Source organism: Elusimicrobiota bacterium (assembly GCA_016180815.1).
Taxonomy (GTDB): Bacteria; Elusimicrobiota; Elusimicrobia; order JACQPE01; family JACQPE01; genus JACPAN01.
This window is the reverse complement of record JACPAN010000011.1, coordinates 1-57671: the sequence shown is the minus strand read 5'-3', so window position 1 is coordinate 57671 and position 57671 is coordinate 1. Positions and strand designations below refer to the sequence as shown.

Annotated in this window: 58 protein-coding genes (1 of these 58 running past the window's edge); 4 read left to right on the top strand and 54 right to left on the bottom strand. The window is 53.9% G+C overall.

Features of this window, described 5'->3' with window-relative positions:
- From HYT79_06100 to uppS, 16 genes are all read right to left on the bottom strand, one after another.
- Positions 1-1006, bottom strand: the 5' portion of a protein-coding gene (locus tag HYT79_06100; GenBank protein MBI2070157.1) for a cbb3-type cytochrome c oxidase subunit I. The gene continues 722 nt to the left of window position 1, outside the view; 1006 of the gene's 1728 nt are visible here — the first part of the coding sequence; its start codon is at positions 1004-1006; the stop codon falls past the left edge of the window.
- Entirely contained in the window at positions 1007-1768 is a 762-nt protein-coding gene (gene coxB, locus HYT79_06095; protein ID MBI2070156.1) for a cytochrome c oxidase subunit II, read from the bottom strand. It lies immediately after the preceding gene.
- A 24-nt stretch (positions 1769-1792) separates the two neighbouring features.
- Entirely contained in the window at positions 1793-2446 is a 654-nt protein-coding gene (locus HYT79_06090) for an SCO family protein (protein MBI2070155.1), read from the bottom strand.
- 33 nt (positions 2447-2479) lie between these two features.
- Positions 2480-4507 (bottom strand): Zn-dependent oligopeptidase, encoded by a 2028-nt coding sequence (locus HYT79_06085; protein ID MBI2070154.1) that lies wholly within the window; start codon positions 4505-4507, stop codon positions 2480-2482.
- Between the two features lie 27 nt (positions 4508-4534).
- Positions 4535-5863: an aminopeptidase P family protein gene (locus HYT79_06080; GenBank protein MBI2070153.1), complete on the bottom strand. Its 1329-nt coding sequence runs from the start codon at positions 5861-5863 to the stop codon at positions 4535-4537.
- Positions 5864-5892: 29 nt separating this feature from the next.
- Complete coding sequence (nadC, locus tag HYT79_06075) at positions 5893-6765, bottom strand: carboxylating nicotinate-nucleotide diphosphorylase (protein MBI2070152.1); 873 nt, start codon at positions 6763-6765, stop codon at positions 5893-5895.
- Positions 6716-7579: an SDR family NAD(P)-dependent oxidoreductase gene (locus HYT79_06070; protein MBI2070151.1), complete on the bottom strand. Its 864-nt coding sequence runs from the start codon at positions 7577-7579 to the stop codon at positions 6716-6718. The genes nadC and HYT79_06070 overlap by 50 nt, the downstream gene beginning before the upstream one ends.
- 35 nt (positions 7580-7614) lie before the next feature.
- Positions 7615-8046, bottom strand: coding sequence for a hypothetical protein (locus HYT79_06065; GenBank protein MBI2070150.1), 432 nt, complete (start codon positions 8044-8046; stop codon positions 7615-7617).
- A 382-nt stretch (positions 8047-8428) separates the two neighbouring features.
- Positions 8429-15034, bottom strand: coding sequence for a hypothetical protein (locus tag HYT79_06060; protein ID MBI2070149.1), 6606 nt, complete (start codon positions 15032-15034; stop codon positions 8429-8431).
- Between the two features lie 88 nt (positions 15035-15122).
- Complete coding sequence (locus HYT79_06055) at positions 15123-16868, bottom strand: proline--tRNA ligase (protein MBI2070148.1); 1746 nt, start codon at positions 16866-16868, stop codon at positions 15123-15125.
- A gap of 11 nt (positions 16869-16879) precedes the next feature.
- Positions 16880-18004 (bottom strand): site-2 protease family protein, encoded by a 1125-nt coding sequence (locus tag HYT79_06050; GenBank protein ID MBI2070147.1) that lies wholly within the window; start codon positions 18002-18004, stop codon positions 16880-16882.
- Complete coding sequence (locus HYT79_06045) at positions 18001-19224, bottom strand: 1-deoxy-D-xylulose-5-phosphate reductoisomerase (protein MBI2070146.1); 1224 nt, start codon at positions 19222-19224, stop codon at positions 18001-18003. Before HYT79_06045 ends, HYT79_06050 begins: the two co-directional genes overlap by 4 nt.
- Complete coding sequence (locus tag HYT79_06040; protein ID MBI2070145.1) at positions 19225-20061, bottom strand: phosphatidate cytidylyltransferase; 837 nt, start codon at positions 20059-20061, stop codon at positions 19225-19227.
- 11 nt (positions 20062-20072) lie between these two features.
- Positions 20073-21212 carry a tetratricopeptide repeat protein gene (locus HYT79_06035; protein ID MBI2070144.1) on the bottom strand — a complete coding sequence of 380 codons (1140 nt, stop codon included), beginning with the start codon at positions 21210-21212 and terminating at the stop codon, positions 20073-20075.
- Positions 21200-22354 carry a HEAT repeat domain-containing protein gene (locus tag HYT79_06030; protein ID MBI2070143.1) on the bottom strand — a complete coding sequence of 385 codons (1155 nt, stop codon included), beginning with the start codon at positions 22352-22354 and terminating at the stop codon, positions 21200-21202. The genes HYT79_06035 and HYT79_06030 overlap by 13 nt, the downstream gene beginning before the upstream one ends.
- Positions 22355-22413: 59 nt before the next feature.
- Positions 22414-23196, bottom strand: coding sequence for a di-trans,poly-cis-decaprenylcistransferase (uppS, locus tag HYT79_06025; GenBank protein MBI2070142.1), 783 nt, complete (start codon positions 23194-23196; stop codon positions 22414-22416).
- Between the two features lie 74 nt (positions 23197-23270).
- Here uppS and HYT79_06020 point away from each other — a divergent pair, with 74 nt between their 5' ends.
- The gene (locus tag HYT79_06020; GenBank protein ID MBI2070141.1) at positions 23271-23930 is read left to right on the top strand and encodes a thermonuclease family protein; all 660 of its coding nucleotides are present in this window, start codon (positions 23271-23273) and stop codon (positions 23928-23930) included.
- A 95-nt stretch (positions 23931-24025) separates the two neighbouring features.
- Here the strand turns inward: HYT79_06020 and HYT79_06015 are convergent, their stop codons facing one another.
- The 3 genes from HYT79_06015 to HYT79_06005 form a co-directional block, all read right to left on the bottom strand.
- On the bottom strand, positions 24026-24418 hold the full coding sequence (locus tag HYT79_06015) for a PAS domain-containing protein (GenBank protein ID MBI2070140.1): 393 nt from the start codon (positions 24416-24418) through the stop codon (positions 24026-24028).
- Positions 24415-24771 (bottom strand): PAS domain S-box protein, encoded by a 357-nt coding sequence (locus HYT79_06010; GenBank protein ID MBI2070139.1) that lies wholly within the window; start codon positions 24769-24771, stop codon positions 24415-24417. The genes HYT79_06015 and HYT79_06010 overlap by 4 nt, the downstream gene beginning before the upstream one ends.
- Before the next feature lie 81 nt (positions 24772-24852).
- Positions 24853-25479 carry a hypothetical protein gene (locus HYT79_06005; protein ID MBI2070138.1) on the bottom strand — a complete coding sequence of 209 codons (627 nt, stop codon included), beginning with the start codon at positions 25477-25479 and terminating at the stop codon, positions 24853-24855.
- Between the two features lie 256 nt (positions 25480-25735).
- Here HYT79_06005 and HYT79_06000 point away from each other — a divergent pair, with 256 nt between their 5' ends.
- Positions 25736-26860 (top strand): Fic family protein, encoded by a 1125-nt coding sequence (locus HYT79_06000; GenBank protein ID MBI2070137.1) that lies wholly within the window; start codon positions 25736-25738, stop codon positions 26858-26860.
- Here the strand turns inward: HYT79_06000 and HYT79_05995 are convergent.
- Both HYT79_05995 and HYT79_05990 read right to left on the bottom strand, forming a co-directional pair.
- Positions 26857-27204: a helix-turn-helix transcriptional regulator gene (locus tag HYT79_05995; protein ID MBI2070136.1), complete on the bottom strand. Its 348-nt coding sequence runs from the start codon at positions 27202-27204 to the stop codon at positions 26857-26859. The two genes, HYT79_06000 and HYT79_05995, sit on opposite strands and share 4 nt — an antisense overlap.
- Before the next feature lie 64 nt (positions 27205-27268).
- Positions 27269-27634 (bottom strand): type II toxin-antitoxin system RelE/ParE family toxin, encoded by a 366-nt coding sequence (locus HYT79_05990; GenBank protein ID MBI2070135.1) that lies wholly within the window; start codon positions 27632-27634, stop codon positions 27269-27271.
- Positions 27635-27807: 173 nt separating this feature from the next.
- Here HYT79_05990 and HYT79_05985 point away from each other — a divergent pair, with 173 nt between their 5' ends.
- Both HYT79_05985 and HYT79_05980 read left to right on the top strand, forming a co-directional pair.
- Positions 27808-28152 (top strand): BrnT family toxin, encoded by a 345-nt coding sequence (locus HYT79_05985; GenBank protein MBI2070134.1) that lies wholly within the window; start codon positions 27808-27810, stop codon positions 28150-28152.
- Positions 28124-28372: a hypothetical protein gene (locus HYT79_05980; protein MBI2070133.1), complete on the top strand. Its 249-nt coding sequence runs from the start codon at positions 28124-28126 to the stop codon at positions 28370-28372. The genes HYT79_05985 and HYT79_05980 overlap by 29 nt, the downstream gene beginning before the upstream one ends.
- A gap of 31 nt (positions 28373-28403) precedes the next feature.
- Here the strand turns inward: HYT79_05980 and HYT79_05975 are convergent, their stop codons facing one another.
- From HYT79_05975 to HYT79_05815, 33 genes are all read right to left on the bottom strand, one after another.
- Positions 28404-29708: a hypothetical protein gene (locus HYT79_05975; GenBank protein ID MBI2070132.1), complete on the bottom strand. Its 1305-nt coding sequence runs from the start codon at positions 29706-29708 to the stop codon at positions 28404-28406.
- A gap of 71 nt (positions 29709-29779) precedes the next feature.
- Positions 29780-30343: a ribosome recycling factor gene (gene frr, locus HYT79_05970; GenBank protein ID MBI2070131.1), complete on the bottom strand. Its 564-nt coding sequence runs from the start codon at positions 30341-30343 to the stop codon at positions 29780-29782.
- Positions 30344-30348: 5 nt separating this feature from the next.
- Complete coding sequence (locus HYT79_05965; GenBank protein ID MBI2070130.1) at positions 30349-31062, bottom strand: UMP kinase; 714 nt, start codon at positions 31060-31062, stop codon at positions 30349-30351.
- On the bottom strand, positions 31055-31702 hold the full coding sequence (gene tsf, locus HYT79_05960; GenBank protein MBI2070129.1) for a translation elongation factor Ts: 648 nt from the start codon (positions 31700-31702) through the stop codon (positions 31055-31057). The genes HYT79_05965 and tsf overlap by 8 nt, the downstream gene beginning before the upstream one ends.
- On the bottom strand, positions 31702-32499 hold the full coding sequence (gene rpsB / locus HYT79_05955; protein MBI2070128.1) for a 30S ribosomal protein S2: 798 nt from the start codon (positions 32497-32499) through the stop codon (positions 31702-31704). The genes tsf and rpsB overlap by 1 nt, the downstream gene beginning before the upstream one ends.
- Positions 32500-32606: 107 nt before the next feature.
- Positions 32607-32768 (bottom strand): twin-arginine translocase TatA/TatE family subunit, encoded by a 162-nt coding sequence (locus HYT79_05950; GenBank protein MBI2070127.1) that lies wholly within the window; start codon positions 32766-32768, stop codon positions 32607-32609.
- A gap of 71 nt (positions 32769-32839) precedes the next feature.
- The gene (locus HYT79_05945) at positions 32840-34255 is read right to left on the bottom strand and encodes an FAD-binding protein (protein ID MBI2070126.1); all 1416 of its coding nucleotides are present in this window, start codon (positions 34253-34255) and stop codon (positions 32840-32842) included.
- Complete coding sequence (locus HYT79_05940) at positions 34252-35202, bottom strand: sugar kinase (GenBank protein MBI2070125.1); 951 nt, start codon at positions 35200-35202, stop codon at positions 34252-34254. The genes HYT79_05945 and HYT79_05940 overlap by 4 nt, the downstream gene beginning before the upstream one ends.
- Positions 35203-35225: 23 nt before the next feature.
- Positions 35226-36272 (bottom strand): 2-oxoacid:ferredoxin oxidoreductase subunit beta, encoded by a 1047-nt coding sequence (locus tag HYT79_05935; GenBank protein ID MBI2070124.1) that lies wholly within the window; start codon positions 36270-36272, stop codon positions 35226-35228.
- Between the two features lies 1 nt (position 36273).
- The gene (locus tag HYT79_05930) at positions 36274-38109 is read right to left on the bottom strand and encodes a 2-oxoacid:acceptor oxidoreductase subunit alpha (GenBank protein ID MBI2070123.1); all 1836 of its coding nucleotides are present in this window, start codon (positions 38107-38109) and stop codon (positions 36274-36276) included.
- A 35-nt stretch (positions 38110-38144) separates the two neighbouring features.
- Complete coding sequence (locus tag HYT79_05925) at positions 38145-39395, bottom strand: acyl-CoA dehydrogenase family protein (protein ID MBI2070122.1); 1251 nt, start codon at positions 39393-39395, stop codon at positions 38145-38147.
- Between the two features lie 2 nt (positions 39396-39397).
- Positions 39398-40543 carry an NAD-dependent epimerase/dehydratase family protein gene (locus HYT79_05920; GenBank protein MBI2070121.1) on the bottom strand — a complete coding sequence of 382 codons (1146 nt, stop codon included), beginning with the start codon at positions 40541-40543 and terminating at the stop codon, positions 39398-39400.
- 9 nt (positions 40544-40552) lie between these two features.
- Positions 40553-41971 carry an NADH-quinone oxidoreductase subunit N gene (locus HYT79_05915; protein MBI2070120.1) on the bottom strand — a complete coding sequence of 473 codons (1419 nt, stop codon included), beginning with the start codon at positions 41969-41971 and terminating at the stop codon, positions 40553-40555.
- Between the two features lie 5 nt (positions 41972-41976).
- Positions 41977-43452 carry an NADH-quinone oxidoreductase subunit M gene (locus tag HYT79_05910; protein MBI2070119.1) on the bottom strand — a complete coding sequence of 492 codons (1476 nt, stop codon included), beginning with the start codon at positions 43450-43452 and terminating at the stop codon, positions 41977-41979.
- Positions 43453-43464: 12 nt separating this feature from the next.
- Positions 43465-45402 carry an NADH-quinone oxidoreductase subunit L gene (gene nuoL, locus HYT79_05905; protein ID MBI2070118.1) on the bottom strand — a complete coding sequence of 646 codons (1938 nt, stop codon included), beginning with the start codon at positions 45400-45402 and terminating at the stop codon, positions 43465-43467.
- Between the two features lie 2 nt (positions 45403-45404).
- Positions 45405-45710, bottom strand: a complete 306-nt coding sequence (nuoK, locus tag HYT79_05900) for an NADH-quinone oxidoreductase subunit NuoK (protein ID MBI2070117.1) — start codon at positions 45708-45710, stop codon at positions 45405-45407.
- Positions 45710-46315, bottom strand: a complete 606-nt coding sequence (locus HYT79_05895) for an NADH-quinone oxidoreductase subunit J (protein ID MBI2070116.1) — start codon at positions 46313-46315, stop codon at positions 45710-45712. The genes nuoK and HYT79_05895 overlap by 1 nt, the downstream gene beginning before the upstream one ends.
- Entirely contained in the window at positions 46312-46827 is a 516-nt protein-coding gene (locus HYT79_05890) for an NADH-quinone oxidoreductase subunit I (protein ID MBI2070115.1), read from the bottom strand. Before HYT79_05890 ends, HYT79_05895 begins: the two co-directional genes overlap by 4 nt.
- Positions 46827-47837 (bottom strand): NADH-quinone oxidoreductase subunit NuoH, encoded by a 1011-nt coding sequence (nuoH, locus tag HYT79_05885; protein ID MBI2070114.1) that lies wholly within the window; start codon positions 47835-47837, stop codon positions 46827-46829. Before nuoH ends, HYT79_05890 begins: the two co-directional genes overlap by 1 nt.
- 329 nt (positions 47838-48166) lie before the next feature.
- Positions 48167-49300 carry an NADH-quinone oxidoreductase subunit D gene (locus HYT79_05880; protein ID MBI2070113.1) on the bottom strand — a complete coding sequence of 378 codons (1134 nt, stop codon included), beginning with the start codon at positions 49298-49300 and terminating at the stop codon, positions 48167-48169.
- Positions 49293-49853: an NADH-quinone oxidoreductase subunit C gene (locus HYT79_05875; GenBank protein MBI2070112.1), complete on the bottom strand. Its 561-nt coding sequence runs from the start codon at positions 49851-49853 to the stop codon at positions 49293-49295. Before HYT79_05875 ends, HYT79_05880 begins: the two co-directional genes overlap by 8 nt.
- Before the next feature lie 9 nt (positions 49854-49862).
- Positions 49863-50387 (bottom strand): NADH-quinone oxidoreductase subunit B, encoded by a 525-nt coding sequence (locus tag HYT79_05870; protein MBI2070111.1) that lies wholly within the window; start codon positions 50385-50387, stop codon positions 49863-49865.
- A gap of 7 nt (positions 50388-50394) precedes the next feature.
- On the bottom strand, positions 50395-50754 hold the full coding sequence (locus HYT79_05865) for an NADH-quinone oxidoreductase subunit A (GenBank protein MBI2070110.1): 360 nt from the start codon (positions 50752-50754) through the stop codon (positions 50395-50397).
- A 41-nt stretch (positions 50755-50795) separates the two neighbouring features.
- Positions 50796-51785, bottom strand: a complete 990-nt coding sequence (locus HYT79_05860) for an SAM-dependent methyltransferase (protein ID MBI2070109.1) — start codon at positions 51783-51785, stop codon at positions 50796-50798.
- Positions 51786-51965: 180 nt separating this feature from the next.
- Entirely contained in the window at positions 51966-52145 is a 180-nt protein-coding gene (locus HYT79_05855; GenBank protein ID MBI2070108.1) for a hypothetical protein, read from the bottom strand.
- Between the two features lie 47 nt (positions 52146-52192).
- Positions 52193-53065, bottom strand: coding sequence for a DUF3108 domain-containing protein (locus HYT79_05850; GenBank protein ID MBI2070107.1), 873 nt, complete (start codon positions 53063-53065; stop codon positions 52193-52195).
- A gap of 23 nt (positions 53066-53088) precedes the next feature.
- A complete protein-coding gene (locus tag HYT79_05845; protein MBI2070106.1) occupies positions 53089-53727 on the bottom strand; it encodes an isoprenylcysteine carboxylmethyltransferase family protein in 639 nt (212 codons plus the stop codon).
- Complete coding sequence (locus HYT79_05840) at positions 53724-54308, bottom strand: HAD family hydrolase (GenBank protein MBI2070105.1); 585 nt, start codon at positions 54306-54308, stop codon at positions 53724-53726. Before HYT79_05840 ends, HYT79_05845 begins: the two co-directional genes overlap by 4 nt.
- A 17-nt stretch (positions 54309-54325) precedes the next feature.
- Positions 54326-55606 (bottom strand): O-antigen ligase family protein, encoded by a 1281-nt coding sequence (locus tag HYT79_05835; GenBank protein ID MBI2070104.1) that lies wholly within the window; start codon positions 55604-55606, stop codon positions 54326-54328.
- A complete protein-coding gene (locus tag HYT79_05830; protein ID MBI2070103.1) occupies positions 55569-56507 on the bottom strand; it encodes a hypothetical protein in 939 nt (312 codons plus the stop codon). Before HYT79_05830 ends, HYT79_05835 begins: the two co-directional genes overlap by 38 nt.
- A complete protein-coding gene (locus HYT79_05825) occupies positions 56488-56655 on the bottom strand; it encodes a hypothetical protein (protein MBI2070102.1) in 168 nt (55 codons plus the stop codon). Before HYT79_05825 ends, HYT79_05830 begins: the two co-directional genes overlap by 20 nt.
- An 8-nt stretch (positions 56656-56663) precedes the next feature.
- A complete protein-coding gene (gene lpxK, locus HYT79_05820; protein MBI2070101.1) occupies positions 56664-57323 on the bottom strand; it encodes a tetraacyldisaccharide 4'-kinase in 660 nt (219 codons plus the stop codon).
- A partial coding sequence (locus HYT79_05815; protein ID MBI2070100.1) for a glycosyltransferase family 4 protein occupies positions 57304-57671 on the bottom strand: 368 nt, incomplete at its 5' end. The genes HYT79_05815 and lpxK, both read right to left, overlap by 20 nt.

Genomic DNA, 57671 nt, shown 5'->3' with positions numbered 1-57671 from the left:
TGGGACTCATGCCTGAGACGAACATGTGATGCGCCCAAACCACGAAGGACATGCCGCCGAGGAATATCATGGCCCCCACGATTTCTTTGTAGCCGAAAATAGGCTTTCTGGTGTTGGCGGCGATGATCTCGGCCACGATGCCCATGGCAGGAAGGATCAAGACGTATACCTCAGGATGGGCCAAAAACCAAAACAAATGCTGCCATAACAACGGCAGGCCCCCGCCCGCGGCGCGCACCGTTTCGCCGAATACGACGAGATTGGCGGGAAGATAAAAGCTGGTGCCCGCGACCCGGTCCATAAACTGAAGAATGGCCGCAGCCTGAAGGGGCGGGAAAGCCAATAAAAGAAGAACGGCCGTCACTAATTGGGCCCAGACGAACACCGGCATGCGCCAAAGGCTCATGCCCGGCGCGCGCATATTGAGCGCGGTCACGAGGAAATTGATGGAACCCAACAGCGATGAAGTGATGATGAGAAGCATGGCCAACAGCCATACGGTTTGGCCGGGATTAATCACGGACAAAGGCGGGTAAGAGGTCCAGCCCGACTGCGCGGCGCCGCCGGGTAAAAAGAAAGACAAGAGCATCAGCATGCCGCCCGGCAAATACACCCAATAAGACATCATGTTCAGACGCGGAAACGCCATGTCCGGGGCCCCGATTTGAAGCGGCAGAATATAATTGCCGAACGCGCCCACACCCAAGGGGACGACGCCCAAAAAGATCATGATGGTGCCGTGCATGGCGCCCAAGGCATTATAAAAGGTGGGCGAAAGCACCCCGCCCGGAGCCAGATTGTCGGAGAGAAGGCGGCCGATCAAAGGGATGGGCTGGCCTGGGTAAGCCAATTGCCAGCGCAGAATCATGAGCAAGATGAAGCCGAAGAGCAAAAACAGCAAGGACGTGATCAGGTACTGAAGGCCGATCACTTTATGATCAACCGAAAAAACGTATTTCGAAATAAAATCCTGCGATCCGTGAGCGTCATGTTTTTTATGGGCCATTTATGAAGTCTGCGGCAGGGCCGGTTTTTGCTCCGACAGCCAAGCCTCAAATTCCTCCGGACTATGGACGAACACATCGCCGCGCATCAGCGCATGGCCGAAGCCGCACAACTGCGCGCAGCCGATCTCGAATTTTCCGGCCATGGTGGGCTCAAACCAGACGGGAACCCTCATGCCGGGCATCGCATCCTGCTTAATGCGGAACTCGGGAACGAAAAAACTGTGGATCACATCCTTGGACGTGAGGTTGAAAACCGTGGGTTTGCCCACGGGAATATGCAGTTCATTGACGGTCACAATATCGTCCTTGGCGGCCGGATCATGGGGATCCAAACCCAGCACATTGCTGGCATTAACCAGCTTGGGATCCTTACGGCCGAATTTCCCATCCGGGCCCGGGTAATGAATGCTCCAGGCGAATTGCTCGGCCACCACCTCGAGCACAAGGGACTTGCCCGCCGGAGGAACCGACATTTTGATACGGCTCCAAGAGGGGATGGCGTAGAGAAAAATCAACGTCAACTCAAACACCAAGACCACGATGTCCGGCACAAAGGACCAAAGAACGCCCCCGTGCTTATATCGGGCGGGAACGCCTTCTTTGTGGCGATACTTGACCAGCATATAAGTGAAATAAATGCCCCAAAGAATAAAAATGGCGAACATGGCGACATGAATGATGTTGATGCCAAAATCAATATCTTTGGCGAATGTTGAGGCCGCAACCGGCAGGCTCCAGCCGTAATTTGATGCCTGTTCCATACGAATTAGGACGCTAATTAGACCTTATTTATCGCTTTTGTTCAAAAGGCCGGCGGCTTCTTTGGCCAATTTTTTCAATGCCTGGGCATCCTCGCCGTCATAATAGCCTCGGATGGAGCCGGCGCCGTCCACCAAAACCAATTTGGCGCTGTGGCTGATGCGAAGGCCGGAGGGAGCGGACGCATCCTCGCTGATGGATAATTTAAACCCATCCGCCAACAACGGATAAAGATTGTTCCGTTCCATCCTCAAGAAGCGCCAGCGTTTCAAATCCGCGCCGAAACGGCGGGCGTACTCCCTCATAGCGTCCGTCGTGTCTCTTTGCGGGTCCACGGTGAACGTGGCCAGGCGCACGTCGCCGGGCAGCTTTTTCTGGAGTTTGGCCATATTCGCGGTCAGCATCGGGCAAGGCCCCCCGCAATGCGTGAAAATAAATCCCGCGATCCAGGGTCGCCCCAAAAATTCCTGGGACTTAAACGGCTCGCCTCCATCAGGCATCGCGGCCATGGCCTCAAAGGACGGCAAAGCGCCCAAATAAGGCAACGATGATTTGGATTCGCTCCTGTAAGCCAAAATCAAAGCAGCGGCTGCCACGGCCATGGACGCCAGCCAAACAGCCAAACGCGGACCCAAGGGTTTCGCTTTGCGATGTTCAGTTCCAACTCCGGTTTGGTTCATATCACCCGAAAAAGGGGACAATGGCGTCTGTCACTATTTAATTCCGATTGATTTCAAGAAGGCCTCTTCATTGGGTTCGCGTCCCAAAAATTTTGTCAACTGTTCGGCCTCGTCATGGGAGCGGCCCGGCTCCAAAATCAGCTCGCGATAAAGCCGCCCCAAATCCGTATTCATCACGCCCTCTTTCTCGAAGCGGGAGAACATGTCCGCGGAATAGACCTCGGACCAAAGGTAGCCGTAATAAGCCGCGTCATAGCCGCCCATCAAATGCCCGAAACTCGCCTGCGGGTTCGTGGCCGGATTCATGGGGATCAGGCTCACCTTCTCCATCAAATCCGCATATAAGGCCGTGGAATCCGCCTTCGGCCGGGTATGATATTCCAAATCCACGGTCGCGAAAAAAGCTTGGCGCAAATAACGCAATCCTGAATCCATGTTTTTGGCCGCGATCATGCGTCCCAATAATTCATCCGGAAGCTTTTGGTTTTTATCCTTGTAATGCCCGGACAGGCTTTTCAAAACCTCTTTGCCCCAAACCCAATTTTCCAGCATTTGCGACGGCGCTTCCACAAAATCGCGGGCCACGCTGGTGCCGGAGAAACGGCCGTATTTAGCCTTGGTCAACACCTGGTGCATGATATGGCCGAACTCGTGGAACAGAGTCTCCACCTCATCGTGCTTCAAAAGAGACGGACGATCTGCGGTCGGCTTATTGAAATTAGCCACAATGGAGGACACGGGTTTTCGATACGACCCATCCGGCAAACGGCGGCCTTTGACCAAGGTAAAAGCCGCGGCATGCTTGTATTTGCCGTCGCGCGGAAATAAATCCATGTAAAAATGAGCGATCAGATCATCCGTGCCCGCGTCCCGGACTTCATAAAGCACGATATCCTGATGCCAAAGCGCCCCGTCCTCGACCTTGCGGTACTTCAATCCCAACAGCTTCTGATAAACCTCGAGCATCCCTCCGGTAACGACTTCCAACGGGAAATACTCTTTGATCTTTTCTTGATCGATATCGTATTTCGATTTTTTAAGCTGATTATTGTAATAACGCCAATCCCAAACATAAAGCTTCTTGTCCGCTTTTTTGCCTTCCTGCGCGGCCTTGATGCTCAAACGCTCTTTGATCTCAGCCTCGGCCAGGGGCTTGAGCTTCGCCTGCAGGCGATTTAAAAAATCCTTGACGTTTTTTGGGTCCTTAGCCATCCGGTCTTCCAAAACATAATGGGCATGGGTCGGGTAGCCGAGCAAATTGGCGATTTCATGGCGCAGGCCGATGGCTTCTTCAAGCAAAACAATATTCATAGTCGAAGCCCGGTTGTCGTATTTGGTTTCCAGCGCTTTCCTCGCATCCCAACGGCGCGCGTTCTCCATAAAAGGAAAGTAATCGGGATAATCTAGGGTAACAATGAAACGCCCGGCCACGGCTGTTGACAGGCGATTGATGAAATCCTCGGGCATTCCTTCGAGCTCTTCACGCGTCAACTCCAGCTGGTCCTTGACTTCGTTTAAATTCTTGCCGAAGGTCAGCTCCAAATCGATCAATCGCTTTTTAAGCTCTTTGATTTTCGCGCGCTTGTCTGAGGAAAGCCCGAATCCGTTGCGCTTGAACTCAAGCAAAATTTTCTCAAGAAGTTTTTTGTCTTCGCCTTGCAAAGCCGGTTTCGTGCCGCTATAGGCTTTGAGCGCATTGTAAAGCTCTTCGCGGGTGTAGACTTCGACGCCGTACTGCTCGGAATCCACCTCGCATTCATGGGCCGCGTCCCGGACCGTTTTATCCGTGGACACGTACTTCAAAAACGTGGGGCCGTTGATGGCGTCCACGTAATCCTGAAGCGTGGACTCAAAAGCCAACACCGTGTTATCGAAGCTTCTCTTATCCGCTCCCACGCCCGCCAGCGTTTTTAATCCGGCATCGGAACGCTCCTTGGCCTGGGCGCAGGCGGTTTTGATTTGATCGGGCTTTAGCTCAAAATTAAGCAGATCAGATGACGAAACCGCGGCTTGAAGGATGGCCGCAAGGGACAATAACACGGCAACAAATATTTTCCTCATAATCGTTCCTCCTCTAGGAAAGGGACATTATAGATCGCAGGCGGCTTCGATGTCATCGATTTCTTTGGGCACGTCGGTCAAATTCAAGGGCGAGCCCTGCTCGCCGATGACAATATCATCTTCGATGCGCACGCCGCCGATATCGATGAATGATTCGGCGCGGTCAAAATCCACGAAACTCTTGTATTTTTCGCGATTCTTCCTGTCGTTCAATAAAACATCGATGAAATAAAGGCCGGGCTCAACCGTGATCACGAATCCGGGCTCGAGCTTGGCGATAAAGCGCATTTTGATCTTGGAGGGATTGGGCATGGCCCGGCGTTTGCCGCCCATGCCGTCATGCACGTCCAAGCCCAATAAATGCCCGATCCCGTGCGGAAAAAAGAGGCGGACCGCGCCGTTCTCCATCAAATCATCCGTCTTCCCCTTTAAAATTTTCATGGATTTCAAGCCGTCGGCCAAAACCCGCATGGCGCAGAGATGAAGGTCCAGGGAGGTTTTCTCCGGCAGCGCCTGGCCGATGCATTGCTTTTGGGCTTCAAGCACAACGGTATACACGTCTTTTTGCCGGGTATTAAAGCGCGCGCCCACGGGAAACGTTCGCGTAATATCCGCGCCGTATCCGTTTAACTCGCCGCCCGCATCGATGAGCAAAAAATCGCCTTTTTTGATTTCCGCGTTATTGCGGTGATAATGCAGAACAGCCGCGTTTTTCCCCGCAGCCACAATCGAAGGGTAGGCCAGGTGCTTTAGCCCGGCCCTCAAACACTCGGCCTCAAAAATAGCCTGGGCCTCATACTCTTTCATGCCTGGGCGCGCGGCTTTCATGACCGCTCGATGAGCCCGGCCGCTGATGCGGCTCGCCTCCCGGAGCAATTCAAGTTCTCCGGGCGTTTTGACGGCGCGCAATTCCCAAAGCGCGTCTTCAAGATCATCGGTTCCCCCCGGCTCTTTCAACGTTCCGTTGAGGAATTTTGCGGCATCCGGGTCCGTGTAAATTTTTTTGTGCTTTTTAGCGGCCTTTTTGACCTCGTCTTTGAAACGGTCGCTGTAGAGCACGCGATCGATGCCGAAGAGTTCGCTCGCCTCTTTAGGGCTGGGCACATACCCAAGCCAGACCTTGTATCGAGCGTCCGTTCTGGGGATAAATAGCGTGACCAGCCGGTCCTTAGGATCGATCAACAGGTGGCAATTGGGCTCTTCAACGCCGGTCAGGTAAAGAAAATTCGATTTCTGACGGAACACGTAAGTAACGTCATTGTTACGAGTGATTTCCTGGCCTCCGGACAATACAATCAAACCGTCAGAGAGGCGGTTCATTAATTGTTCCCGGTGCCTGCGGTATGTCTGGCTCATCCAATTAATTTTAGAAAGTCTGGGGCAGGCTAGGCGATCAGCTCAAGGCTCATGTTTGCGAACGGCGCGGAGTGGACAATGGCTCCGCTGGAAATGCGGTCGATGTCCAATCGGGACAAACGGCGCACGTCTTTTAATCCCACGCCGCCTGAAACCTCGATTTTGACTTGGGGCGCCTGCTTGCGGATCAATTTGACGGCTTTTTTTAATTCCGGTTGGGGCATGTTGTCGAGCATAATCCAATCCGGACGCACAGCCAGGGCAGCCTGGACATCGGCAAGGCTTTGGGCCTCGATTTCAACGGCCATGCCCCGACGCTTGAGGCGGTCAACCGCATGAACAAGAGCCTCGCCCCAAAGAAAACCCCGGCGCTTCTTGAGCGCGATCAGGTGATTGTCCTTGATCATGGCCATTTGGGCCAAATCGCCGCGATGCGGGAACCCGCCGCCGATTTTAACCGCGTATTTTTCCGCGCCGCGCAACAAAGGGTGGGTTTTCCTGGTGTCGGAAATCATGGGGCGCTTGCGGCCGCCGCGCGCGCGCACGAATTCATGGGTTTTTGTGGCGATCCCGGTCAACAGGCACAAAAAATTAAGCGCGGTGCGCTCGGCGGACAGCAAGGCCGCGGCGCGGCCTTCGACGGAAAGCAGGCAGCCGCCTTTTTTAATCTCGGCGCCTTCCCGGACATGAAAGCGCACGCGCGCCCTAGGATCCATGGATTTAAACGCCTCTTCGGCGAAAGCCAAGCCGCAGGCAATCCCCCGCGATCCTTTAAACAAAACCACGCCTTTCACCCGATCCCGAGGCGCAAAAAGCGCCCGGCTGGTCGCATCCTGCCGGGCGAAATCTTCCTTAAGAGCGGCTTGAACGAATTTTCTGATGAGCTTCTTGTCCAACATCATCTTGAGCACCCCAACCCCAAGGAGCGAATAACCGGGCATACACCCGGTCGATCACAGGCGCGAAAAGCTTGTATCCGTAAACCATCAAGGCATTGCCCAAGCCCACGATGATTTTTCTTTTCTTTGTTTCCATCGCTCCCAACGTCATGCGAGCCACATCGCGCGCGCTATGCCCGCCCATGCCCGCCCGAGGCCACATGGCTCCGCCAAAATACCTGGCTTGGGCCCCGAATTTCGTTTTCGTGATGCCGGGCATAACCGTAAGAACATGAATGCCGAACGAAGCCAGCTCAAAGCGCAGGACATCGGCCAAGCTGTTCATGGCCGCTTTGGCTGCGCCGTAATGGCTCATCCACGGCGGACCCATCAAGCCTGCGATGGAAGTGACCATCACGATCATCGCGTCGCCGCTTTTTTTAAGCAGGGGCAAGGCCGCCAACACCATGCGAAAAGCGCCTAAATAATGAACGTCGAACAGCAACCGCACTTCTTCGATGGGCACCTCGTCCGATGGACCGTAAGTTCCATGAGCGCCGTTATTGATCAAAAGATCAAGCCGCCCCCAGCGCTCCTTGACGCGCTCCACGGCCTTGCGGCACTGCCCCTCGTCCGCCGCGTCTAAGCCCAAAGGGAAGAGGCGGCCCTTCCATTCGGGATGCTGCGCTTCCCATTGCCCGGCCATCCGGCTGATTTTTTCTTCATCGCGGCTGGTGACCGCGCAGGAAGCGCCCCGATCAAGCAAGGCCCAGGCCAAGGCTTGTCCGATGCCGCTTGAAGCGCCGGTGATTAGAGCGACTTTATCTTTGAAAGGCACTGAGGGAATCTTACTGAACTTTCGCCGGTAACGCCCTATTCTTCGTCCGTTTCGATTTCTTCTTCACCTTCAAAAGCCGCTATGGATGCGCGCAATTCAGGAGCCGGATGATCGCTTAATACATCCGTATCGATTCCGGATTCATAAAGCTTTTCAAGAAATGTATAGAGAGCGCCCTTGTATTTCTTGGGCACGCTCCGGTCCGCCTCGAATTCACGCTGATAAGTGCCGCTGTTTAATTCGGCTTTGTTTTCAAATTCAAAATGGCTGACTAATTGTCCCATGTCCGAATTAGCCATGCTTAGAAGCCGGTTGACCTCAGTCTCCCCTTTCCTTTCAAGCCAGGCGTCAAAAATCCTTTGGCGCTCTTCGACAATATCCTGCCCATGCTCATGATCATGATGCCCGTACTCGTGCAATAAAATGGCCTTAAACTCATCCGGCGTCGGGTTAAAAACATCGATCAATCCAGAAGTAAAAAATATGGCCGACCGGCATGACTCCGGCTCATTAGTTGACTCCACCCAAGCATTAATTTGATTCGGGTTATCCTCGATCATGGGTCGCAGGCAAACGTCCGACCTTATTAAGCCTTCATCTTGCAACTGATTGAATGCGCGGCGGGCACCCCTGTCATCCAAATAACCCATGCTATCGGCCGCCCTCAATTCGGGTATTCCCCAAAACAATAAGCTAAGAATTAAAAAACCCCTAAACATGGCCTTTGATAAAAGGGTACCAGTTATTTGGCCGAGAGACGAGGGGGGCGGCGGCGACGGTAAAGGGACAAAAAACGAAAATTAAAACCGGCAATTGGCGAGTTCAGCTTGGATATTAAAAGGATCGGCCTCAAGGCAAAGACGGATAAATCACGATAAATTCTTCGACAGCGTCCGGCAATTGATACCGTTTGAGGAATGTCTCAATCTTTTTATTCTTTAGCGCCTGGCGCAGGCTGTCGACCATTCTTCGATCCATAGTGTGAACCTTGCTTTTTAAAACAATGGCCTCGGCAAGGAGGGCGGCATCGCCGTCGCTTAAGTTGGTGTCTTCAAACAATTGGGTTAATTCCGCGATTTGATCGAAACGATCTGCGTATCTCTTGATGCTGCGTAAAAATTTTCCCTCATTCACTTTATCTCTCCAAAATTCCCAAGAGATGTCGGTCTGCGTTCCCTTAAAAAATTTCTCATCAATCACTTGAGCCCCGACATGCACTTTAATCTTAGGGTTTTCAAAAATATCAACAATTTTGGAATCAAACGAACCCTTGCGTCCCCCGCGAACCCAATACTGGTAACGGATCATCAAGTTGGTATCGACGCTGATGATGTTTTGAGCCGATTTTATGCGTTCATTTTTTGTTGTCCGGCTCGCAATCTCGTCAAGCCAGCCTTCGCCGCCATGTTTTTTGGTTGATTCCAACACGCTTTTGGCGCCGTCGGCCCTGAGCCAATTGGGGGGAGGCTTCTGGCCGGGCTGGAGTTTTGTGAGCCCTCCGGCATCGATAAAAACCACATCTCCTGCATTGCGAGCGACCCCGTTGATGGTCTGGGGCTCGGTCAGCACGAAAAATTGGGCATCCAACCCGCCAATACCGGCGCGCCGTAAGGCAAGAAGCCCTTCGCTGGCTTGGCGGATGGTTTCCGGCGTGATCAAGCGGTTGGCCTGCTCAAGCGACATCCAAACCGGTAAAACTCCTTTAACGATTTCCATCGCATAAGCCGGATTGCCGTCCGCATCGACTTCGCCGAAAATTTTAGGAGCCATCCCTTTAGGCAAAGCAGCCTCCATCGCATAAGCCATGGGCAATTCCTTAAGCAAAGGCGCGTCATCGCCTGTAATGAACATTTTGACGGCGACCTCGGGCGGCGTGCCTCCCACGCCCATTTTGCCCCGCAAGAGAACAGCCGTGGACCCTCCCTCAGCATCGATAATTCCCGATAATTCCACTCGAGGAATAGAATTCTCTTTAAGCCTTTTGCGATAAGCTGGGGAGGAATTGCGCAAATTAGGTTTAGGACGTTGTTGTCCCAGAGTTTCCGGCTCGTGCCGGGCTTCTTCGGACGCCTCAAGAATCTTTTTGTTGGCCTCTTGAATGCCGGCGGGTTCCCTGAAACGATTGGTCGAATCGTTGCTGCGGACCCACTCTTGAACTTCTTTAGGAGCATATTTGAGATTGGCGTGGGGGTCTGCGCGGTTATCAAGAACCGGCTTGCCGTTCTTGTCGAACAGAGTCCGGCCGATGTCATCATAAAGAACATGGGCTTCCCCTATTCTTTTCCCATCCACAATAAGAGGATGCCCGTTCCAGTCAAGGGCGGGACCCCTGCTTACGGCTAACCGGCCCCATCGCATCGTAATGTAATCGGACCTGCCGACCGGGATGTCCGCCGGCGTCAAATTTTTTTCCGTATTGACCAACCCATCGTCCACCAAAAGCCGGTCGATTGATTCCATCAACTGCGCAGCCTCGGCAAAAGAACGGGGGTATACCGTGATAAACTTGCCGCATTGAGTGCCGCAATCATCAAACATTTGCAAAAAGCTTTCCGAAGTCGCCAGTTTATGGGCAACGCCTTTCGATCGCAGATGATCAGTGACCAACCGGCCTATCTCAACGGCGTGCTCCGGGCTCGCGCTCACGTGAAATTTGACGCCCTGTTGGGGCATTTCAAAACCCTCGGGCATATACCCTAAAAAACCCGGCGTATCTCGTTCATGGTAACCCCTGGCCTCCAGCCCTTCGGCGAAATTTTGATACTCCGGCGCCGCGCGTTCCAATCGTTCAGGTAAGAGGCCTGGGGTGTCCGGCATACGAGCCGCTCCCAAAGTGCCCGGCCCGTAAGTACCGCTAGTGTCCCAATGCTCCGGCTGTTTGGCGTCCGGTCTTGTGGGCATAATGTCGCCGTCCGCGTCTCTTTTAAAACCGTGCTCGGCAAGCTCGGCATCGCTGATTTGATCGATGGGAACTTTTTTCGGTGAATCCTTCGATTGAGCCTTCTCTTCGTCGAACCAAACATCCGGCCATTTATCGGTGATTTTGATCCCGGCTTCCTGAAGCTGCCGCTTCAAATGAGCGGTGCCTTCAGCGCCGGGATCGACCCTTAAAATCGCGCGGCCCTTCCCTTCAGACAGCTGCTTCTTTGTTAATTCGACGTTAATTCCAAAATCTTTGGCTACTTTGATGAATTTCTGCCGGGATGCTTCGGGAATTTCAAGAAAAATAATCTCCTCTGTTTTTTCATCGATGAAATCGCTTTTCTTGCGCGGCTCCTTCTTCATCCATTCTTTCGCGCCGCGCAGACCGACCTCAACGCCTTTGACAAATGCCCGGTCCCCGGCGATATTAAGTCCCGCGCTGAGGGTGTGATAAATAGCCTTGGCCCAGTCGCCGTCTTCGATCGCCTTGACGCTTTCAACGACTCCGTAGGCCGTGGCTTCGGCGAACACGGCGCGGCCCCCGTAGTGCATATAAACTCCCAGAGCCTTGGACGCGAACTGAGTGGGTTGAACGACAAAAGTCTGTATTTTCCCCGGAGTCCCTGCGATTCTGGCCGCGGCTTGCGCTGCCTTAGGGGCGCTCCCTGCGCCCCTAAAAGCTCCGGCCGCGGGGCCGGCCAGCTCGAACACCAGCATGTCCGCGGCTTCTTGGCCGATGGCGTCGAAAACGCCGAGAAGCTTAGCGGCGCCCTTGCCTTTTTCCATCATATCGGTTGCGGTAAATAAGCCCGCTAAAGCATTAAGCCGCTCTTGGAAACTTGAACGCTCCGCCGATGCCCGGCAGGGTTTTTCCACATAGTCGCCGTACGCATCCCCTAGATTTTCCCGGGTCCAAACCTGAGGGCGGTTTTCCGAAGGTTTTTCCATTTGTTCAACGCAGTTTTGATAAATAATCTCGATTACAAATTTCTTGACGATTTTCGCATCCTCGGCCGACCAGCTTGCCGCCGAGCTGCAGAGGCCTTTGCTGGGGAACCCGGCGACGAGATTTTCAAAACACTTCTTGTTCTCGCTTCGATCCATCGGCGACTGGTATAACCGGGCATATTGAGCCGTCACGTAATTTTCGGAATCGGAAAAGAGATTGACGAATCCATGCAACCGGCCCACAATTCCGTTATAAACGCTGCTGCCGACATAATGGGCGCCTTCGCCCATTTGTTTGATGACGGGGAGACCGCCCATTGCGGGCAGAAAGTCTTTTTCGCTGTACAGAGTGCGTTCCCAACCCCCGATTTTCTTTTCTTCCAATAACGACAACCGACCGTTACCGAGGATTTGATGATGCTGCATATTGAAATCCTCGCCTTCTTTGATCGTGTGAGCGATTTGTCCGGTAATCTGCATCCGTCCGGCAACCGATCGCCATTGATCCGGCCGGACGAAGGCCACTGTTGCGTCAGGACAAAAATCATCCATTTTCAGGCGTCCCATAGGATCGAGGCTTGCGCCGGTTTTAAGGTTAATGGCGGCTCTGGTAACCAAGGCCACAGTGCAACCGCTTCCCTTTTTCCATTGCGCCCTGGGTTTCTCAAAAAAAGCCATCTGCTGAATCCACGAATCATGAGTGAAATAAGTAAGGATTAAGGATCTAGTCTTGAAATCATAGTGGAGGCGAGCTTGGCTGATCGCGCTGTCTTTCAGCCGGTAAAACAACCAATATCCCATCGCTTTTGTTTCATCATCGCTCCACCCGGTCATGCGGCGCATCTCCCGCGCCCATTCGAAGACTTTCTCGAAATAAAAAACGTTTTGATCGCTAAGCCCCACTAAATACGTCAAATCAATAATCATGCTTTCCGGCCCTTCTCCGTTAACAAGCGTATTTTCGTCTTTGTAAATGAGATGGCCTTTGTGATAAATGGTCAGGCGCTCGTCCACCAATAATGGGCGTATCGCCTTCCCATCGCTTAATACCTGATAAAATTTTCGGGGTTCTCCCGTCTCCGGGTCGAACCATTGAACGATCTGATCGTCGTCCTTATATTGGATCAACTTTCCTTTTTTCTTGACGTAGTTCGAATATTGCCTGCTTATTAGGGTCTTTTTATCCTTGGAGTAAACATCCCTCTGTTCCTCGATCGGCATGCCGTATTCGTCGCGTTTGACCGCGATATGGGCGTGATAAGCCGGACCCTCTTCCCAAATATCAACCGGCCGGCCTCGTTTATCCCATTCACCCTTTTGAACGGTTTTCCCGCTTTGGTCTGATTTTTCCGCGACGGCTAATTTTCTTTTGATAAAAAGAAAGCGGTACGATCGGCTGCCCGTCGCATCGGAGCGGCCCTTTTTCTCCACGATTGAGCCGTCGTAGCTGGTAAATAATTCGTCAAAACCCGCCAGTTTGTTCCGGATTCCCAATTTATCGTTGACTTTGTCTATTTTAAGTGACTGAATTTGACCGGATCGAACTCGAAGCCATTGAGCATGTTGTTTCAGAAATTCCGGACTTAATTCATGAGCATCAATCTCCGTGCCGATGGGCGCCATTCTCGATGTCAGCCAATCGCGGTAAAACTGCTGGGAACCGGCTCGCGCCTGTCCGTAAAGTTTGATTGCCTGCTGCCTTATTTTCCGCTGTTCATCCCATTGGGAACCGGCGTGCGTTTGTCCGGTTTCGGACTCTTTCTTGAGCATCCTGACGATTTCCCGGTCGGCCTTTTTCAACCAATCACGAGTACGCGATAATCGTTTTTCCGGATTTTTTTCGGAATTAGCGGCCGCTAATTCCACTAAAAGAACGGCTTCGGGATGATTTTTTTCGATCCAGTCGCGAATTTTTGCCGGCCATCCCTTGGGCGCCGTGGAGAGGTCATGGACGGTTAAAAGCTCGTCGTCAGGCCGATAGCTCTTATAAAGCCACTGACGAAATTTCCGGCGGCGCGCTTGCAACGGCTCCAAAGAAACGACGGCATCAAGCTCAGAGTCGGGAAGGAAAACCGACAAGCTGCTTTTCAAGTTCATGGCCCGGGCCAGCCACTCTTGATAGGCTGTTTGGCGGGAATTGATATCTTGCTCTTTCGCCAGCATACCCTCGAGTTCCATTAATAGGGCGAGAGCGGGATTCGTCCGGTTAAACCAGATGGAAAAATCACGCCGGCGACCAAGCTCATCCTTATTGCCCAAAAGACGGTAAAGACCGGCAAAGTCCACCGATAAACCCCATTCATCTTGGGGAAGAATCATCAGAAGATTGGCGCCGGTTAACGCGCGCTGGCCCACGATGTCTTCATGAACCTTTTGAAAAAATCGTTTTTTCATTTCTTGGCGGAGGGGCGACTCCACTTCGGCAATCGCAGCCATCATGGCGATTTCCAATTTTTGGCGAAGGATTTTTTTCGCCGATGCCGCCGGATCGCGAGTTTGCGAATCCGGGTCCTCGCGTTCCCCGGCGGCTTGCTGTTCATCAGGAATCGGATTCGGCAGAAGCAGCCTTGTGCCGGACGCATTCGCCAAAGCCGCCACGGCTTTCTTGTCCCGTATTCTTTGCAGGGCGCAACTTAAACCCGCCCGGGCGATTTCAGGAAAATCATCAAGGCTGAATTGGGAAAGATTTTTCCGTTCCTCTTCCTCCAAAGGCGCCTTGCTCACGATGTCTTCAAGGCAGGCAGCCACGGCCGCCTCAAAGACGGCCTGCGACTTGGGGTCCTTGCGCAGTTTGGCGAACAACTTGCCGTCCGCTGATGAAAGCGGCATCTTTTTAGGATTAGTTTTGAGCAAGCCGTCAAAATAGGAGAAATAACTCCTTGCGAAGACCTGCGATTCGTCAAGAGCCGGTTTTTCAGGCGCATTTAACGCGGATTTCTTGCCGCTGCTGTCGAAAGTCGTCCCCAAATCTTCCTGGTTCACGGGCGCCTTTCTCTTGGCGGCGTTAAGATCGCCGATGGGCGCGCGCGACCCGGCGACCGCCGGGTTATCCTTGCCGCCGGCGGCGAGGGCATGGGCGGCATGACCGGACTCATCACCCGCCAATGACGGCGCCTCTTGATCAGACGGTGGATTTTCTTCGCGGCCGGCTTCGCGTGCGCGATCGTCGCGCCCCCGTTCTCCATCGCGCGCCCCCGGGCGTTCTTCCGGAGCCGATTCTCTAGACGCTTCCCCGCGATTGATGCGTTCGGCTTCTTCCCAAGAAGCAGGACAGGGTTGCCCCGTGTCTTCCGGTCCATCAATCAGAGCCCATCGCCCATCTTCGTTGATCGAAAGGTAAACATTTTCAGTACCTGCTTCAATGTCCCTACGCAAAATTCTCTCAAAGTCAGGGTCCTGCTCTGCAAACACTTCCGGCTCGTTGGTGCGCATGTACTCGAAAAAAGCGTCGGCAGCCGCTCTTCGGACAGCCGGCGTTGATTCCCCCCGAATAAAAGGGCACTCCCCGGCAAAGGCGACCCCCGATAAAACAAACAGGTCAAGGGTTAAAATGAGATAAAAATATCGCCTCAATTTAATAGGCATTTGATTCGATGAGCGACGAGATTAGGTTAACAGGAGAAACGCGAAGAAACAACGATTCTGTTTCAACGGCAGGGGAGCGAAAGCGAGATTAAAGCCGGTAATTGGCGAGTTCGGATTGGGCCTGGGCCGCGGCTTCGGCCAGGGGCACGCGCTTGGGGGCTCCGTTTCTCAACTTCAATTCCGCCTGATTGTCTTTTAAGGTCCGGGAGCTGACCCTCACGCCAAGAGGGATGCCCAGCAAATCAGCGTCTTTAAATTTGACTCCGGCCTGCTCATCCCGGTCGTCAAGAAGCACTTCAAGCCCGGCTGCTTTCAAGCCCTCGTAAATGGATTCAGCCTCTTTTCTGATGCGCTCATCTTTGGTGATGTCGATGGCCGTGACAATGATCTGATAAGGGGCCATGGTCCTAGGCCAAATAATCCCGTCTTTATCCGAGCTTTGCTCGACCGCGGTGGCCACAATGCGGGAAACGCCGATTCCGTAGCAGCCCATAATCATTGGTTTGGCTTTGCCCTGAGGATCAAGGTAATTGGCTTCCAGCGCGACAGAATATTTGGTCCCCAGTTTGAACACATGCCCCACTTCAATGCCTCTGAGAAAGGCGAGGTTCCCCTTTCCGCAGCGCGGGCAAGCGTCTCCTTCCATGGCCAAACGCAAATCAGCAAATAGATCAGCGTCAAAATCACGGCCATACTGCAAATGTTGCGTATGAAAATCTTTTTTATTGGCGCCGGAAACCCCGTCCGTCACGGTTTTAACCGCGTGATCGCCGATGACCACGGCCTCGGCATTGGTTTTCTTGGCCCGGGCGCTTAAACCCTGGGGCCCGGCAAAGCCTACCGGCGCGCCGCAGAGTTTTTCATACTCGGCCTCTTCCATGCGTTTTAAATCCCCGGCTTTGAGCGCGCGCCGCAATTTCGCTTCGTTCAACTCGTGATCCCCGCGCAACAGGCAGACCACCGGTTTTTTGGCATCCGCCCAATAAAACAGAGTTTTGACGAAACGATTTTTCTCGGTTTTTAAAAATTTGGCCACGTCCTCGACGCTATATAAGCCCGGCGTCGCAAAATCCTCCGGACCCGGGACATCAGATGTCGAACTTTGAACGCCGTTTTCACCGCATTCCGCGCGCTCCAAATTAGCCGCGTAATCACAACCCGTGCAATAGACAATCAGGTCTTCCCCGGTCTCAGCCAACACCATGAACTCATGGGAAAAACTGCCGCCGATGGGCCCTGTTTCCGCCTCAACCGCCCGGTATTTAAGACCCAGCCGGTCAAAAACCTTGCAATACGCGCCTTTGATCTCATCGTAATAACGCTCGGCATCCGCCTCATCCGCGTGGAACGAGTAAGCGTCTTTCATAATGAATTCCCGGCCGCGCAACAAACCGAAGCGAGGCCGGATTTCATCGCGGAATTTAGTGCCGATTTGATAAAGCATCAAGGGCAAGGAACGCCAGGAGCGAACATTGCGCGCAACCAAGGTGGTAATGACTTCCTCGGCCGTCGGGGAAAGGCAGAACTCGGCGTCTTTTCTGTCTTTGATCCTGAGCAATTCTTTGCCGTATTTCTGCCAGCGCCCGGACTGCTCCCAAAGCTCTTTTGGCTGGACCACGGGCAACAAAACCTCCTGCCCGGCGATGGCGTTCATTTCCTCGCGGACGATGCCCTCCACCTTCTTTAAAACGCGCAGGCCCAGAGGCAGCCACTCGTAAATGCCGCTGGCCACCCTGCGGATGAACCCGCCGCGCAGCAACAGCTTATGGGAAATCGTGTCCGCTTCAGCGGGGTCGTCGCGCAGGGTAGGAATAAAGGCTCGGGAAAAACGCATGGGCGGACAGTTTACTTGGCGGGCTGTTGCTCAGCCGGCGGCTGGGATGATTCGATGACTTGCCCGAACTCGCCTTTGGCCTTGGCCGCGCGATTGGCCCACATTCTGGCCAAATCATTGTAAAACGCGAACAGAAAAATGGGGATGAGAATCGCCATACCCACGGTATTGGCGCGCACCAGCACCCGGCGGGTGATTTTCTTCCCGGCAATCGCTTCCCACAAATACAGCAGCACATGCCCGCCGTCTAACAGCGGGATCGGGAACAAATTGAATAAACCGATGGCCACCGAAATCGCGGCCAGCAGCGCCAGGAAATTATCCACACCCGAGCGCGCGGCCTGATTCATCATGGTGACGATGCCGACAGGGCCGGCCAAATCCGGTTTTTCCCATTTCTTGAATTTATCCCACAGATAGGACAGGGAAGAGAAGCTCCAATGGTACAGCTCCTTGACGCTTAAAACCGCAGCCGTGAACAACCCCTCTTTTTTGCGAATGACCTCCGGCATAATGCCGATCAAGCCGATGCCGCGGCCAGGGTCTTTTCTCGGAACAACGTTCACGGCCAGGGATTCCCCCGCGCGCTTGATGTTTAGGGTCAAATCCTTTTCCGCGTGCGCATGGATGTATTTGGATAGCTCATCCCAGGTCGCCACAACGATCTGCTCTTTCTTGGCCTTGGCCAGAACGCTTTCCACCCGGTCCCCGGCTTTAAGCCCGGCCGCTTCCGCAGGCGAGCCGGTCATGACCACGCCTACGGCCGGCTCTTTGGAGAGCTCCGGCGTCCCAAACCACCAAAACCCAAACCAGAACAGCACAAATGAAAAAACGTAATTCATCCACGGTCCGGCCAAAGCGACTAGAATGCGCGCCTTCCAGGACTTGGAAAAAAACTCGTCTTTGGCGCCGGTGATTTCCTCCGGGTCTTCTCCCGCGGGCTTGACGAATCCGCCTAAGGGAAAAGCGCAAATCGAGTAGCGGGTCTCGCCGCGCGTGAAGCCCACGATTTCCGGCCCGAAGCCGAACGCGAAACGCAGCACGCGAATGCCCACCATGCGGCAACAGATAAAATGCCCAAACTCGTGAAAGAACACAACCAAACCCAGAGCCAAAATAATGCTTAACGCGATCATGATTGCTTAACCCTCTCCCTTAAGGCCGTTTCTTTGGCCCATTTGAACACGGATAAGCCGAACTTCAAATCCGATTGGCGCTTGGCTTTCAGCGAGGCCCAATGCCGGGAAGCGGCGGCCACGGTCTCGCGCAAAAGCCCGGGCATGTCCTGAAATCCGATGCGTCCGGCCAGAAAACTCTCCACCGCCGCCTCATCCGCGCCCATGAGCGCGGCTCGCGCGATCAAACGTTGCGGCTCTTTTTGAACTTTAGCCACGTCTAAAGCGATTTTCAGACACGGAAAACGCTCAAAATCCGGCTTGTCAAACGTCAACTGCGCCAAATCCTGTGGCCCGATATGATTGACCACGCCGTTGGCGTCGAATCCCTGGGGCCAGAGCAAACCGTAATGAATCGGCAATTTCATGGTGGCCGGGCCCAATTGCGCCAGAATCGAGCCGTTTTTCATGGCGACCATGGAATGAATCACGCATTGGGGATGAATCAAAATTTCTATTTTTGAGGACGGCATATTGAACAAATTATTAATTTCCATCAGTTCCAAGGCTTTGTTCACCAACGTCGCGGAGTCAATGGTTATCTTTTTACCCATTTTCCAGACCGGGTGATTCAACGCCATTTCAGGGGTAATTTTGTCCCAAGGAACGGGCTTTCGGTAAAAAGGCCCGCCCGTGGCCGTCAAATAAATTTTATCGACCGAGCCCTTGGTGTCCAAGCTGCCGTTTAAGCATTGAAAAATCGCGGAAGGCTCGGAGTCCAGCGGGATAATCGCATGAGCGTTCTTAGAGGCTAAACGCCGGTAGGCGTCGCCGAAAGTGACCATGGGCTCTTTGGAGGCGACTAAAATCTTAATGCGCCGGTCCGAGCGCAGACAAAGCGCCTCAATGGTCAAAGCCGCCAGCTCAAAATCGGAAAGAACCACCACCGCGATATCGATGGGCTCGGACGATAAAAAACCGAGCAAATCCCCCCGGCTCTGCAACAGCTTGGTCTTTCGGGACAGGGTTTTTTTGGCTTGTTTAAAGGCTTCGGGCTTATCCAAATACAAACATGAGGTCCCCAGGCTTTTGGCCTGGGCCAACAGGGCAGGCCAGGAGCCTGCGGCCGCCAGCAATGACACGCTGAAACGCGCCGGCTTCTCCGCCAAAAGCACTTCAACCGTGCTTTTACCGACGGAGCCGGTGCTGCCTAAAATAACGACGTTTTGGATTCCCATCACTTAAAATCGGAAGGCTACATAATAGTATAGCAAGGGCGCCGTCAGCAAAAAGGAATCAAAACGGTCCAGGAACCCGCCGTGCCCGGGCAGCGAGTCCGCGGAATCCTTCACTTTGGCTTCCCGTTTTAACACGGATTCAACCAAATCGGATAATTGCCCGATAATGCCCACGCCCAAGCCGCCCAAGACCGCCACTTCCCCATAAGCCAAGCCCTGAGCCCTGAAAAACAGCACCCATAGCCCGCTCGCCGCCAAAGCGCCGCCCACCACCCCGCCGAAGAGCCCTTCCACGGTTTTCTTGGGGGAAACGCGGGGCGCCAATTTTCTCGACCCCAATTTAAGCCCCACAAAATAGGCCATGGAATCCGCGACCCAAATGGTGATGAACAAAAACAACACCCATTCGCGGCCCAACGGCACCAAGTCCCTCAGCAAGGCCAAATGCGCCATGGGCCACATCACGAAAACAATGGCGAATAGAGTAACCGCCGAGGATACGAGAGAACGGCTGTTCACATAGAAAAGCTCGACCGCGGTCAAGGTCACGGTCGCCACCGTCAAGCCCAAGCCCAAGAGCGACGGGTGATGCAGAAGAGGCACATACCTGGGCTGGGCATGGGCCGGCAAAATGAACAACGCGAACAACAAAACGGCCATGGCATAGCCCAGATAAACACGGGGCGGGTACCCGATTTTTTTAAATAAATCGAAGGCTTCGCGCAGGGCCAACAGCCCCACGCCCAAGGTAAAAATCGCGAACGTCAACCCGCCGGTATGAACGGCGAAAAGAACCAACGGGATGCCGACGATAGCGGTTAAAACGCGGGGCAACAGCATGCCGAGCTATTCTATAAACTCTCGCCAAGCGGCCTAAGCAAACGGCAGGCCTCAAATACATCCGTCCATTCATCTCCGGAATGCCCCAGGCGAATCAGCAGTCCTTGCAAAGCGCAGGCATAGCGCCAATTGCCCGCATTCGCCTTGGCGGCCCTTTCCCCATGGCGCAAGGCCTCTTCGCCGTTGCCTTGGCGCTCGTAAAAAAGCATCAGCTCATATTGAGTCATTGGGTCGTCGGCATAACGACGGTCCGCTAAATCCAAATATTCCTCTGCGGCGCGGTGATGACCCATTTCCAAATGTAAATCAGCCAGGGCGATCAACCCGCGCCCGTCCTTTAAACCGATGGCCGCGACATTCAAATGATTCAAGGCAGATTCCCGGTCTCCGGTTCGCCGCGCCAGAAGCCCGGCGTAATAACGCAGCAAACCGTTTTTATGATTAATTTTCCAAGCCTGTTCCAAAGCCTTTGCGGCCGCATTTAAATCATTCATGTTCATCAGAGCCCAGGCCAAACCGATATAAGGCGCTTCCTTGGCTTTTTCCTTGTCCTTGCCCGCGATCACCCGCTGATAAACCTCGACCGCAAGCGCGTATTGACCGGCGCGGACCAAGGCATCGCCTAAATCAAGCTGTTTTTCCACCCAATCAGGGTAAATCCTGGCGATGATATCCCTGGCCGCCACTTCCCGATAGAAATACCCCGAGCTCAAAAAATAACCGGCCAAGGCATGCTGCAAATAATAATTTTCGATGGGACCCACGCTCACGGGATCGAGCTTGTACGCGGCCACAAACGAGGCATTGGCCAAATTCCAATTTTTCTCCCACTCGAGCAGCCCCATTCCGTAATGGGCCAAAGCATGGCCGGGGTTCAACTCGAGCGCTTTCTTGAACATATCACGCGCCCATTGGGGACGATTCAAACCCTCAGCGTAACAAACGCCCAGGTTATGCCAGATATCCGCGTCCCAGGGGTCTTCTTTGGAGGCCTTCTCCAAATGACGCTCCGCTTGTTTCCATTCTTTTTTATCGATTAATTCCAAGGCCAACGCCTTTTCTTTTTTAGCCGCTTCCTGGCGATGCTGATACGCTTTCTGGCAGCCGCCGAAAATCAAAGCCGCGAAAAGGACCAACTTCAGTCTTTCCACAGAAAATCCTCGTGACCGTTCCACTTCTTCGCTTCTTCTTCAAAAAGCTGCTCGGCCGTTTCATAAACATCTTGCAAACGGCTGGGCCAATTTTGATCCTGGCTGATTCGCCCCATGCGCCGCAACAAATCCAAACGCCCGGAATCAACCCGGAACGCGGACTCATAATCCGCGAAGGCCTGTTCCGGGTAGCCCAGCTCCTCATAAACCTGGCCCCTCAATACCAAGGCATCGGTATAAAACGGGTCCAGCCTAAGCGCGGCATTCAACAAATCCAAGGCCCTGGTTTGTCCGCCTGAGTTATACAACCGGCGCGCATTCACCAATTCAACTTCGCCGCCGCTGACCGCGCCTTTGGGCATTTTGCCCTCCAGCGCCTCAAGCTCCATCAGACGCCGGCCCACTTGCTGCCGGGCCTGGACCCTGATGGTTTGAGCCAGTTCCTCATCCAAACCTTCCAATAACATCAAAACTTCCAATTGAATTTTGGGATTCCCGGAGGTTCCGGCCTCAACCAACGCTTCCTTGGCCGCCGGACCCAAACCTTTTAATCCTTCTTTCGCGGCCTCAAAAATATTTTTATCCGCACACGCCAAGGCCTCGGTCAGGACTTTCGCGGCGCGGGGGTCCTTGATTTTCCCCAAGGCTTCCACCGCTTTCCAGCGCACCTTCGGGTGCAGTTCCTGCCGGAAAACATCGATCAAACGATCGACGGCCTCCGGATCGCCGATTTTGCCCAAGGCCTGGGCCGCTTCCCGGCGCACCCACTCCCAGGAGTGATTCAGCGGCAGCATGACCATATAGGTCTTTTCCGTTTTTATTTCGGCCAGCGACCGCAGCGCGGCAATGACCACGGATCCGTCCTGATCCAGCAAGGACGGGGTGATATGCGCTTGGGCCTCTTTGCCCAAGCGCCGCTGGAGCCAATAAACGGCTTCTTTGCGAATCCAATAATCCGGGGATTTCAACGCTTCCAGGATGAGCGGCTTATCCTGCTTGGTTCCCAGCACCATCAGCGTCCAAAACCCGAAATGAGCGACGCGCGGGGATTGCGCCTGGCTTAAACCGGCCATATAGGCGCGAAACGGCAAAACAAAAGGAAAGGCGATGACGAACGCCAGCATCAAAAGCGAAAGGACCATGGAAAACCCGGAAAAAGAAAGTAGGGTAACGCGCAGCCAATAGGGAAAGTGTTTAGGGTTCAAACGCCGCCGAAGCGGCGGTCGCGGCGCTGGTATTCGAGCAGCGCGTCGAGAAAATGCTCCCGCCGGAAATCAGGCCACAGGATTTTTATGAACACCAATTCCGCGTACGCGGCCTGCCATAAAAAGAAATTCGAAATCCGGTTCTCCCCACTGGTGCGCACCAATAAATCGACCGGCGGCAAATCCCCGGTCAACAAAAGCTTCTGGAACTCTTCTTCCGTGACCGGGCCGCCGCCGGCGCGCCGGGACTCCGCGATTTTGTCGGCGGCCTGAAGGATATCCTGCTTGCCCCCGTAATTCACCACCAAATTCAAAATCAGGCCGGTGTTACCGGCCATCAGCTTCATGGCTTCATCAATGGTGGCGTTCAACCAATCGGGCAGCCGGTCCCGTTCCCCGCAAAGCCGCAGGCGCACATTATTTTGATTCATATCCTGCATTTCATCGCGCAAAGTCCGGTCGAACAAGCGCAGCAAAAACTCGACTTCTTCTCTGGGCCGGGACCAATTCTCGGTTGAGAAAGCGAATAAGGACAAAACTTTAACGCCCAATTCCCCGGCTGTTTTAACCGATTCCCGGACGCTTTCCGTGGCATGCTGATGCCCCAAAAACCGCTGCCAGCCCTTTTGCCTGGCCCAACGCCCGTTGCCGTCCATAATGATCGCCACATGGGCCGGAATCCGGGTCAAATCCAAATTCCGGTAAAGCCCAGGGTATTTCTCAAAATAGGAAGGCACGGACGCCCCGGCAACGCTTGTTTTATTCGCGGTCACGGACATACTTTATCATGTTCAACCCCCAGGAAAATCAGCCTCGTCTTGCATCAAAAGCCTTCTCAAGGCAAGCTTTCCTTGTGGGTTCAAAACTCCGAATCCTTCTTGCTTCTTTAGCCTTTGCTCTAGTTTCAAAACCCGTCCAGGCCCATGGCGGCGGACGGGACAAGCTGGGCTGCCATCATGACCGCAAAGCAGGCGGTTACCATTGTCACAAAGGACCGCTGGACGGACGCTTGTTCAAATCAAAGGAAGATGCTCTCGAAGCGCTGGGCACATCCCAGGAATCTCCGCCTCCCCCCAAACAAAAAATCCTTCCGGGCTACTACACAATGGAAACCGATGAAAAAACCAAGGTCCGACGCGTGGTTGACGGCGACACCTTGGTCCTTGAAGACGGCAGAAAAGTGCGCCTCATCGGGGTGGACACCCCGGAACTGCATCATCCTAAGAAACCGGTGCAATACTACGCCAAAGAAGCCAAGGATTTCGTCGAAGCCCTGGTCGAAGGAAAAGCCGTGAACCTGGCTTTGGACCCTGATAACACCTACGTCAAACACAAAGACAAATACGGACGGCTTCTAGCTTATGTTTTGCTGCCGGACGGCGATATCCTGAACGCCAAAATTATCCGCGAAGGCTACGGCTTCGCCTACACCAGATTCCCGTATAAATTGATGGACAATTTCAGGGCCCTGGAGAAAGAAGCCCGGGAAAACAAACGCGGGCTGTGGAAATAGACTCCTTTTACAGGGCGTCTAAGGCTTTTTTTATCTCCGGGTCATTGATCCCGGAGATTGTGGTTGACAACGAAGAACAGCCTTCGCAAAGGCGATTATTCAGCGCGGATGATAAAAACAAATCCTGCGCCGTCTTTGTCCTTAACCATGGGCGTGCGGAAAATTTGCACGTCCAAAGTTTTCCGGCCGCAGCGCCAACGGCATATCAAGGGTTTGTCTCTTAAAATCCTTGCCGCAGCATTGGCGGGGTGCTTGCTCCAAGGCAAGGGTTTCCCCGATGTCTCCAGGCGCATCACTTTCTTAAGCGGCGTGCCCAGAAGTTCCAAACGCCGGCGCTGCGCCATGCGCTCAAAGGCGGCATTGCACCATTGGATTTCTCCCTTGGCGTTGGTGTAAAGCATGGCCTGGGCAATGGCATTTAAGGCCATCTCCAGCTTGCCTAAGGACCTGCGCAGTTCCTCAATAAGCTGATTTGGGTCTGCGGTCATCGGGGCGGAACCTCGCGAATCGTGGCGCCGAAAAACCACTCGCCGCCGTGCCTTTCTCCGACAATAAAATGCTCGGCGATAAACTCGCGTCCCGCTTTATTGACGGCCTTAAGCCGGATCGGTTGATTCAGAAGCCGGGGCTGATTGGTCACCAAGAGGCGGGAAAAACCGGCTTGATGGGCCTCTCGCAAACTGGGCGGAATGATGATCGTGAGAGGTTTGCCGAACACTTCCGCCGATGTCCAGCCGAAAAGCCGCTCAAATTCCCGGTTAACCCGAGTAATCAACCCGTGGCTATTAACCATAACCACAGGGAGTTGGTCTTCAGCCTCAATATCCGCCAGGCGGGCCATTGGAAAAGCTTACTATTTTAAATCTGGCTCCTTTGTTCTGGGATTTCTTGAGCAAAATGGTTCGCTGATTTGTTTGCCGGATTAACGCTGACCGCGTAGCCGTCTGGTTAATTCCACGACCCCGGCTCCGATTAAACCCCCGGCTAACCCCCATCGGGCGCCCATGGGGAAGGAACCGATTTGCCGGTCAATAATAGCCGTCCCGAGGCCCACCGCAACGCTGGAAACAGCGGCGGAAAGGCCCAGGCTGGGGCCGACGCCGATTTTGTCTCTGAGCGCCCCGTGCGTGAGAGCGCCGCCGAATCCTCCCAAGCCGCCGCCCATGAACCTGAAGCTAAAAAGCAAAAAGTCGAATTCCTGTCCGGGAATCTTCCGGAAAGCGCCCCCGAAACCATATTTGCGGATGTTGCCGACCACAGGAGGAACCATGCTCACAGCCAGCGCGCCCGCCACTGCGCCCGCCGGAGGCTCAATAAAAACCCGTTGCAGCCGGCCGGCGCTGCGAAAAGGCCGAACCGCGGACGCGGTTACTGTCGCATCGGAGCCGGTTGCGCGCGCCGATCCCTCCATACGTTGAGCGCTGTTATGATACGCCGCCCAAATCAATTCTTTGTCCAAGCCTCTCGAATTTTTCGAAAGCCCGGGCGCCGCAAAACCGTTGACTGCCGCTGCTGCAATGGCGATGAAGGCGCTTGCCGATATTCTCATGATGCCTCCTTGGTTAATTTCATTCGCGATCGAAGCGTTCTCATTTTGACAAAAGGCGGCAATCCCGCCGTAGGTCTTGAAGGAATAAACCGGAGGACTTTAGGCCCGTGGCGCTGATGTTTACCAATAAACCAGCTAAAGTTTCATCTCATGAAACCAAAACAATACCGTTCAGCACATCGTCTTAATATACGCATAAATTGCGTATATTAAGACTTGAATTTGCGTAGAATACGCCTTATAATATACGCATAAAATGCGTAGATTAAATCAATATATTCATCAACTGCTCGACTGGCCAAAATTTCATTGGAAACAAGAGATTATCGCAACGCCCTTGGCTGGCGTGCGCCACCGCCAAGGCCGACTGCTCGGTCGAATGGACGGTCTCGGCTTTCCCCAGCAAAACGAGACCGTGCTGCAGGCGCTCACGCTCGATGTTATAAAGTCGAGCGAAATCGAAGGTGAAGTGCTCAACACGGAGCAAGTGCGCTCCTCGATCGCGCGGCGGCTCGGCATGGATATCGCCGGCTTGACGCCTGCGGATCGCCGCGTCGACGGCGTGGTTGAAATGACCCTGGAGGCGACGCAAAATTACGATGAGCCGCTGACGAAGGAACGCCTGTTCGGCTGGCATCAGGCGCTCTTTCCTCTGGGCGTTCCGGGCGCATCCAAAATCAAGATCGGCGCCTGGCGCGACGATGCCAAAGGCCCGATGCAGGTCATCTCCGGCGCGATAGGCCATGAACGCGTGCATTATGAGGCTCCGGCGGCTAGAAAACTGGACTCCGAAGTGACCGCCTTCCTTGATTGGGCGAACCGAACTGGAGACGTCGATCCGGTTTTAAAAGCCGCCCAAGCCCACTTATGGTTTGTCACCGTCCATCCTTTCGATGACGGCAACGGTCGCATCGCCCGCGCGATCGCGGATTGGGCGTTGGCTCGATCCGAGAACAGCCCGCAGCGCTTCTACAGCATGTCGGCGCAAATACGCCGTCAACGCAAAGAGTATTACGACATCCTGGAAAACACGCAGAAAGGCACGCTCGACGTGACCGAGTGGATGTTATGGTTCTTAAACTGTCTCGATCGAGCCATTGCGGGGACGGAGAGCTCGCTGGCGTCGGTCTTTAAGAAGGATCAATTTTGGAAAACTCACGCCGCAACAGCGCTTAACGAACGCCAGCGCCTGATGTTAAACAAACTGCTCGACGGCTTTGAAGGCAAGATGACGTCGTCTAAATGGGCGGCGCTGACCAAGTGCTCACACGATACGGCGCAACGCGACATTGTCGATTTGATTAATCAAGGTATTTTGGTTAAAGACAAAGCCGGCGGCCGAAGCACGAGTTACTCTCTGAAGACGACGCCTGCCCCTTAAACCAGGACGACTTCGCGCTTTTGCTCTTGAGTCTGAGGCGGTGGGATGATTTCCAAAAAAGCCCTGGTCTTAAGCGCATAAAAAACACGTACCAAGAAATCCAGGCTCGGGACCCGCTCATCTTCCAAACTTTCAGCGCGGGCAATCACCGACTGCGGCACGCCCACCTTATCCGCCAGTTGTTTCTGCGTCAATTTTTCAGCCTCTCGCAAAGATTTGATCTGGTAAGCCAGTTCGCTGCGGATTTTATAGACCAAATAGTGCTTGCGGTACTGAGGATCATCCAGCTTGCCCTGTATGGTTGATTTGAGCGTTTCGCCGTATCTGGCGGCCTCTTCTCGCACTACCCCCCTCCTTACACGACGGCTAATGCGGCTCATTGCATCGCACCTCCTCCATAGCTAATCATTAAAACTGACGCAGGCGATTTACCGCCGCTTGAATGTCCCCCTGAGGAAGTTTCCATTGTTTCTTCTTGAGATACCGAAGCAAAATCAAAATGGGCAGACCCTCCGGCGACTTCTCGGGAGCGTAACCGAACAAAAACCGATGTTCCGAGCCAAAGGCCTTAATCTTAAGTTCATAAATATTATCCGCTCCTTTTACCTTCTCAAAATTAGCTCCGAGAGCTTGAAATCCGTATGTTTCCACTTTTTCCAATATTGCATCTATTTTGGCCCGCTCCTGAGACTGCTTAACTTCCTTTTCATATTCTTTCTTGGCTGCCGGAAAGAAAACGATTTGAAATTTTGCCGAGGAGCCTAAATCGCTCATAACAATATTATAGCCAAATGGCTATATTAGCAATAGGTAGTTTTTTAAAAGACAGGGAGCGGCCAATTTGTCATGGACCGATTGCAATGTTTCCCTGGCAAATGCCGGCCTCCTTTTTCCTCGCCTTTTTTTCGTCTACAGCGATTTAACTATTTTATAGCTATAATATAGTAGTGAAATTAGAGCCGGACTTCGCCGCGCTTGCCTGGCTCGAAAAATTAATACCCGAAACGGAAACTTTTGATTGGGATGACGGCAATATCGACAAAAATAGAAAACATGGGATACCTGATGAAGAGATCGAATCTCTGCTGAACCAAGATGAATATATTTTTGCAGGGGAAATCATAAAACCGGCCCATCCCGAATGGCGAGGGCTGATCTTGGGACAAAGCGACGAAGGACGGTTTTTGGCTCTATTTACCAAACGCGGAGAAAAACTCAGGCCGATTTCATGCCGGCTAATGCGAAAAGAGGAACGGAGGTTCTATGAAAAAACAGTCCAAAAAAAAGACTAGGGACGCGCAACTGGAAGAATTTGAAAAAAAAGATTTAGGCCGCTCTGTCAGAGAAAGCGCCTCGGCCTATGTCGTTCGCCCCAAAATTCGACAAATGCCGACTTCGTTGCTTTTAGACCCGGCTTTTATCGCCAAACTCAAAGAGAAAGCCGCCAAGCGCGGCATCGGGTATCAAACAATGCTCAAAATCATCGCCTATGAGCATATAGACGATTACTGAAAACTAGAAAAACCAGCCTGCCCCCTTTTCGTTAACTCTCTCTATCGACAAATCCAAAAGATAAATGACCATAAGAAGGTTGTGCCACATATGCTTTGTGAAGCCGAAAAGCTTCAAGATGAACTTGCCAAATTCTTTCTCTAAGTTTAACCGATGGATTATCCAATTTTTCTCCAATAAATCGCAGAGATGATTTCTTTAGGTTTCTAAAAATTTTGTTGGATTCTGCTTTTACTTCTGCTTTTGAAATAGATTCGAGAGCGAATACAGCATTTGCTCGCTTGATTATCTGCGCGAGAATCTGATCTTCGGTAATATCAATAATTGATCCTTTCTTATGTCCCGTCCGAATAGCAATCAAGTATTGTTCAACAACAAATTCTCGGCAATTCATGTCCACGTACCAATCTGCCTTTGCATGCAGGGCCATCATACGTTGACTCTCTCGCTGGCGGACATCTGAAATGATCTCCATGGTTCCCAAAGAAATAGATTGAGTCAATTCTTGAACGTAATCTTCTGGATCATTTTTCAGAATGTTTTTTTGATAGAGCAGAGAAAATGAAGGGGTTGTGCTGCCAGATAACCGGACGCGATAAAATATCTCGTCGAAAAGAATGAGGAGTGCGTCGACCCCATTATTATGGCCGCTAATCAATAACTTATGAGAAAACGACCGATTTTTAGGAAAGTGTTGTTGAATAAGTTTTCTACCCTCATAAATATTTTCCAAAAAGAAACAGCACCTAACAGTTGGGGATATGGCGTAACGTGCATACTGGAGTCCTGCCGAAATATTAATTTTGCTTATGATGTCAGGCTTCTTTAGATATAAATATTCTAAAGAAATTTTAACGACTGATCGGAATTCTGCTTCATCTATCAGCGGCGCTTTATGGAGATAAACTTGATCGTGAGGAGTCGGTTGATAAATCGTTTCTTTCGCTTTACGCCCGATACTCTTTAGAATCTTCTGCGCATGTTCTTCGCTATTTGCTTTGATAGAAAAATTTCCATCCGAGTTCTTTTTCACGTCAGCTTTTTCCAGCTTGCCAACCATACCTGGTTCCATGCGTAATTTTTTTTGATCGGTCTTTCCCCACACGGTGTATGTAGGAGCTGGTCGTTTTAAAACAGGTCCAAGTGAATTCAAAATATGGCAATACTTGTTTGCCGTAATAAGATCTATAGATTGCCCAAAGTGTTCATTACAAGAAAGACAGGTAATCTTGTCGGAGGATAGGGTGCCACCCAATGATTCCGTAATAATATGCTGTCGCTTAGTTAAATTATTTAGAGGGGTAGAACAAAATAAACATCTAGATGATAATGACATTGAATTTTAAAATAGCATACCGCCAAAAAACTTACGCTGCATACCAAAGGGATAAATAAACTTCTAGCGGCCTAAACTTCCAGGATTTCTTTTTCTTTGGCGGCTAGGAGGCTATCAACGTCTTGGATGAGTTTGTTGGTGAGGCCGTCGAGTTCGTGCTGGCGGCGGAATTTTTCGTCTTCGGTAATCTTTTTTTCCTTCAAGGGCTTTTGAATCGCTTCTTCCTGCGCGTCGCGGCGGGCGTTTCTCACCTTGACCCTGGCGGCTTCGGCGTAGTTTTTGGCGACTTTGATGTAGTCTTTGCGGCGTTCCTCGGTTAATGCCGGGAACGCGATGCGCAGCACCGTGCCGTCATTGGTGGGCGTGACGCCTAAATCTGATTTCTGAATGGCTTTTTCGATGTCCCCGGCCACTTTGGGGTCCCAGGGGCGCACCTCCAAGGTGCGGGCGTCCAGGGAGCCAACGGACGCCACTTGATTGATGGGCATTTCAGCGCCGTAGGTCAAAACCTTGATTCGCTCCAGCATGGACGGGGAGACGCGGCTGGTACGGATGGACATGAATTCCTGCCTTAACTGATCCAACGCTCCTTTAGCGGCTTGAGCGAATTTCTGAAAATGAGCCGGGGCTTGCATAAGAATCAGTTGATGAGGGTGCCCACTTTTTCGCCTTTGACGGCTTTAGTGATATTGCCGTTGACGTTTAAGTCGAAAACCAGAACGGGGATTTTATTATCCATGCAGAGCGTGAAGGCCGAGGTATCCATGATTTTTAGTCTCTTAGTGATCGCTTCTTCAAAACCCAATGTATCATACTTTTTGGCCTTGCTGTTTTTCTTTGGATCATCGGTGTATACGCCGTCGACTTTGGTGGCTTTCAACAAAATCTGGGCGTCGACTTCGATGGAGCGAAGGGCCGCGGTTGTGTCCGTGGTGAAATAAGGCGAGCCGATGCCGCCCGCGAAAATCACGACCCGTCCTTTTTCCAAATGCCGAACCGCGCGCCGGGGGATATAAGGCTCAACCAGCTTATTGATCTCAATGGCGCTTTGAACGCGGGTGGGCACCTGCCGTGATTCCAAGGCATCTTGAAGAGCCAAGGCGTTGATGACGGTGGCCAACATGCCCATATTATCCGCGGTCACGCGATTGACGTCCGGGATTTGGTTTTCCCCGCCCCGCCAGATATTGCCGCCGCCGATGACAATGGCCAATTGCACGCCCACTTTATAAGCGTTAACCAATTCAGCGCAAATTTTGGCGATAGCGCCGGGATGAATGCCGTGGTCTAAATCGCCCAACAAAGCCTCGCCGGAGAGTTTAACGAGAACCCGGCGGTACTTTGGCTCAGGCACTATTGGTGGTGGAGGAGGTTGAGGCGGTTTCTTCGCCGACTTGAAAGCGCGCGAAGCGCTTTAAGACGACGTTTTCGCCCACTTTAGCGATGACGCGGGCGATCAGATCGCCCACTTTTGTTTTTCCGGAGCTATCCCGGACGGAGAGCTGCTCTAAAAGACAAAAATCAGAATAAAACTTGTTCAATTTGCCCTCGACGATTTTATCCAGAGCAGCGGCCGGTTTGCCGGTGGCTGCGGCCTGCTGGCGGTAAATCTCTTTTTCTTTCTCAAGAATCGCGACAGGCACGTCTTCACGGCGAAGCCAGCGGGGATTAGCGGCCGCGATCTGAAGGGCCAGCTCTTTGGTCAATTCCTGGAAATCGGTTGATTTGGCCACGAAATCTGTTTCGCAATTCAACTCAAGCATCACGCCGACTTTCCCGCTGTGATGCACGTAGGTGCCGACCAAACCGTCGGCTGCGGTGCGCCCGGCTCTTTGCGCGGCGGAAGCCAAACCTTTCTTTCTTAAAACCTCGACGGCTTTCTCAAAATCGCCGTTGGTCTCTGCCAGGGCTTTTTTGCAATCCATGAACCCCGCGCCTGTTTTTTCGCGGAGCTTGGCGACTTGTTCGGCGGAAATCGGCGCGCTCACGGGCATTAGCTGGAAGCCTCCGTTCCCGGAGCCGGCGCCACGGGCACTTCGGCCGGGGAAGAACTTGAATCCGCGGCTACGCCGGCCACAGCCATGGCTTCGGCGGTTTCAGGCGGCTTGTTCCGGGCTTTGGCGTCGATGACGGCCTGGGCCACGGATTGGGTGAAAAATCGGATGGAGCGAAGCGCATCGTCGTTGCCGGGGATCGGAAAATCGATCAGGTCCGGATCCGCGTTGGTGTCGCAGATGCCCACAATGGGAACCCGCGTGCACTGAGCTTCGTTGGTGGCGGTCACTTCTTCGGTGGTGTCAACGATAAAAAGGGCATCCGGAATGCGCCTCATGAGTTTGACGCCTTCGTATTTATTTTTCAAGGATTCGAACTCGCGGGTAAATTTGCGGCCCTCTTTTTTATTCAAGATGTCCAGAATGCCTTCGTTCAACATTTTTTCCATCTCGAGCAAACGGTCGATGGATTTCCTGACCGTGGCGAAATTGGTGAGCGTGCCGCCGATCCAGCGGCTGGTGACGTAAAACTCGCCGCAGCGCTGGGCCTCGGCCTTGACGGTTTCCTGAGCCTGACGCTTGGTGCCGACGAAGAGAATCTTGCCGCCCTTGAGCGCCACTTCTTCGGCGAAACGGAGCGCGCGCTTTAATTCTTTGGCGGATTTCTGGAGATCGATGATATGGATGTTATTGCGGGACCCGTAAATGTATTTGGCCATTTTCGGGTTCCAGCGACGCGTCTGGTGCCCGAAATGGGCCCCGGCTTCGAGCATCGCTTTAATCGATATCTGTTGCATTTGTTTGTGTCAGCAATTATAGCATGCGAAAAAATATCAATCCGAGTTCCGGGACAGACAACAAGACGCCCAGGTTATTAAGGAACGCCGTGGTAACGGCAGATTGCCTACTTATCCGGTGTACTTGCTTCTTCGTTCTTCAACTCTTTCCGGAATGTCCGGACCGCTTCCCCAACGGATTTCGCCAATTGAGGCAAACGGCTCGGTCCAAAAATCAGCAGAGCGGCCGCTCCAATCAGGAGAATTTCGCCCCAGCCTAGGTTGAACATTGCCTTTATTATAAATCATTTCCGGTGAAACCTATCATGCGGGATGGGACTTGGAGCTCGGGGTTTTGGAATTAGACCGCTGATTCCGGAAAAATCTTGCCTGGGTTAAGGATATTGTTGGGATCGAACAGAGTTTTGATCCGGCGCATGAGTTTGATTTCAACAGGGCCCAGGCCCATGGGTAAGTATTCTTTTTGAATCCAGCCGATGCCGTGCTCCCCGGAAATATTGCCGCCTAAACGCACGGTTTCCGTAAAAATCTCCCGAATGGCGGACGCGGACTTGAGTTTCCAAGCGCCTTCATCGAGTTCCCCCCTCAATAAATTGACATGAATATTGCCGTCGCCCGCATGGCCGTAACAAACGGATTCAAGGCCGTGGCGCTTGGAAATGTCTTTCACCAGGCCCACCAGCTCAGGCAAGCGGGTGCGGGGGACCACGGTGTCTTCCTCTTTATAAATCAATTGCTTGACCGCCTCGCCGATAGAGCGGCGCAAATTCCAAATCTCTTTTTGTTTTTCCGCGGAGTCGCAGGTGAGCACATCCAAAGCATTGTATTCGGCCAAAATCTCTCCCACGATTTCGGATTCTCTTTCCAAAAGGGCCTGGTCATTACCGTCCAATTCGACCAGAAGGCAGGCCTGGGCCGAGCCCCTTGAAGGAAACTGCCTGCTCAAACGCTTCTCCACGATTTCCATGGATGATTTTTCCATGAACTCGCAGGCCGCAGGCATGATGCGCCGGGCAAAAATTTTAGTGAGCGCGACCGCCGCGTCATCCAAGGCCGGGAACGGGGCGTAAAGCAGACGCCGGTATTGCGGCAACGGGATCAGCTTTAAAATAATTTTGGTGACGATAGCGAGCGTGCCTTCCGAGCCGACCAAGAGCTGGGTCAAATTGTACCCGGTCACGTCTTTTAAAAGCTTGCCCCCGGTTTTAATGATTTCACCCGAGGGCAGCACCGCTTCCAAGCCCAGGACATAGTCTTTGGTGACGCCGTATTTCAAGGCATGGGGCCCGCCCGCGTTTTCCGCCACATTGCCGCCTAATTGGCACGAGCCCCGGCTGGCCGGGTCCGGCGGGTAATAAAGCCCGGCTTTCTCGACTTCGTTTTGAAGGATTTCGGTGATCACGCCGGGCTCGATGACCGCCATCAAATTTTCCCGGTCGATTTCCAAAATCTGATTCATGCGCTCGACGCTAAGCGCGATGCCTCCAAACACAGGAAGGGCGCCGCCGGATAACCCGGTTCCTCCGCCTCTGGGCGTGACCGGGATGCGCGCCTCATCGGCCAGTTTTAAAATCCGGCTGATTTCTTCGGCCGTGCGCGGCTTAACCGCAACTTCGGGTGGAAAAACAAGATGCTCGGTCGAATCCCCGCCGTAAAGGCGGCGATCCTGATCCGAAGTCAACACATGGGCGTCGCCGGCAATACGGCGAAGCTCGCCGATAATTCTTGGAGTTGCTTTGTTGTATGCGGGCTTCAAACCGCGGGCTGGGCGATCAAAGCGGCCAGCGTCGCTTCGCGCTCCGGAGCCATGGACATCAAGGTATCCAAGCGGCGCTCGATTTCTTCGCGGCTGGCGGCCAGCAAACCTTCCACGCTTAAAGCGGAAATAGCGAATGAGGACATCACATTGCCCACGGACAAAGCCTTTTTGATCAGCGCGGGCCGGAAAGGCTCCGGCTCCGCAGCCATGGTGCCCAAAAATCCGCCCGCGAACGAATCGCCGGCGCCGGTGGGATCAACGACCTCATAAGCCGGAAAAGCGGGGGACCAGAAGCATTGCCCGGTTCGGCTGTCATAGGCCATGGCCCCGTGTTCGCCTGATTTGATAACCACCAAACGGGGGCCCCAAGCGCTGATGGCGCGGGCCGCCCGCAAAACCTTGGACTCACCGGAAAAACGCTTGGCCTCTTTTTCATTCAAAAAGAACACATGGACCTTGGCCAATAATTTTCTCAAGGCCTCGGGTTTCAAACTCAGCCAATGATCGATGGTGTCCGCCGCCACCAGGCGCGGCGATTTCATTTGGGTTAAAACATCGGCCTGAAGATCGGGATCGATATTGCCCAGAAAAACGACGTCTTCTTCAAGAAAACCCTGGGGGAGTTTGGGCGAGAACTCGGCGAACACATTCAAGTTGGTGGACAAGGTTTTGGCTTCGGAAAGATCGTGAGTATATTCCCCTTCCCAGGAAAAGGTCAGGCCGGCTTTACGCTCCAACCCGCCTAAATCCACGCCCCGGCCCTCCAGAAGGCTGACCGCGTCCGCCGGAAAATCTTCGCCCACAACGCCCACCAAGCGCGCGTTGGTGAACGTGGATAAACTCAAGGCCGAATAAACGGCTGAGCCGCCCAACACTCGACGGCGATTGATTTTCGGAGTAGAAATAACGTCAAGCGCGACCGAACCCACCACAACAATGCCCATTGTTGACCCTCTCTCCTTAAGCCTTATCCCCAACCGTGCCGGTCAAGGATCTGCTTCAAGGCCTCGGGACCCGGACGCAGTTCCTTTTCCGCCAACTGGTTCAAGGGTTCATCCGTAATATTTTCGATTTCGTGAAGATCTTTTTTATCGGGATTTACATACAACATGCCGGTCAACAACGCCCCCTCTTGTTTGGACCGGGCCAAGGCCTCGATGGCGGCCAGACGATTGGTCGGATCATAATCGCGGCCTAATTTTTTCAACAAAAGATGCGACCCGTCGGCCATGGTGACTTCCTTGCTCGTGCCGGCGGGATAATCCACCTGGACTTCCTCATAAAAAGGAATGAAATCAAGGGCATGCAGCGGCTGGTCCGTTTTCTGAACATGGGCGTAGCTTCTGGTCGAGCCCTCGTGATTGTTGAAGGTCACGCACGGGCTGATGATATCGATTAATGCCGTGCCCTTGTGGCTGATGGCGGCCTGCAGCAACGGAACCACTTGTTTGGCGTCGCCGGAAAACGAACGGGCCACGAACGAGCAGCCGAGCTCGATGGCCAAGCTGCAGCAGTCGATGGAATCGTACTCATTGACCGCGCCCCATTTCTGTTTTGAGCCCCGGTCCGAGGTGGCGGAGAACTGTCCTTTGGTCAAACCGTAAACGCCGTTGTTTTCAATGACATAAATCATGGACACATTCCTGCGGATTAAATGGCAGAACTGGCCCAGGCCGATGGCCGCGGTGTCTCCATCGCCGGAAACGCCCAAAACGAACAGGCTTTTGTTGCCCAAACGCGCTCCGGTCGCCACCGAGGGCATGCGCCCGTGGATCGCGTTCAAACCGCAGGAGCGCGACATAAAATAAGCCGGGGTTTTCGATGAGCAACCGATGCCGCTCATTTTCGCCACGCGATGCGGATCGACGCCGAAATCATAAAAAGCGTTCATGATATGGCGGGAAATCGTGTCATGGCCGCAGCCCTGGCACAGCGTGGAAGGCGCGCCTTTATAGGCCTCCATGCTCAAACCCAGCCTGTTGGTTCCGTTCTGAACGGTTTTGACTTCGGGCATGTTATTCCCCGCCCTCCATCATGGCATGGGCGAAGACTTCGGGCGTTTCTTTTTTCTTGGCCAGAATGGTTTCGACCACGACTTCCGTGGGGATCGGAAAACCGGTGTAGTGCAACAACGGCTGCAATTTATGCGCGTCTTTGCCTAATTCCAGCTTGACGAGCTGCGCCATTTGCGCGTCGCGGTTCTGCTCGATCAGGAAAATCTTGTCGCATTTCTTAAAAAATTCCTTGACCGGCTCCAACGCAAAAGGATAGGAGCGGATTTTCAAATAATTGGTTTTGACGCCCTCCGCGGCCAAAAGGTCCCGGGACTCGTGGATGATTTGATCCGTTGAGCCGTACGCGATCAAGCCGACTTTGGCGCCCGGCACATAATCAACCGCAGGCTGAGGCAAAAAGCCCCTTGCCGTCTCGAATTTTTTCAGCAAACGGTCCGCGATGCGTTGATAAGCCACGCCGTCTTCCGTATACACCGCGGATTCGTTATGGCCGCTGCCGCGGGTAAAATAAGCGGCCGAGGGATGAGCGTTGCCCGGATAAGTCCGATAAGGGATGCCGTCGTCGTCGGGATCGCCGTAGCGCTCGAATCTGCCCAATCTTTTCAAATCCTCTTCATCCAACACCTTGCCCCGGTCAAAGGGCTTCTCCGGATGTTTGAAGGGATCGGTCATCCACAGATTCATGCCCAAATCCAAATCGCTCATCACGAAAACCGGCGCTTGGAAGCGCTCCGCCAAATCAAAAGCCAACATGGAAAACTCATAACATTCTTCGACGGAAGAAGGGATGAGCATGATGTGTTTGGTGTCGCCGTGGGATAAATGCGCGACGGCGAGCAAATCACCCTGCGACGTGCGCGTGGGCAGGCCGGTCGACGGCCCGATTCTTTGGACATCGAAGATCACCAGCGGGACCTCGGCGAAATAAGAAAATCCGACGAATTCGGACATCAGCGAAATGCCCGGGCCGCTGGTGCCGGTCATGGCGCGCGCTCCGGTCCAGCCCGCGCCCACGGCCATGCCGATGGCCGCGATTTCATCTTCGGCCTGGATCACGGCATAGCGCTTTTTGCCCGAGGGATCCTTGCGGTATTTTTCAAACAAGTCTTCGACGGTCTCCGACAACGAAGACGCCGGGGTGATTGGGTACCAGGCGGCCACGGTGCAACCGCCGAAGAGCGCGCCCATGGCGCAGGCGGTGTTGCCCTCGATGAGCACCTTGCCGGCGGTTTTGTTCATGGGTTCCACGCAATAAGGATCTTGCTTGGGCAAATTCTCACGCACGTATTTGCGGCCCACTTCGATGGCGTCGACGTTGACTAGAACCGCCTTTTCCTTGCCCCGCAATTGATGGCTCAAGGCGCCCTTGATGGCCTCGGCGTCGATTTGAAGCAGCTCAGCCAGCACGCCCACGTAAATCATGTTGGTCAATTGCTTTTTCAGCTTGAAATCCGAAATATGATGCGCGGCCAGATGCCCAAAAGGGACCGGATAAAAAATCAAGTCGCTGCGTTTGGCCGCGCCGGTCAGGGGGTATTCTGATTCGTAAATCACGGCTCCGCCGGTATGAATGCGGGGGATGTCCGAGATAAACGTCGTGGGGTTCAACAGCACGGCCACGTCCACGCGACGGCGGCGGCCCAGATACCCGTCCTTGTTGACGCGCATGAAATACCAGGTGGGCAGACCCGCGATATTAGACGGAAAAACATTTTTTGGGCCCACGGGGATACCCATGCTCGCGATGGCCTTGGTCAAGACCAAGTTCGAAGTCTGGGAGCCGGTGCCGTTGACGGTCGCAACCTCAATCGTGAAATCGTTGACGATTTTTTTCATGAGAAAGGGTGAATTCTTCTCTAGTATAGCGCGTTTTAAAAAGCGTTCAAACCGGTGATTTCCCGGCCCACGATCAACATATGAATATCATGGGTGCCTTCGTATTTTTTGACCACTTCCAAATTTCTGAAATGCCGGCCCGAATGATACGCGTCGAAGGTGAAAACATCGGCCGGCAGCATCTCAACGCACATTCTGGCGACCTCGCAGGCCTTGGACACATTGTTGTATTTGGCCATGGACACATGGGTATGAGACAGCCGCCCCGAATCCTTCAAACGGCCGAGCTGAAAAGCGACGAGTTGGGCGTTTTCGATCTCGTTTAAACACCAGACCAGCTTTCTCTGCATATCCTGCTTTTGGGCCAAGGGCACGGCAAACATAGTCCGTTCCTTGGACGCGGCCAACACTTCCTCGACGCAGGCCCTGGCCGCGCCGATGACGCCCCAACAAATGCCGTAGCGCGCCTCGGTCAGGCACGATAACGGCGCGCCCAAATCCTTGCCCGCAGGCAAGACGGTTTTCGGCAACAAATTGTCCTCCGGGATTTCGCAGGAAGAAAACGACAACGAGGATGCCACGCCCGGGCGAAACGTCCATTTCTCCTCGGAACGGTTGCCAAATCCCGGCGTTCCCTTCTCCACCAGAAACCCGCGGATGCCCTCATCGGTTTTCGCCCAAACAACGGCCAGGTCCGCAAATCCGTTGGTGATCCAGACCTTGTTGCCGTTTAAAATCCATGAGGAGCCCCGGCGCGCGGCCGTGGTTTTCATTAAGCCGGGATCGGAGCCTCCCTGGGGCTCGGTTAGGCCGAAGCAGCCCAGCTTTTCCCCCCGGTGGAGCGCCGGCAGCCATTTTTTCTTCTGCTCTTCGGAGCCGAATTTATTGACGGCGAACATGACCAAGGAGCTTTGCACGGAAACCAACGAACGCAGCGTAGAATCCGCGGCTTCCAGCTCGCGCAAGGCCGCGCCGTACGAGGTATAGGAGATCGATTCATACGAGGCGTCGCCCAAATACTTGCCGAGGTCTTTTAAATTCAGGCCGAAGAGCCCGATTTGACGGCCCAGCTTGCGCGCCGTGTCCCGGACCATTTCTTCGTGCGTGGCGTAAGGGCTGATATCCCCTTTGTCCCAGCGCTGAATATTTTTTAGGACTTCTTTCTCAATAAAAGCCCGCGCCGTGTCCCGGACGGTCTTCCCTTCGTCGTCTAAAAAACTGTCGTCCTGGAAATAATAATCCTTGATCGAAGGCTTCATCGCGGGTTTCATGGTTGTCTGGGGCATGGTCAACGCCGGGCCTTGGAGGCCTTGCCTTTGGTTCTGCGTCTGGACCGCGGCTTGGCCCCGGTGTTGGGTTTTCCGGCTTCGAGTTTCGGCCGCTCCCCCAGCGCTTTTTCGATTGTCGCCAAATGGGTCTCGATCCAGGAAAGCGTCCGGTCCAGGCCCGTTTGAACAGAAACCTTGGGGAACCATCCCAACTCGTTTTTAAGGCTGGAAAGATCCGAAACGAAAATCTTCTGGTCTCCGGGGTAAGGCGGGGCGTGCTTGACCTGAATTTTTCTTTTGAGTCGCTTCTCGATGAGCGCGACAAGCTCAAGCAAGCTGACCGTGTTCTCGGCTCCGCCGCCCACGTTATACACGCGGCCTTCCAGACCCCGTTTGTTCTCGCAAATCAAATCGATTAAGCGCACGAAATCGTCGATATAAAGCAAATCGCGGACCTGCCGCCCATCGCCATGCATGGTGATGGATTTGCCCAGATAAGCCCGGATGGCGAATTGCGCCAGCCAGCTTTGATCCTCCACCCCGTATTGATGGGAACCGTAAATACAGGAATTCCTCAACACGATGGTGGGCAGGCCGTAAACCCGGTGGTAATCGCGCACATATTGATCCGCCGCGCCCTTGGAGCAGGCGTAGGGAAAACGAAAATCAAGAGGCTCGGTCTCCGCCACGCCTTCGCGGCCGTTGGCATAGCTGTGGCGAGTTTCGGAAGATTTGATTTGATAATGGGACAAATCGCCGTAAATCTTGTTCGTTGAGGCGAAAATAAACAAACGCGGACGCCGGGCCTTGGGCCGGCGGCGAATCGCCTCCAGCAATTCGAACGTCCCCCTTAAATTGATTTCGAAATCATCCCTGGGATTTTTAATCGACGCCGAGACGCCCACGTGGGCGGCCAAATGAAGCACCAAATCCACGCGGGGGCCGGCCAGCACAAAACCCCTGACGATATCTTCCGAACGGCGGATATCGCCGTCGACGACCTCCAGGCCTTTATAAGTTTTCAGCAGGGCCAAATGTTCGCTGACTCCGGGACGGGAGCAATTGTCGAGAACGACCACGCGCCAGCGCTTCGCCAGCAAATGCTTGGCCACGTGAAAGCCGATGAACCCGGCTCCGCCGGTGATATAAGCGCAAGGTTTAGCCATTGATGTTCCTCAAAAATTAACCAACGCCAGCAAGGGCTTGGGGTAAAGACCCAGAAGCACGGTGCCGGCGAGCAAAAGAATAATGGTCACGGGCAACAAACCCGAACGGCTGTCCAACGCCTCGGCGCCGCCGGGCTCCTCGATAAAAAACATCCTGTAAGCGATTCTCAAGTAATAATAAACGCTAATGACTGAATTTAAAACACCGACGACCGCCACCCAAACCCAATGGGCTTCAAGGGCGCTGGCAAAAACCACGTATTTGGCCAAAAACCCGACCAAAGGCGGGATGCCGGCCAAGGATAACAAAAAAGCGGTGAACGCCAAGGCAAAAGGCAGACGCGACAGCGATAACCCGTCGCAGGCGGTAATATCGACCGTCCCCCTGCTTTTCTCAATCCACTGCACGCAGGCAAAAGCGCCGAGATTCATGAACAGGTAAGCGAAACCGTAAAGCACCAACCCGGCGCTGCCCAATTTGCTGGCGGCCAAGACGCCGATGAGCATATACCCGGCCTGCGCCACGGAGGAATAGGCCAACAGCCGCTTCATATTGTTTTGAGCGATGGCCGAAACATTGCCCACGGTCATGGTCAAGCAGGCGAGCACCCCCAAGGTCGGGCCCAACGCCGCGGCCGTGAGCACGGAACCGCCGCCGAAATCACTCGTCATCAGCAAAGCCAATAAACCCAAGGTCGCGACTTTGGGAACCACGGAAAGATAAGCGGTAAACGGCGTTGGGGCGGATTGATAGGCGTCCGGAACCCAAAAATGAAACGGCGCCAACGAGGCTTTAAACCCGAAAGAAACAAAAACAAGCAGCAATCCGGCCGTCATTAAAACGCCGACGCCCGCTCCCTTGTTCGCGGACAAGGCGCCCAGGGCGGAAAACTCGGTGGTTCCCGCGGCCGTGTAGTACAAGCTGATGCCATAGAGGGCGATGGCCGAAGAAAAGGCCCCGACCAAAAAATATTTAAGCGCGCCTTCAATGAGGGCCAATTCCCGGCGCTCGAAAGCCACCAGGATGAACGATGAAATAGAAATCAATTCAACGGCCACGAACGCAAAAATAAAGTCCCGGGACTTCAACAACATCAGGCAGCCCAAGGACGCGGACATCAGAAGGCCCAGATACGAACCCCAATTGCGCGACAAAGACTCATCCTCTTGGCTCATCACCACCGCGACCAGCGTTCCCACAAGCACCAAGAGGCCGAAGCCGGCGGTCAAAGAATCAAGCCCGAAAAAAGCGGAGGCCGGCTGGCTCTTGAAGGCAAACGGGGCCGAGAGCGCGGCCAAAAACAAACCCGCATACGCCACGCCGTTCATTAAGGACCGGCGGTTGGGGGCCATGAAATCCAGCGTCAATAAGCCCAAGGCAGCCAGGGCGACGCTGATTTCCGGAGCGAAAAATTGGGCCAAATTCATTACGTTTAACTTCCCCTCACGAAATTCGCCAGCATGGTCATGGTCTCATTCATCAAATCAAGGCCCAAACGCGGGTAAACGCCCAACAAAATAGTCAGCACAGCCAACGGCGCCACCGCAATCAACTCGCGCGTGTTCATATCCGTCAAACCGGACCATTGCTGGTTCAAGGGACCCAGGAACACCTTTTTGATCATGGTCAGGAAAAAAGCCGCAGTCACTAAAATGCCCGTCACCGAAATGGCGGCGGCCACTTTCCAGGAACCGAACGCGCCTAAAAAGCATAAAAACTCGCCGATAAACCCGGCCAAACCCGGCAGGCCCAAAGAGGCCATGGATGCCAATGTCATCACGCCGGCGTACACCGGAAGTTTCGAGGCCAAACCGCCGAAGGCGTCGATGTCCCTGGTGTGCGTGCGATCATAGATGACGCCGACGAGCAAGAAGAGCGCCCCGGTGATGATGCCGTGGGTGACGAATTGAAACACCGCGCCATTGAAGCCCGCGGCGGAAAGGCTGACGATGCCCAGCATGGCGTAACCCATGTGATTGATCGAAGAATAAGCCACCATGCGCTTTAAATCCTTCTGGGCCATGGCGCAAAGAGCCCCGTAAACGATATTAATGACCGCGATCGCCACCAAAAAAGGCAAAGCCGCCTTGGTCGCTTCCGGGAACATGGGCAAATTGACGCGCAGCAAACCGTAGCCGCCCATTTTCAGCAACACGCCCGCAAGAATCACGGATACCGCGGTGGGCGCTTCCACGTGAGCCAACGGCAGCCAGGTATGGAACGGAAACAGCGGAACTTTAATGGCGAACGCCAGATAAAAGCCCAGGAACACCAGCATCTGGAAGGTCATACCCAATTCAATGAAGCGGTTCCTCTGCGCGGTCAGCTCCAGGATGCTCAACGTATGCGGCTCGCTGGCGAAGTACAACGCGATGATGGCCAACAACATGAACACCGAGCCGAACAGCGTGTACAGGAAAAATTTGACGGCCGCGTACTCTTTTTTCGGCCCGCCCCAAATGCCGATTAAGAAATACATGGGGACCAGCGTGATTTCCCAGAAAACATAGAACAAGAAAAAGTCCAGCGCCCCGAAAACGCCGATCATGCCGGTTTCAAGGACCAAAAACCAAAACCAGTATTCTTTGACGCGGTTGGTGATGCTCAAGCTCGCGACCAACGAAACCACGGTCAAGAGCGTGGTCAGCACCACCAAGGGCATGGAAAGCCCGTCCACGCCCAGAAAATAATGCACGTTTAAAGCGGGAATCCAGCTGAACTCTTCCACGAATTGAATGTCCGGGCGGCTGGAGTCGAACATAACCAACAGCACGATGCTGGCCAACAGCGCCAAGCCGGAAGCAACGAACCCGGTGCGCTGAACGGCCTTGGTGTCGTTCTTGTCAAGGCAAAGAATGATTAAAGCGCCCAGCAGCGGCAAAAAAGTGATGATCGAAAGAAGCGGCATATCCAGTCCTCCTTAAAAGTAGAGCCTCATCGCCAAGATCAGGCTCGCGCCTAAAATCACATAGAGCAGGTAGCTCTGCACGAATCCGGAAACCGTGCGGCGCACCAGGCCGCCGAAGCCGGAAGTCAGCCAGCCCCAAAAATCAACCAAATTGTCGACGACGACGGCATCAAACCAGCCGCTCAAACGCGATAGGAGCGTCGTGGTCAGACCCCAGCCGTCCACTAGACCCTTGTCCAAAATATTGTCGTCGAGCCAAGCCAAGGCCTTGGCTAAACGCTGCCCAAGTCCGGCCAAAAAAAGCCAGAACTCGTCGAAGCCCATGCGATGATAAAGAAAATACCACAGAGGGTACAGGCGCTTCTGCCAACGATCGTAATCAATCAGACGCTTGCCGAAAATCAGCCAGGCGCCGAGGATGCCCGCCACGGCGACACCCGATGACGCCAGGGCCACGGTCATGGTGGAAACATGCACGTGATGGTTCTCGAGCTTGTAAGGAACCAAACGCGCGAACCCATGATCGCCGTGCAGGAGAAAACCGGTAACCACGGAAAGAACGCCTAGAATCACCAACGGGATCGACATGATGGCCGGAGACTCATGGGCATGGCCGTAGCGTTCGCGGTCATGGGGAGGGTTCAAAAACACCACGACCAAGACGCGGGTCATGTAGTAGGCGGTCAAACCCGCGGTCACGAACAAAAGTCCGGCCACCGGCCAATTGCCCGAAGCCACGGCCGCGTGAATAATTTCGTCCTTGGAATAGAAACCGGCTAAGGGGAAAATACCCGCCAAAGCCAAAACGGCGACGGCAAACGTGATAAACGTCAAAGGCATTTTCGCCGAGAGCCCGCCCATTTTCCAAATATCGTTGGTATGCATGGCATGGATGACCGAGCCGGCGCCTAAAAAGAGCAAAGCCTTGAACATGGCATGAGTGGTGAAATGAAACATGCCCACCTGAGGCCCGCCCACGGCCAAACCGGCCATCATGTAGCCCAATTGAGAAACCGTGGAATAGGCCAAGACACGCTTGATGTCTTCCGGCACAAGGCCCATTAATGCGGCCAAAAACGCGGTGATTGCGCCGAACAAACCAACGACTTGCAGGGCCATGGGATTGATTTCAAAAAGGAAAAACATGCGCGCGACCAAAAACACGCCGGCCGCCACCATGGTGGCGGCATGGATCAGGGCGGACACCGGGGTCGGGCCTTCCATGGCGTCCGGCAGCCAAATAAACAGCGGCACTTGCGCTGATTTGCCGATGGCGCCGCAGAAAAGAAGAAGGGAGGCCCAGAGCGCCATGTCCTTGGGAAAAAATCCGGATTGAGCCATCTCCGCCAGGCTGGGGATGGAGAATGTGCGCACTGTGGCAAAAATTAAAAACAGGCCTAAGGCCAAACCCAAATCGCCGAGCTTGGTGGTTAAAAACGCTTTCTGGCCCGCATCGGCGGCCTCCGGCTTCTCGAACCAAAAACCGATCAAAAAATAGGAGCATAGGCCGACCAGTTCCCAACAGGCAAAAAGCACGACCAAGTTGTCGGCCAAGACCAGACCCAGCATCGAAGCCGTAAACAAAGATAAAAACGCGTAAAAACGCTTAATGCGCGGGTCGCCGTGCATATAACTCCAGGAATAAATCTGAACCAGCAAAGACACCAGCGTCACCACGGCCAGCATAACGATCGTCAGGCCGTCGACCATCACGCCCATGGTCACGTCATACATGCCGAAATTAAACCAGGTCACGCTTTGGCGATAAGGCAAAGTGATCGATCCCGACAACGCGCCGCCGAAGAGAGCCGCGCTCAAGGCGAAACACGCGCTCATCACCGCGATGCCCAGCGAAGCGCCTTTCGCCGGCAGCCATCGGCCCAAAGCCAGGATCACCGGAAAAGCCAACAGCGGCAGGAAGAAAATCAGCGGCGAATATTCAATCAACATCGCTATCCTTTCAATAGGTCAAATTTCTCGACGAACACATTGTCGAATTTTCTGTAAATGGCCAAAACCAACGCCAAACCCACCACAGCCTCGGCCGCGGCGATGGTGATGGAGAAAATCGCCATGACCTGGCCCACGGTCGCGCCCGGATAAAGCAGACGGTTGGCCGCGACCAAGTTCAAATTGGCGGCGTTGAACATCAGTTCGACGGCCATCAGCACGCTGATGATGTTTCTCCTGGCCACGGCGCCGAAAACGCCGATGGCGAACAACAGCGCGGACACAAGAAGATAAGCGGAAAGTTCCATTAAACCGCCGCCTCCTCGCGCTTCGGACGCAATGAACGGCCGTCCGAAGGACGGACGTGGCTTTGAGCCTTCTTAAAGCCGTTATGCGGCGGCTCTTCCAGGCCTTTGGACAACAGCACGGCCCCGACTAAAGCGATCAATAGAACCAAGCCCAAAATTTCCATGCCCGGCGCGTATGGCCCCAGGAGGGTTTCGCCGATGGCCGGCGTCGTCGGGACGAATGTCGATTCTCCCGCGAACGCGCGCAAAGCCTCTCGCGACTGAACGATGACGCCGGCTAAAATCATGAGGGCGATGGCGCCGCTCAATGCTCCGGCGGCGGCCGTGCGGTTAAACGGCCGGTCCGTAATCTCGGCCTTGCGACCGGACAAGAGAACGACGAACAGAAATAAAATAGCGATGGCGCCGACGTAAATTAAAATCTGGGCCGCAAAAATAAAATCCGCGCCCAAAAGCGCATAAAGCCCGCCCACCATGGTCAGGCACAGGCCCAGCAACAGCGTGCCATGAACCACATTCCTGACCAACACCACGCCCAGCGCGCAAATCACGGTCATGGCCGCCAGCGCCGTGAAAATCGCCTGCTCAAGCATCAAATTCATCATCTCCTGGAGGGTATTTCCTCGATCGGAATCTGTCCGCCCGCGGGCAGTTTATAGGTCTTTTCTCCGGGCTCCCAGTACGTCCCGATCCAGGGATCGCCGGGCTTCCAACAGCGCGTCATTTCCTGGCGGCTGAAAAAAACGGTTTCATAGTCCAATGAATGCCAAACGGATTTGGGCTTCGTGGGGCATGACTCCTCGCATAAACGGCAAAAATTGCATTTGCCGAAATCGATGTAATACCAATTGACGCCCTTCAAGGTTTTGCCTTCCGGCGACTTTTGATTTTCAAGCCCGATGCATTTCGAAGGGCAGGCTTTGACGCACAAATTGCAGCCGATGCAGGTGACCGCGTCGAACAACAGCGCGCCGCGAAAACGCTCATAGGGCTTCAATTTAGCTAACGGGTAATTGACCGTGATTGAGGGTTTGATCATATGCTTGAACGTAACGATCAAGCCCTTGATGGTTCCCGCGAATCCTTGATAAATGGTTTGAAAATATCCGTTTGTCATCAGAGGTAAAGGTACGGCACGACAAAAAGCAAATTAGCGAAACTCCAGGGCAGAAGGAATTTCCAATTGAAATCCATCAACCGGTCGATGCGAAAGCGGGGGAATGTCCAGCGAAACCATAGAAAGCAAAACACAAAAAACAACGTTTTTCCCACAAACCAGGCCCATGAGGGGATGAAATCAAGGAACGGAAACAACGGCGCGCCGCCGCCCAAAAAAAACGTGGCCATGAGGGCGCTGGCCAAAAAAACGTAGGCGTATTCAGTCAAGAAAAACAGGGAAAATTTCATGCCCGAATATTCGGTATGGAAGCCGGCCACCAGTTCGGATTCCGCTTCGGCGATGTCGAAGGGCACGCGATTGGTTTCAGCCACGCTTGCGATCAAAAAAATAATGAACGACACCTGGCCGACCACGGGATAAAAAATGAACCATTTAGGAAGAATCCCCAGCCAATAACCCTCCTGGGCGGTCACGATATCGGTCAAGGACAAACTCCCGGCGATCGCGACCAGGGGCACGATGCTGAAAGCCCTCGGCAATTCATAAGAAACGAATTGGGCCGCGGAACGCAAACCGCCCAAAATCGAATATTTATTGGCGCTGGCCCAACCGGCCAGCACAACGCCTAGAACCGATACGCCGGCGCAGGCGAAAACATACATGACGCCGACATTAATATCAGCGGCCTCCAGGTCACGGCCGAAAGGCACCGGCGCGAAGCACAATAAAACAGGGACAAAAACCAAGGCCGGGGCCAAGGTATGAATAAAAGAGTCCCTCTCCGTAGGCGCCGCGTCTTCCTTCAACAGCAGCTTGAGGCCGTCGGCGGCTGTCTGAAGCCAGCCGTGCCAGCCGCCCACGAAAATCGGGCCCAGGCGCGATTGAATATGCGCCGAGATTTTACGTTCCCACCACACCAAAAAAAGCCCGTTGAAAAGAATAATGTGAAGGACGACCAGGGCCTTGGCCAAAATCCAAACGCCCTCCGCGGTCCAAGCCGGAACCATGGGCAACTTGGTTTCAGCCAAACGATGAAAATTCTCATGAAGGGCCGCCATCGGCACGCCGATTTCTTTCAAGGCCACGCTGATGCCCAGCAGACCCAAAACCAAAACGGTTAAAACAAAGGCTCCCCTGCGAAAACTCTGCGACGCCCAAGGGTTCGCCCAAACATCCGTGGGCCAAAGCCGGTTGTCATGAAGCAGAGAATCGTGAGAATGTTTGCGGTAAAACTGTCGGACGGATTCCGGAACCGCTTTTTCAGGCGCCGTGACGTTGGGGACCGGCGGCTTTGGAGCCGGAGCCGGGGCGGGCACGGGCGCCGCTGCTTCAGCCATTAACGGTCCACCTCGCCTAAAACAATATCCGTCGAACCCAAAACAGCGATCATATCCGAAACCTTGAGCCCGACCAAGGCCTCCTGCAAAATAGCCAAATTAATAAAGGACGGCGCGCGCACATGCATACGAAAAGGCGACGCCCCGCCGTCAGACACCAAATAAATGCCTAGATCGCCGCGCGAACCCTCGACATGGGCGTAGGCTTCACCGGGCATGGGTTTGGGAATTTTGGCGACGCCCTTGGCCATGACATCGCCGGCGGGCATCTCCCTTAAACATTGCTCCGAGATTTTCACGGATTCGGCCATTTCCCGTATGCGCACGAAATAGCGGTCCCAGCAGGAACCGGTTTCACCGACGCAAATCTGAAAATCCATTTTGTCGTACACGCAGTAAGGAAACATTTTGCGCGCGTCATAGGCCACGCCGCTGCCCCTTAAATTGGGACCGGACAAAGCCCAGTTGACGGCCTGCTCTTTGGAAATCAGGCCCACGGTTTTCGTGCGGTCCATAAAAATCGGATTGAAGGTCAGCAAATCATCGTATTCCTTCAATTTTCCTTTGAAATATTTAAGGAACTCCGCGCATTTGTCCGTCCAGCCCTGCGGCAAGTCCATCATCACGCCGCCGATCCTGATGTAGTTGTACGTCATCCGGGCCCCGGAAACCATTTCAAAAAGGTCCAAGACCATCTCGCGCTCCCTGAAGGCGTGCAAAAACGGGGTGAAGGCGCCGATATCGATGCCGTAAGTGCCCAAAAACAGCAGGTGGGAAGCGATGCGGTTCATCTCGCACATCAAGACCCTCAAGTATTGGGCACGCGCCGGAATTTCGATTTTCAGCAGCTTCTCCACGGCCAAACAAAAAACCAAATTATTGGGCATGGCGGACACATAATCCCACCGGTCCGTCATCACGACGCAATGATGATAACCGCGCACCTCCGAAAGCTTTTCCGTGCCCCGGTGCAGATAGCCGACATCCGGCTCGGCTTTGACGATGATTTCCCCGTCCAGGGTCAGGCCCAAACGCAAAACGCCGTGCGTGCTAGGGTGCTGCGGCCCCAGATTGATGAACATCTGGTCGGTTTTTAGCGCGGAGGGAGCGAGCGTCGCGGCCGAACTAGTCATATTTGTCCTTCACGTGGACGTAATCTTTTCTCAAGGGATGCCCTTGAGTGAAATCAGGCGTTAAAATCTTGGTCAAATTGTGATGGCCTTCGAAATGAACGCCCAGCAAATCGAACGTTTCCCTCTCCTGCCAATCGGCGCCCTTCCAAAAGCCGGAGAGCGAAGAAATTTTTGGCTCCGACCGGGACAGTTCCGCGCGCACGCAAAGCTTGGCCGGGATTTTCCAGTTGCTGAGGATGACGACCAGTTCAATGACGTCGCGATAGGGAAATTTGGGGTTTGTTTCCACCGCAATCTCGGGAGTGGCTCCCTCGGGCAAAAACGGATTGGGGTTGGGGTCCGTGATATAACCCCTGACATCCACCGCGCCCTTCCAGTCAACGGCCGTCAAAAAATCCAGGTATTCGAAATCCATATCCTCTTTCAGGAAACGCATCAGGGATAAATAATCGCCCGGCGCAACCTTAAGCGAAGCGATATCGTAAACGGGCGATGGTTCGATTAAGGCAACTGAGGGGAACCGCTGTTTGACTTTGGCCAGAATATCAGACAAGGCCATAAGCTACCAGACCCGTGAGCCCTTTTCCTGAGGTTCTCTGGCCATGCCCATGCGCGTCGGGTGCATTTTCTTGATTCTCTCTTGAAGCTTGGTCACCGCAAACTGAAGCGCCTCAGGACGAGGCGGGCAGCCGGCAATGTAAATATCCACCGGGATGATTTTATCCACGCCCTTGACCACGGAATAACTGTCGTAATACGGTCCGCCGCAATTGGCGCAGGAGCCCATGGAAATGACGAACTTGGGCTCGGGCATCTGCTGATAAATCGTGACGATGGGATCGGCCATTTTCTTGACCACGGTGCCGGCGATGATCATGACGTCCGCCTGGCGCGGGCTGGGCCTGGGGATGACGCCGAAGCGGTCGAAATCAAAGCGGCTCGCGTAAGCGCCCATCATTTCAATGGCGCAGCAGGCCAGTCCGAACGTCAGGGGCCACAAGGAAGACTCGCGGGCCCAGTTGATGAAAAAATCCGCCGTGGTCAGGGCGAATTCCCCGCCGGGGATGCGCTCGATTCGCACGGCCATTAAATTCTTACTCCCACTCCAAGGCCCCCTTGCGCCAGGCGTAGAAAAGGCCCAACAACAGCATGCCCGCGAAAATGCCGATGGCCAATAATCCGGCGGCGCCGGCTTCTTTGGCTTTCACGGCCCAGGGAAAAATATACAGGGTTTCAACGTCGAACAGCACGAACAGCAAAGCAAAGGTATAAAAACGCAGGTGGATGCGGATATCGGTTCCGCCGGAAGGCAAAATGCCGCACTCGTAAGGCATCATTTTGCGCTCTTCCTGGACGCGCGCCCTGGCTCGAAGCAGCCAGGCGGCGGATAAGGTGACCGTGGCAAAAATAACGGCCAGCACCGCGAAGATGCCGATGTTAGCCATTTCGATCATATTTATTGGGCTTCCATTTTACTCGTTTAATTTTGACGCGTCTATTTGCTTTGTAGCAAAACTTTAAAATCTTCGCCAAATCCATAGGGATGGATCAGGGACTTGATCTTAAGATTATCCTCGACGGCCCCTCGATCCATGCCGGCCTTGACCCCCGCGCCGATGCCGTTGCGGATCAAAAAACTCCCCAAGGTTTCATAAGACGTGGACTCAAAACCCAGCCGATGGCCCCACTCCAACAACAAGGAAAAATCCACCGGACTCGTCAAGTCCTCGGACCCGGGGCGGCCGAAATCCGGGTACTTCACCCTTTTGTCGGCGAACGCCTTGACGGGAACGCGCTGAAAAACGTCGGGACGGCAATCGCCGAAATCAATGGTGATCAGAAAGCCGCCCTCCATGACATTCCAAGCGGATTCAAGGTAGCGCAGGGCGTCCATATTCAAGGCATAGGGGACGTTGTTCGGCAGGTCGAGGCCGAACGACACGCGCACCGGATCCTCGCAGTTTCTCCAGGATAAACGCTCGGGATCGCCGCTGACATGGCCCTCTTCCACGCGTTCGGCTTGACGGCGGCGGATCAGCCAGACCGGAAAAGCGTCGATCAGTTCGTTGGAAACGACGGCTCCGTGCATTTTGGCGATTTGATTAATATCCGGGCAAGCGAATACTTTGCCCGGGAACAAACGCGACAGGCGCTCAAAAGCCGCGCTCAGCCGCGCCACGCTGCGATCGACCAAAATGACCTGGAGGCGCTCGTATAAGACGGGGTCTTCGACGCGCAAGGTTTCGATGATCGCGCGGCTTAATTGGGCTTCGGAACCGCAGCCCGCCTCAACCAACGTCAGGGGGCCGCGCCAATCGTTCAACAAATCCGGCCATTCGCGCATCAATTCCCTGGCTAAACCCTGACCCAAATATGGCCCAAAGTTGGGGGCGGTCACATAATCCGGCAGCGAGCTCAGGCGCCGGCTGTAGTAGCCGCTGTTTTTATCGTAGAGGGCATGCTCCATCCAATCTTTGAATATCATGGCTGTTGAAAGACGAAAAGGCTGACCTTGCACCCTTCGCAGAGCTTCGGGTACGCCGGGCCGCCTGAGGCGGAACTGCACCGGTAGAGGCGGGACCCCTGCAGTCAAACAGGCGATCCTGCCGATATGGAGAACCAGCCGTTTTGGGGCGGGTTCTCTAAAAATTAATTAAACCTGTTTTTACAGGTCTTCGGCGCCTAATGTTTTACGCGATCCGTCGGTCTGAACTTTGGTCAATGATTCGCGGATGATGGCCTCGACTTTTTTGGACAAGCCGTCGATATAATCTCCGCCCGTGCGGTAACCCGCCTCTTTAACCATTTTCTTAATTTTGCTCACGACAACAAGAGTATCGGCCATATCATTCCTCCAATATCAATTTTAAACGATTAAGACGCATTATTCCATTATTCCGGCGTGTCTGTGAAGTCGCTCCTTAAACCCACGGCCGTGCGCGAGGGGTCGGCATAAACGATTTCTTCCAGCTCGGCCCTGACCGATCCGATAAAAACTTCGGCTTTGACTTGGACGGGAATTTTTCGCGCGTCATTGGTAAACCAAATACGCATGGACTTCCCTTTTTGGATGAAAATGCCCTCGTCGCGCAGCATGGGCTCGACCACCAAACAATCGAATTCCCCGGCTGGGGTGCGCACTTTCTCTCGTTTAAGGACGCGCACCTTCAGAGGCCAATCTTTTCTGGTGTTGACGTCCACGGAGAACTCTTTCCCCGGGACCAAATCCTGCGTGCGAATCCAATAAAGGGCGGACATGACGTCGTAGGCTCCTGGCTTGATCGAGCCCTGCTCCGTGATTTCCGTGCCGTCTTTCTTCTTGACTAAGGCCGTGAACCGGCCTGCCTCATGATCGAAATCCACAATTTCATGGCGGCGGAAGCGCCCTTCGCGCAGGTATTTGCCGAAACCGAGGGATTGGAACGTGGCGACGTCGAGCCAGGCTTCATTTCTATCGCGCACTTTATAAAAAGTGTCGAAGAACGGAAGCGTCCTAGCCGATGAAAGAAGATGGTAGGCCGTGCGGCTGCTTCTCTCAACCACGGCCGGAGAGCCTAGGGTGGAGCGGCCCACCTTAATAACTCCCCAATGAACGGAATAGATGTATTCTTCGCGGCCCAAACCGATGGCCCGGGCCGTTTCAGCCAAAGCCGAGGACTCAGGCGAAGGCGCATTCGCTTGTCCGGTGGTTCCGGGTTCCAAAGCGAAAAGCGGGAATCCGCTCAACAGAAGAGCCGGCGCCCCAAGCCAAAGCAGGAGTCTCATAGCCCCTCGTTGGCTAAGGCTGCCTAAAGCCGGTAAACCAGCTTGAACCACAAGAACGCGAAGATGCCCAGGCAAGCGAGAAAATTTTTCCATTCTTTAAATTTTTCCAAACGCCGGAAATCAAGCGGACCCACCGACGACCATCGAAGCTGCTTTACCGCTTCTTTTCCCGGCAGAAAAACCGGCGTGCGCGACGCGTAATGCTCCCATTCTCCGGCCCATTGACTCATCATCTCCTCTTCCTCAAGTAAAATAGCCTGTTTATAAACGAAGAGCATATACCCGCCCAAAATCAGCCCAAGCATCGCGAACGAAACAAAATTGCGAAAACCGAAACAGGCGACCCACATGCCGGCGGCTTGCAAAGCCGTCCCCAAATACATGGGGTGACGCACCAATTGATAGGGACCCTTCATGACCAACCCGCCCGGGCGATCGGGCGGCGTCACCCGGGCCCAAATCCTCAGCACGGCCCCGGCCAACGCCAGCGCCAGCCCGGCGGCGAAAAAAATCCGGTTGCGCGGGTGGGTCAGCACGACTAAAACGACGAACAGAACCGCGCGGTTTAAGGTGATGCGCCGGGGAACGGCCCACCGGCTCAAGCGCTCCAGAAACGTCGCCGACTTGTTATCCATATCCGGGTTGCGGATTTGCTCGTTCACCGGGCGGCCTCTCTGCGAATAATCCACCGGGCGGCGCTCGCCAAATCGCGCGCGATATGAGCAGGGCGCGCGGCTTGATGGCGCCCGAGGGAGGGACGCTCCCCGCGCCCATGCCCGGTCAAGACAAACACGCCGGTCATGCCCGAACGATTCGCCAATTCCATGTCCACGGCCTTGTCTCCGATCATATAGGAACGGCGAGGATTGAGATTCAATTCGCGCCTGGCCCGCTGAATAAGCATGGTTTTTGGTTTTCGGCAGGAGCATCGCTGCCAAGGGGCATGCGGGCAAAAATAAACGCCGTCAAGGCGCACCGCGCCCGTGCGATGCAGAAGCCGGCTCATTGTCTTATTGATCTCATGAACGACATCCAAGGACACCCAGCCCCTCCCGATTCCAGATTGATTGGAAACAATCACCAATTTAAATCCTCGCTTTTTGAGCCGGCGCAAGGCAAGGCCCGCTCCATTATAGAGCTTAACACCTGCGGGATCGGTCAGGTAGTGGGCTTCGCGGATGATGGTGCCGTCGCGATCCAGGAATACGGCTCTTGAACCGCCGGCTTTTTTAGTACGAGGCATTGATTAAAGGTCAGACCCTAACGAATCGCCGGATCAGGCCGGCGGGCGGCCGCCGACCAAGCAAAGGCCAGGATCAAGTACAGCGTAAAAACGATTTCCGTGTCTTGGAAAGCGCTCTCCGTAATATTCATGACCAAAAAAGCCGTCATCGCGGCCAAGGTTGCGATATGGAGATCCCGCCGGTCGGCGTCTTTGCTTAAATGAACGGCGGCCGAAACGATCAACGCCGCGAACAAGGCCAGCAAAACGATGAGTCCCGGCCAGCCGCGTTCTCCGGCCTGCTGCAAATACAAGCTGTGAACGTCGGACCAGATTTCCTGCCGATGCGGAAAATGCTCTTTCCATTCCTGATGGAAATAATCCGGCCACACGGTGCGGATATGCGCGATGCCCACGCCTGCGACCGGATGATCCTCCAAAACGCGCAGCGCGACTTTCCACATGATGATCCGGTCTTGATTGCTGTCCGGATTAAACGTGGATTTGAGGCGGCCCCAAACCGACGGAGATAAAAACAGCAGCAGGCAGGGAATGGCGAAGGGAAGCAGGATGCGCCAAGCGACTTTCTTGGAGAACGTCATATAACCGGCGGCAATCGCCAACAGGCCCACGAAAAAGCTCATCGTGGGCCCGCGCGACTCGGAAACTAAAACAGCCGCCAAGGCCGCGATCCCCAGGCCCACGCCCAACAGCCGCCGGGAACGCCAGGCGCCGACTAAAAACAAACCGCCCAGCGCCAAGGTTTCGGCATAGGTAAGCGTGTGCATGGTTGAGTGGATGCGCCGTCCTTGCTCGGGCATCAGGGCTAATTTTCTGATCCATCGCTGGGATGAATTCTTAAGCCAGTCATTGACCCCGGGGAACCATTCGTAAATAGCCATCTGGGCGAATCCGCTGGCCGCCAAAAAAGCGATGCTCGCCGTAAAACCGATCAACGCCCAATACCGGGCCTTGGGCTCGATGCGAAAGGTATTGTAAAGCAGCCAAAAAATCAGGCATAGAAAATCAGCCCTCCAATAATTGAGGCTTCGGGCAACGCCCTCGCCGAACAGGCTGGAGACCAGGCCCCACAAAACATAAAACCCGAAAAAAATATGCAGAGGCAAATCTTCGCGTCGCGGATGCCAGCGATTCGCGACGCACCACCAAACAAAACCAATGCCCAAAATGCCGGCCGAGATATACCCCAGAGAGATGGATGGAGCCATGGTCAACGCGAATAAGAATGAACCGGCGATGAGCAAATGATTGGGGGTCAATTTAAACTTCATGGGCCGCCAAATTCTTCGATCCGGCATTGATGGCCGCCGCTTCATGCCGGCGCTTCCAGCGATTATGGCCCCAGAGCCAATCCTCCGGATGAGCCCGAACCCAGGACTCGATTTGGGCCGTCAATCGGCGGGTTAGCTCATGGGCGCGCTCGGTTTTGCTTTGAGGGAACTCCTGCGCCGTGGCTTGGAGCCGCTCAAAACGCAAGATTTGCCTCAACCCTTCCCGGCGGACATGCACGCCGACGATTGGGCTTGCCGTTCTCAGGTGAAGAAGGGCCGTCAAGGTGGTTGTGGCCGCTGGGATGCCGAAGAAATCAACAAAAACTCCCCCCTTGTAAAGGTTTTGATCCATCAGTATGCCCACGCAGCCGCGATTTTTAAGCCACTCCTGCGTCTCTTTGATCGCCTGATGATGCGTGAGCAGGTGCATGCCGAAACGGCGGCGATTATTGTTGTGCCAACGGTCCAAAAAAGGATTTTTTTGGACTCGGACAACGGCGGCTACGGGGTAAGCGGCTGAAATTCTTAGAGCCCCCAACTCCCAATTGCCCAGATGCGCGCTATGCAAGAGAACGCCCCGGCCCTCCCGAAGGGCAACGTCTAAAACTTCAGGGTTTTCAAAAACGGCGCAGCTTTCAAGCTGCTCCTTGCTGAGGACCGAAATTCTCAGCCACTCAAAAGTGGTCAATGTCACCCGGCGCCAAAACTCCCGGGCGATCTCGTCACGCCGTTCTTGGCCCAACTCAGGAAAGGCAAGTTTCAAGTTGGCCAGAACCAAACGACGGCGGCTCGCAACGGCAAAACAAATCAAAGGGGCTAAGAGCCTGCTCAATGACTCGATATTTTTCCAGGACAACAAGCCAAATAAGCCTGTCAGCGTCCTGACCAAAACAAACTCGAAAAAATACTTAAGCGTGCGCATGGACATTCCTGTCTATTCTATCTTGAAGGAGGCGCCAAAATTCGTCCGTCTTCCCCTCGAAGGCCCAACGGATGTCGAGGCTGTGCCAGGATAAAGACCGGCGCCCGGTATTCACAGGACAGCGCACCGCGTCTTTAGCCGTGGTCACGACCATGGCGCAGCCTACCGTGCGTAAAAAACCGCCAGGCCCGGCTGCGCTTGATGAACCCGGGCTGACAATCGGTCTAAATCCTCCCGCTTGACCGCATCCGCGTGCGTAATAATGACGGCATCCGCGCGTTTCAAGCCCCAAACCAAGGGTTCGCGCAGCCAGCCGTAGGGCAGCAAACCACGCAAGGCTTCGGGGTTCGAGGCATCGATCAAGACCAGACTCAAATCTTTCTTCAAGGCGGTATGCTGATGCCCGTCGTCCATGATGAAAATTAATTTTGAATCTGAAATTTTAAATTTTGAATCCAGATAATCCCTGGCTGTCTCATAGCGATTCCTTCCGACCAAAACCTTAAATTCCCCATGAGTTCCGATTTTTTCTTCAAGCAGGCGGGCCTCGTCGCCGCCTTTGTAGCCGCGCGTGAGCACCACCGCCCGATACCCGCGCGCCATCAACTCTTGGACCAAATAAAGGGTCAACGTGGTTTTGCCCGTGCCCCCGGCCGTCATATTGCCCACGCTGATCACCGGGTAAGGCACGCTGCGCTCATGCGGGAAACAAGAAATCCAGATTTGGCGGATCGCGCAGGCCGCCCCGTACAACAGGCTCAACAGCCAAAGCAACGCCCGGCCCGCGACCGAGCCGCTTAATTTAAACCAGGCTTGGCGCATGCGAACCCACGGCTTCCCGGTAAATATGAAGCGTGCCTTCGACCATGGCCTTGACTGAAAAATGTTCGTGAACGAATTGATGGGCTGAATCGGTTTTGGACTTGATCTCCTGCGGGTCAGCCCGTAGAAATGACTCGACAACCCGGGCCAAATCCGCCGCATCGCCGTTTTTAAAAAGCCAGCCGCGCTCGGTAGAAACCAGTTCCCGATTGGCGTCGATGTCGCTGGCAATGACCGGGATGTTCATGGCGAAGGCTTCCCTGATCGCGCCGGATGAACCCTCGCCTTTGAGCGAAGGGCAAACCAAAACTTTGCTGACGCTGAGAATCTCCTCGACATCAACGCGCC

What these genes read in the sequence shown, in the direction of transcription:
- coxB (MBI2070156.1), bottom strand. Translation starts at nt 1,768, where the DNA reads ATGGAACAGGCATCAAATTACGGCTGGAGCCTGCCGGTTGCGGCCTCA.
- HYT79_06090 (MBI2070155.1), bottom strand. Translation starts at nt 2,446, where the DNA reads ATGAACCAAACCGGAGTTGGAACTGAACATCGCAAAGCGAAACCCTTG.
- HYT79_06085 (MBI2070154.1), bottom strand. Translation starts at nt 4,507, where the DNA reads ATGAGGAAAATATTTGTTGCCGTGTTATTGTCCCTTGCGGCCATCCTT.
- HYT79_06080 (MBI2070153.1), bottom strand. Translation starts at nt 5,863, where the DNA reads ATGAGCCAGACATACCGCAGGCACCGGGAACAATTAATGAACCGCCTC.
- nadC (MBI2070152.1), bottom strand. Translation starts at nt 6,765, where the DNA reads ATGATGTTGGACAAGAAGCTCATCAGAAAATTCGTTCAAGCCGCTCTT.
- HYT79_06060 (MBI2070149.1), bottom strand. Translation starts at nt 15,034, where the DNA reads ATGCCTATTAAATTGAGGCGATATTTTTATCTCATTTTAACCCTTGAC.
- HYT79_06055 (MBI2070148.1), bottom strand. Translation starts at nt 16,868, where the DNA reads ATGCGTTTTTCCCGAGCCTTTATTCCTACCCTGCGCGACGACCCCGCT.
- HYT79_06050 (MBI2070147.1), bottom strand. Translation starts at nt 18,004, where the DNA reads ATGATCGCGTTAAGCATTATTTTGGCTCTGGGTTTGGTTGTGTTCTTT.
- HYT79_06040 (MBI2070145.1), bottom strand. Translation starts at nt 20,061, where the DNA reads ATGCTGTTGCCCCGCGTTTTAACCGCTATCGTCGGCATCCCGTTGGTT.
- HYT79_06030 (MBI2070143.1), bottom strand. Translation starts at nt 22,354, where the DNA reads ATGGTCCTTTCGCTTTTGATGCTGGCGTTCGTCATCGCCTTTCCTTTT.
- uppS (MBI2070142.1), bottom strand. Translation starts at nt 23,196, where the DNA reads ATGTCCGTGACCGCGAATAAAACAAGCGTTGCCGGGGCGTCCGTGCCT.
- HYT79_06015 (MBI2070140.1), bottom strand. Translation starts at nt 24,418, where the DNA reads ATGACCGCAGACCCAAATCAGCTTATTGAGGAACTGCGCAGGTCCTTA.
- HYT79_06010 (MBI2070139.1), bottom strand. Translation starts at nt 24,771, where the DNA reads ATGGCCCGCCTGGCGGATATTGAGGCTGAAGACCAACTCCCTGTGGTT.
- HYT79_06005 (MBI2070138.1), bottom strand. Translation starts at nt 25,479, where the DNA reads ATGAGAATATCGGCAAGCGCCTTCATCGCCATTGCAGCAGCGGCAGTC.
- HYT79_06000 (MBI2070137.1), top strand. Translation starts at nt 25,736, where the DNA reads ATGCGTAGATTAAATCAATATATTCATCAACTGCTCGACTGGCCAAAA.
- HYT79_05990 (MBI2070135.1), bottom strand. Translation starts at nt 27,634, where the DNA reads ATGAGCGATTTAGGCTCCTCGGCAAAATTTCAAATCGTTTTCTTTCCG.
- HYT79_05980 (MBI2070133.1), top strand. Translation starts at nt 28,124, where the DNA reads ATGAAAAAACAGTCCAAAAAAAAGACTAGGGACGCGCAACTGGAAGAA.
- HYT79_05975 (MBI2070132.1), bottom strand. Translation starts at nt 29,708, where the DNA reads ATGTCATTATCATCTAGATGTTTATTTTGTTCTACCCCTCTAAATAAT.
- frr (MBI2070131.1), bottom strand. Translation starts at nt 30,343, where the DNA reads ATGCAAGCCCCGGCTCATTTTCAGAAATTCGCTCAAGCCGCTAAAGGA.
- tsf (MBI2070129.1), bottom strand. Translation starts at nt 31,702, where the DNA reads ATGCCCGTGAGCGCGCCGATTTCCGCCGAACAAGTCGCCAAGCTCCGC.
- rpsB (MBI2070128.1), bottom strand. Translation starts at nt 32,499, where the DNA reads ATGCAACAGATATCGATTAAAGCGATGCTCGAAGCCGGGGCCCATTTC.
- HYT79_05950 (MBI2070127.1), bottom strand. Translation starts at nt 32,768, where the DNA reads ATGTTCAACCTAGGCTGGGGCGAAATTCTCCTGATTGGAGCGGCCGCT.
- HYT79_05940 (MBI2070125.1), bottom strand. Translation starts at nt 35,202, where the DNA reads ATGGGCATTGTTGTGGTGGGTTCGGTCGCGCTTGACGTTATTTCTACT.
- HYT79_05935 (MBI2070124.1), bottom strand. Translation starts at nt 36,272, where the DNA reads ATGCCCGAAGTCAAAACCGTTCAGAACGGAACCAACAGGCTGGGTTTG.
- HYT79_05930 (MBI2070123.1), bottom strand. Translation starts at nt 38,109, where the DNA reads ATGAAAAAAATCGTCAACGATTTCACGATTGAGGTTGCGACCGTCAAC.
- HYT79_05925 (MBI2070122.1), bottom strand. Translation starts at nt 39,395, where the DNA reads ATGCCCCAGACAACCATGAAACCCGCGATGAAGCCTTCGATCAAGGAT.
- HYT79_05920 (MBI2070121.1), bottom strand. Translation starts at nt 40,543, where the DNA reads ATGGCTAAACCTTGCGCTTATATCACCGGCGGAGCCGGGTTCATCGGC.
- HYT79_05915 (MBI2070120.1), bottom strand. Translation starts at nt 41,971, where the DNA reads ATGAATTTGGCCCAATTTTTCGCTCCGGAAATCAGCGTCGCCCTGGCT.
- HYT79_05910 (MBI2070119.1), bottom strand. Translation starts at nt 43,452, where the DNA reads ATGCCGCTTCTTTCGATCATCACTTTTTTGCCGCTGCTGGGCGCTTTA.
- nuoL (MBI2070118.1), bottom strand. Translation starts at nt 45,402, where the DNA reads ATGTTGATTGAATATTCGCCGCTGATTTTCTTCCTGCCGCTGTTGGCT.
- nuoK (MBI2070117.1), bottom strand. Translation starts at nt 45,710, where the DNA reads ATGGAACTTTCCGCTTATCTTCTTGTGTCCGCGCTGTTGTTCGCCATC.
- HYT79_05895 (MBI2070116.1), bottom strand. Translation starts at nt 46,315, where the DNA reads ATGATGAATTTGATGCTTGAGCAGGCGATTTTCACGGCGCTGGCGGCC.
- HYT79_05890 (MBI2070115.1), bottom strand. Translation starts at nt 46,827, where the DNA reads ATGACAAACGGATATTTTCAAACCATTTATCAAGGATTCGCGGGAACC.
- nuoH (MBI2070114.1), bottom strand. Translation starts at nt 47,837, where the DNA reads ATGGTTCCGGCTTGGACCGCGGAGGGCGTTTGGATTTTGGCCAAGGCC.
- HYT79_05880 (MBI2070113.1), bottom strand. Translation starts at nt 49,300, where the DNA reads ATGACTAGTTCGGCCGCGACGCTCGCTCCCTCCGCGCTAAAAACCGAC.
- HYT79_05870 (MBI2070111.1), bottom strand. Translation starts at nt 50,387, where the DNA reads ATGGCCGTGCGAATCGAGCGCATCCCCGGCGGGGAATTCGCCCTGACC.
- HYT79_05865 (MBI2070110.1), bottom strand. Translation starts at nt 50,754, where the DNA reads ATGATCGAAATGGCTAACATCGGCATCTTCGCGGTGCTGGCCGTTATT.
- HYT79_05860 (MBI2070109.1), bottom strand. Translation starts at nt 51,785, where the DNA reads ATGATATTCAAAGATTGGATGGAGCATGCCCTCTACGATAAAAACAGC.
- HYT79_05855 (MBI2070108.1), bottom strand. Translation starts at nt 52,145, where the DNA reads ATGGCCGATACTCTTGTTGTCGTGAGCAAAATTAAGAAAATGGTTAAA.
- HYT79_05850 (MBI2070107.1), bottom strand. Translation starts at nt 53,065, where the DNA reads ATGAGACTCCTGCTTTGGCTTGGGGCGCCGGCTCTTCTGTTGAGCGGA.
- HYT79_05840 (MBI2070105.1), bottom strand. Translation starts at nt 54,308, where the DNA reads ATGCCTCGTACTAAAAAAGCCGGCGGTTCAAGAGCCGTATTCCTGGAT.
- HYT79_05835 (MBI2070104.1), bottom strand. Translation starts at nt 55,606, where the DNA reads ATGCCGGATCGAAGAATTTGGCGGCCCATGAAGTTTAAATTGACCCCC.
- HYT79_05830 (MBI2070103.1), bottom strand. Translation starts at nt 56,507, where the DNA reads ATGTCCATGCGCACGCTTAAGTATTTTTTCGAGTTTGTTTTGGTCAGG.
- HYT79_05825 (MBI2070102.1), bottom strand. Translation starts at nt 56,655, where the DNA reads ATGGTCGTGACCACGGCTAAAGACGCGGTGCGCTGTCCTGTGAATACC.
- lpxK (MBI2070101.1), bottom strand. Translation starts at nt 57,323, where the DNA reads ATGCGCCAAGCCTGGTTTAAATTAAGCGGCTCGGTCGCGGGCCGGGCG.